Raw genomic sequence first — 55,530 nt, forward strand, 5'->3', positions numbered from 1 at the left:
GCAGCGAAATAAAGGAGGAGCCGAAGGCGGGGGACATTCGCGGAGGGGAGTACCCGGTGGCCTTTGCACACGCCCTGGACAGCAGCGCCAAGAACAACAGCACCAAGAACAAAAATGACAAACAACACCCGCACCCCGCAACAGACAGCCGAACACGTCCGAGACGGCATGTTCGCGAACGACAACGCCAGCAAGGGCCTCGGCATGCGCATCGTCGAAGTCGCCCCCGGCCAGGCCACCCTGCAGATGCAGGTGCGCCCAGACATGCTCAACGGCCATGCCATCTGCCACGGCGGCTTCATGGCCACCTTGGCCGATTCCACCTTTGCATTCGCCTGCAACTCGTACAACGAACTCACGGTGGCCTCGGGCTTCTCGATCGACTTCATCGCGCCGGCACACGAAGGCGACGTGCTCACCGCGCGCTGCTTCGAGGTTTCGAAGGCCGGGCGCACCGGCGTGTACGACACCGAAATCACCAACCAGCGCGGCGAGCGCGTCGCTATCTTTCGCGGACGTTCGTATACCGCCAAGGGCCGCCCCGCCGTTGCCGCCTGAGGAGACACAAACACCATGACAGCCAGACACCCCGCCCCCGGCGAGCTCGAGCCCATCGAAACCGCGAGCCGCGATGAAATTACCGCCCTGCAGCTCAGCCGCCTGCGCGCCACGCTGCAGCGCGCATACGACAACGTGCCGCACTACCGCAAGGCCTTCGATGCCAAGGGCGTGCATCCGAATGATCTGAAGTCCCTTGCCGACCTGTCGAAATTTCCGTTCACCGTAAAGAGCGACCTGCGCGACAACTATCCCTTCGGGATGTTTGCGGTGCCGCGCACACAGGTGGCGCGCATCCATGCCTCCTCGGGCACCACCGGCAAGCCGACCGTGGTGGGCTACACGCTCAAAGACATCGACACCTGGGCCGACCTCGTTGCGCGCTCGATACGCGCCGCGGGCGGGCGGCCGGGCGACATGGTGCATGTGTCCTACGGCTACGGCCTCTTCACAGGGGGCCTCGGCGCCCACTACGGCGCCGAGCGCGCGGGCTGCACCGTCATCCCGATGTCGGGCGGGCAAACCGAAAAGCAGGTGCAGCTCATTCAAGACTTCAAGCCCGACATCATCATGGTCACGCCCAGCTACATGCAGGTGATCATCGAGCAGTTCGAGCGCCAGGGCCTGGATGCAAAGAACAGCTCGCTCAAGATCGGCATCTTCGGCGCCGAGCCCTGGACCGAAGCCATGCGCCGCGACATCGAAGGCAAGGCCGGCCTGGACGCAGTCGACATCTACGGCCTTTCCGAAGTGATGGGCCCCGGCGTGGCCAGCGAATGCGTCGAGAGCAAAGACGGCCCGGTGATCTGGGAAGACCACTTCTATCCCGAGATCATCGACCCCGACACCGGCGAGCTCAAGGCCGACGGCGAAGAAGGCGAACTGGTCTTCACCTCGCTCAGCAAGGAGGCCATGCCCATCGTGCGTTACCGCACGCGCGACCTCACGCGCTTGCTGCCGCCCACCTCGCGGTCGTTCCGCCGCATGGGCAAGATCGTCGGGCGCAGCGACGACATGATGATCATCCGCGGCGTGAACGTGTTTCCCACGCAGGTGGAAGAAGTCGTGCTGGCGCATGAGCGCCTTTCGGGTCTCTACCAGGTGCACGTGCGCCGCGAAGGCCTGCTCGACGAAGTCGAGGTGCATTGCGAGCTCGACCACCGCAACGCCGCCATCGACGAAGCCGAACGCAAGGCCATCGCCGGCTGGGTGCAGGACCGCGTGAAGACGCTGGTCGGCATTTCGACCACGGTGCGCGTGTTCGACCCCGATTCCATCGAACGCACGCAGACCGGCAAGGCCCGCCGCGTGATCGACACGCGGCCGCGCTGAACGCGCGCACCACTTCCATTCTCTTTGCAGACAAAGGACACGCACATGTACACCCAGGCAATGGACACCATGGGCAAGGACTCAGGCGACGACGGCAAGAAAAAGGCCGTGCGCTCCGCCGACGAAATGCGGCTCGAAGAACGCTTCGACGCTCGCATCGACGCCGGCGAGTTCATCGAGGCGAAGGACTGGATGCCCGAGCACTATCGCAAGACGCTGGTGCGCCAGATCAGCCAGCACGCGCATTCCGAAATCGTGGGCATGCTGCCCGAAGGCAACTGGATCGGCCGCGCGCCCACGCTCAAGCGCAAGGCCATCCTGCTGGCCAAGGTGCAGGACGAAGGCGGCCACGGCCTGTACCTGTACGCCGCCGCTGAAACGCTGGGCACCTCGCGCGACCAGATGTTCGATGCGCTGCACAGCGGCAAGGCCAAGTACAGCTCGATCTTCAACTACCCCACGCTCACCTGGGCCGACATGGGCACCATCGGCTGGCTGGTCGACGGCGCGGCCATCATGAACCAGGTGCCAATCTGCCGCTGCTCGTATGCGCCGTATGCACGCGCCATGGTGCGCATCTGCCGCGAAGAGAGCTTTCACCAGCGCCAGGGCTACGAAGCCCTGCTGACCATGATGACGCATGGCACCCAGGCGCAGAAGGCGATGGTGCAGGACGCGGTCAACCGCTGGTGGTGGCCCTCCATCATGATGTTCGGCCCGCCGGACGACCAGTCGCCCAACTCCGCGCAGTCGATGCGCTGGGGCATCAAGCGCTTCAGCAACGACGAGCTGCGCCAGAAGTTCGTCGACGCCACCGTGGAGCAGGCGCGCATTCTCGGCGTGACTCTGCCCGACCCCGATCTGAAGTGGAACGAAGAGCGCCAGGCGCACGACTTCGGCACCATCGACTGGAGCGAGTTCTGGCGCGTGGTGGGCGGCGACGGCCCCTGCAACCGTGAGCGCCTGCAGGCCCGAGTCGATGCCTGGGAAGAAGGCGCCTGGGTGCGCGAAGCCGCCATGGCCCACGCCAACAAGCAACCCATGAAGGAGGCCGCATGAGCGCCGAACAGAAACAAGAGTGGCCCCTGTGGGAAGTGTTCGTGCGCAGCAAGGCGGGGCTCGACCACAAGCACTGCGGCAGCCTGCACGCAGCCGATCCGAAGATGGCGATCCAGCTGGCCCGCGACGTGTACACGCGTCGGCAGGAAGGCAGCAGCATCTGGGTGGTTCGCTCGGACCAGATCGTGGCGAGCGACCCAGGGGACAAGGACATGTTCTTCGATCCGGCGGAGGACAAGGTGTATCGGCATCCGACGTTCTATTCGTTGCCCAAGTCCGTGGACCACATGTAGGCGGCCGGCATGCAAGCATCCATAGAACTGAACCGCACCCCCACGGTGCAATACCTGCTGCGCATCGGCGACACCTGCCTGGTGCTCGCGCAGCGCCTCGGCGAATGGTGCGGCCATGCGCCCGTGCTGGAAGAAGACATTGCCATGGCCAACATCGCGCTCGACCTCGTCGGCCAGGCCCGTGCGCTGCTCACCCACGCCGGCAAGCTCGAAGGCCAAGGCCGCGAACACGACGAAGACCAGCTTGCCTACCTGCGCGACGAGCGCGACTACTTCAACCTCACGCTGGTCGAGCTTCCGCGCGGCGATTTCGCCTTTGCCGTGGTGCGCAACACCATGGTGGCCACGCTGCTCAAGCTGCTGTGGCAACGCCTTGCCGCGTCGAGCGATGCCGAGGTGGCCGCCATCGCCGGCAAGGCCGTGAAGGAGGCGCGCTATCACCAGCAGCATTCGGGCGACTGGGTGGTTCGTCTCGGCGATGGCACAGATGAATCGCGCCGCCGTACGGAAAAGGCGCTGAAGCAGCTCTGGCTCTACATGCCCGAGCTGTTCGAGAGCGACGCGGTGGATGAAGCAGCCAGTGCCACCGGCCTAGGCCCGGCATGGAGCGAATTGCGCGAGCCGTGGCTCGCCGAGATGCAGCAGGTGCTCGAGGCCGCCGGCCTCGCAATGCCGCCGGAAGCCGCCTTTCGCAGCACCGGCAAGCACGGCGTGCACAGCGAGCACATGGGCTACATCCTCGCCGAGATGCAGCACCTGCAGCGCTCTTACCCGGGAGGCGTGTGGTGAACGCCGTCGCATCGCGCGTCGATGTGGCGTGGGCCGTGCTCCATACGGTGCTCGACCCCGAAGTGCCGGCCGTTTCTGTCTGCGACCTTGGCATCGTGCGCGAGGTGATCGAGCATGACGATGGACTGGAGATTGTGCTCACGCCCACCTACTCGGGCTGCCCCGCAACCGAAGCCATCGAGCACGACGTGCTCGCCGCCATCGAACAGGCCGGCCTCGGCCGCGCACGCGCCACGCTGCGCCGCGCGCCCGCATGGAGCAGCGACTGGATCAGCGACGAAGGCCGCGCCAAGCTCAAGGCCTACGGCATCGCACCGCCCGCGCATCTCACACCGGAAGCCGCGGCCAACACGGCAATGCCCATCCGCCTCTTCGGCCGTATGGGCGGCGGCGAACGCATCGCCTGCCCGCGCTGCGCGAGCGAACGCACCGAACGCCTTTCCGCCTTCGGTTCCACCGCATGCAAGGCGCTCTACCGCTGCATGGCCTGCCGCGAACCCTTCGAACATTTCAAGCCGATCTGACAAAGCGATGAGCACCCTCTTCCACCCGCTGCGCGTGAAGGCCATCGAGCCCGACACGGCCGAGGCAGTCATCGTGTCGTTCGAAGTACCGGCCGACCTGCGGGAAACCTTCGGCTTTACCCAGGGCCAGTACCTCACGCTGCGCCGCGACATCGACGGGCAGGACCTGCGCCGCTCTTATTCGATCTGTGCCGGCCTCGACGACGGCGAGCTGCGCGTCGGCGTGCGCAAGGTGCGCGGCGGCGTTTTCTCCAACTGGATCAACGCGCACCTGCAGCCCGGCGACACGGTGCAGGTGATGGCGCCGCAGGGCCGCTTCTTCGTGCCCATCGAACCCGGCGCCGCGCGCCACCATGTCGGCATTGCGGGCGGCAGCGGCATCACGCCGATTCTCTCCATCATGAAAACCGTGCTGGCGCGCGAACCGCTTAGCCGCTTCACGCTGATCTACGGCAACCGGCAGCTGCAATCCACGATGTTCAAGGAAGAAATCGAGGACCTGAAGAACCGCTACATGACGCGGCTGGTGCTGCACCATGTTTTCTCCGACGAGCACACCGATTCGCCGCTGGGCCACGGCGTGATGAACCGCGAAAAGATCGGCGAGTTTCTGCAGACGGTAGTTCCCGCCGTGGGCATCGACCATGCCTACGTTTGCGGGCCGTTCCAGATGAACGACGAGGCCGAGGCTGCGATGCTTGCCGCGGGCGTGCCCGAGGAGCGCATCCACATCGAGCGCTTTGGCGTTGCGCTGCCCTCTACCACGTCGGCAGGCCAGGTGGGTGCAGTGGTGCACGAGGCCTTGCCCGGCGATGCCAAGCAGGCGCGCATCACCATCGTGCGCGACGGCCTGCAGCGCGAAATCGCCTTTACCGAAGGCCAGCCGAGCATTCTCGATGCAGCCTCGGCGGCGGGCCTCGAAGTGCCCTTCTCATGCACCTCCGGCGTGTGCGGCACCTGCCGCGCCAAGCTGGTGGAGGGGGAAGTCCGCATGGAAAGAAATTTTGCGCTCGACAAGAATGAAGTGGCCGCAGGATTCGTGCTGACCTGCCAGGCGCACCCCCTCACCGAACGCGTCACCCTGTCGTTCGACGAGCGCTGACACCACAACAACGATTTTTCAACCCGGAGACAAACCAAAATGAAATTCTTCAAGCCCCTGGTGATTGCCGCGCTGTGCGCCACAGCCGCCGTGGCATGGGCCGATGTGAATGTCGGCGTGACGCTCTCGGCCACCGGCCCGGCCGCCTCGCTCGGCATTCCCGAGAAGAACACCATCGCGCTGATGCCCAAGACCATCGGCGGCCAGAAGATCAACTACATCGTGCTGGACGACGCCTCCGACACCACGGCCGCCGTGGCCAACACGCGCAAGCTCATTGCAGAGAACAAGGTCGACATCGTGCTGGGCTCGACCACCACGCCCAACTCGCTCGCAATGATCGACGTGGTGAGCGAAGCCAAGACGCCGATGATTTCCATCGCCGCCTCGGCCCGCATCGTCGAGCCGATGGATGCCAAGAAGCAGTGGGTCTTCAAGACGCCGCAGAACGACATCATGATGTCCCTGGCCATTGCCGAGCACATGGCCACCAGCGGCGTGAAGACGGTGGCCTTCATCGGCTTCTCCGACGCGTACGGCGAAGGCTGGTCGCAAGAATTCGCGAAGGCGGCCGAGCTGAAGAAACTCAAGATCGTGGCCAACGAGCGCTATGCGCGCACCGACACCTCCGTGACCGGCCAAGCCTTGAAAATCATGGCCGCCAAGGCCGACGCGGTGCTGGTTGCGGGCTCGGGCACGCCGGCCGCGCTGCCGCAGAAAACGCTCAAGGAGCGCGGCTACACCGGCAAGATGTACCAGACGCACGGCGTCGCCAACGCCGACTTCCTGCGCGTCGGCGGCAAGGACGTGGAAGGCACCTTCCTGCCTGCCGGTCCGGTGCTGGTGGCCGAGCAACTGCCGGCCAGCCATCCGGTGAAGAAATCGGCCATGGCCTACGTGACTGCCTACGAGGGCGCGAACGGCAAGAACACGGTATCGACCTTCGGCGCGCACGCATGGGACGCAGGCCTGCTGATGACGTCGGCAGTGCCTGTTGCATTGAAGAAGGCTCAGCCGGGCACACCCGAATTCCGCGCCGCGCTGCGCGACGCGCTCGAGCAGGTGAAGGACGTGGCCGGCGCCCACGGCGTATTCAACATGACGGCGAACGACCACCTGGGCCTGGACCAGCGTGCCCGTGTCATGGTCAAAATCGAAAACGGCGCCTGGAAATACCAGCCCTGACCTGGTCTCGCTCCCTCCCCCTCTGGGGGAGGGCTGGGGTGGGGGCTCGACGGCATCGACGTTCGTGCAGCCGTGAATACGGGGGCTGCGCCCATCCCAACCTTCCCCGAACGGGGAAGGAGCAATGCAGACACTGATTCGATACAAGGGCTGAGCCCAAAGGTTTTCTATGGATCTGCAGATCGCCCTTTTGCTGGGGCAGGACGGCATCGTGAACGGTGCCGTCTACGGATTGATGGCGCTTGCTCTTGTGCTGGTGTTCTCGGTCACGCGCGTCATCTTCATTCCCCAGGGCGAGTTCGTCGCCTTCGGGGCGCTCTCGATGGCAATGCTGCAAACGGGCCGGGTGCCGGCCACGCTGTGGCTGCTGATTGCGCTCGCGGCCATGGTGCTGGTGGTCGAGTTCTGGCGCTGGAAGCGCGGCGCGGTCGTCGACTGGGCTTCGGCAGTTGCGTGGTGCGTCGTGTTGCCGCTGGCCGCCGCCGCACTGGTATTGCTGCTCAAGCCGACATCGATGGCGGCCCAAGCCGTCACCACGCTGGTGTTGATCGCGCCGCTCGGACCGCTGCTCTATCGCCTTGCCTACCGGCCATTGGCCGATGCCAGCGTGCTGATGCTGCTGATCGTCTCGGTCGCGCTGCACGGCGTGCTGGTGGGGCTGGGCCTGCTCTTCTTCGGCGCCGAGGGCTATCGCACCGCGCCGTTTTCCGAAGAGCGCTTTGACATGGGCGGCATTCCCGTCAGCGGGCAGTCGCTGGTGGTGGTGGGTGTCACGCTGCTGCTGGTGATTGCAATGTTCCTGTTCTTCGGCCGCTCGATGATCGGCAAGGCTCTGCGCGCCACCGCCATCAACCGCGTGGGCGCTCGGCTGTCGGGCATTCCTACGGAGCTCTCGGGCGACTTGAGCTTTGCGCTCGCGGCGCTCATCGGCGCAATTTCGGGGCTGCTGATTGCGCCGCTCACCACGGTGTATTACGACACCGGCTTCCTGATCGGCCTCAAGGGCTTTGTCGCCGCCATCGTGGGTGGGCTGGCGAGCTATCCGCTGGCGCTCGCGGGCGCGCTGCTGGTCGGGCAGCTCGAAGCCTTTGCTTCGTTCTGGGCCAGCCCGTTCAAGGAGGTGCTGGTCTTCACGCTGATCATTCCGGTGCTGTGGTGGCGCTCGCTGCACAGCCATCATGTGGAGGACGAGGAATGAACGACACCTCCGCCAACAACACCGCAGGCGCGGCGCCGCCATCAGCTGGCCGAGCGCTGGTCACGCCGAGGCAGCTCACGCTCGGCTTTGTCGTGCTGCTCGCAGCGGCCTGGGGCTTCCTGCCGGAGTTCACGGTCTCGGTGCTCAGCAACATCGGGCTCTATGCACTGGTTGCGGTCGGGCTGGTCATGCTGACGGGCGTGGGCGGCATGACCTCCTTCGGCCAGGCCGCTTTCGTGGGCGTGGGCTCGTACGCGACTGCGTGGATCTGCACATCGCCCACCGCGGCGGCGTGGATGGGCGGCATCGTCGGCCCCGCCTTGCTGCCATGGGCCGGGCTGCTGCTGGGTTTGCTGCTGACTTTCGCCCTGGCATGGGCCCTTGGCGCGGTCACCCTCAAGCTGCAGGGGCACTACCTGCCGCTGTGCACCATTGCCTGGGGCCTCAGCCTGTACTACCTGTTCGGCAACATGGATTTCCTGGGCGGGCAAACAGGCATCACCGGCGTGCCGCCGCTGGTGATTGCCGGCTTCTCGCTGGCCACGCCGCGCGCGCTTGGCGTGGTGATCTGGGCCGTGCTGCTGCTGGCGCTGTGGGCCATGCACAACCTGCTCGATTCGCGCGAAGGCCGCGCGATTCGCGCGCTCAAGGGCGGGCGGCTCATGGCCGAGTCGATGGGGGTGGACACCGCCCGCCACCGCGTGAAGCTCTTCGTGCTTGCGGCCCTGCTGGCGGCCGTGTCGGGCTGGCTCTATGCGCACCTGCAGCGTTTTGTGAACCCCACGCCTTTCAACCTGAACATCGGCATCGAGTTGCTGTTCATGGCGGTGGTCGGCGGCGCGGGGCACCTGTGGGGCGCGGTTCTGGGCGCTGCGCTCATCACGCTGCTGAAGGAAAAGCTGCAGGACGTGCTGCCTTCGCTGCTCGGCAGCAGCGGGAATTTCGAGGTGATCGTGTTCGGCCTGCTCATGCTCTTTGTGCTGCAGCGCTTTGCGGATGGACTGTGGCCGACGCTGGCGCGCATTGCAAGGCGCTGGCTGCGCCCGCATGCGGGTGCTGAAATCAATGCTTCGCAGCCCTCGGCGATGGCGGTGCAACTGGTACAGCGCAACCTGCCTGCCAAGGGCGAGGTCATGCTGCAGGCCACGAACGTCAGCAAGCGCTTCGGCGGCCTCGTGGCCAACAACGACATCTCGATGACGCTGAAGGCGGGCGAGATCCACGCGCTGATCGGGCCGAACGGCGCGGGCAAAAGCACCTTCTTCAACATGATCTCGGGCGTGGACGATCCGAGCTCGGGCGAAGTGCGGCTCGCGGGCCAGCCCATGGCGGCCAAGCCTTCGCGCGTGTTCGCCGCGCTCGGCCTCGGTCGCACCTTCCAGCATGTGCGCCTGCTCGGGCAGCGCAGCGTGGTCGAGAACGTCGCGCTCGGTGCCCACCTTCGTGCCCGGCGCGGCTGGCTTGCCGCCATGCTTCGGCTGGACCGCGCGGAAGAAGCCGCACTGCTGGCCGAAGCCCGCCGCCAGATCGAGCGCTGCGGCCTCGGCGCGCATGCCGATACGCCCGCTGCATCGCTCTCGCTCGGCCAGCAGCGTGTGGTCGAGATTGCGCGCGCGCTGGCCGGCCAACCCTCGGTGCTGCTGCTCGACGAACCCGCCGCGGGCCTCCGTCACCTGGAAAAGCGCGCACTTTCCGTGCTGCTGAGCCAGTTGCGCGCCGAAGGCCTCGGCATCCTCGTGGTGGAACATGACATGGAATTTGTGATGAACCTTGCCGACCGCATCACCGTGCTGGAGTTCGGCACGGTCATCGCGACCGGCACGCCGGCCGAGGTGCAAGCCAATCCGCGCGTGCTCGAGGCCTACCTGGGCGGCGCCGACGACCAGCTGCTGGAGGACGCACGATGAGCCATCCGCTTCTTCAGCTCGACGGTTTCTGCGTTGCCTACCGCACCGTGGAGGCGGTGCACAGCGTGCGTCTGCATGTGAACGAAGGCGAGATCGTCACCGTCATCGGACCCAACGGCGCGGGCAAGACCACGCTGCTGTGTGCGGCGATGGGACTGCTTCCTTCCACCGGAAGCCTCTCGCTGCATGGCGAACGCATCGCGCGCCCCAGTGTCGAGACCATGGTGGCGCGCGGCGTGGCGCTGGTGCCCGAGCGGCGCGAGCTGTTCGGCGACATGTCGGTGGAAGACAACCTGCTGCTCGGCGGCTTCTATCAATGGCGCAAGGGCAAGCGCGACCAGCGTGCGCGCATGGAAGAAGTGTTCGAGATCTTTCCGCGCCTGCGCGAACGCAAGCCGCAGTTGGCTTCGACGCTTTCGGGCGGCGAGCGCCAGATGCTCGCCATCGGCCGCGCGCTGATGGCGCGACCGCGGCTCTTGATGCTCGATGAACCTTCGCTGGGCCTGGCGCCGCTGGTGGTGCGCGAAGTGCTGCGCGTGGTTTCTCAACTGCGCAGCCATGGCGTCTCGGTGCTCCTGGTGGAGCAGAACGCGCGCGCTGCGCTGCAGGTGGCCGACCGCGCCTATGTTCTGGAGATGGGCGCAGTGGCGCTTGAAGGCAAAGCCGGAGACCTGCTGCACGACCAACGAATCATCGACACCTACCTGGGCATCGGCAACAAGCACTGACCGTCTTCCTCTCCCTGCCTTTCTCCCTCCCCTTCCGGGGGAGGGTCGGGGTGGGGGCACGACGGCACTTGATAAAGCACCGCGCCGAACGAACGCCGCTTGCCCCCATCCCAGCCTTCCCCCGGAAGGGGAAGGAGCTAATACAAAGCCAAAGGACATCATCATGACCACCCTTCAAAGCTACATCGCCGGCCGCTGGATCGGCAAAGAGACTGCCCAGCAGTTGCGCAGCGCCATCAATGGCCAGGCCGTGGCCAGCACGCATGCCGAGGCCATCGACTTCGCCGAGGCGCTGAACCACGCGCGCCGGTTCGGCCTGCCCGCACTGATGGCGCTCGACTTCCAGCAGCGCTCAGAACGCCTGAAGGCACTGGCCAAGTACCTCGCTGCGAACAAGGAAACGCTCTACGCCATCTCGGCCCACACCGGCGCGACCCGCGCCGACAGCTGGATCGACATCGAAGGCGGCGCCGGCACGCTCAGCGCCTATGCCGGCATCGGCACCAACGAGCTGCCCTCGGGCAACCTGGTGCATGAAGGCCCGGCCTTTCCGCTGGGCAAGAAGGGCGGCTTCGCGGGCACGCACATCCTGGTGCCGCGCGGCGGCGTGGCGGTGCACATCAATGCGTTCAACTTTCCGGTGTGGGGCCTGCTCGAGAAGTTCGCGCCCAGTTTCCTCGCGGGCATGCCGTGCATCGGCAAGCCGGCCACGGCCACCAGCTACCTCACCGAGGCGCTGGTGCGGCTCATCGTTCAGTCGGGCATCCTGCCGGAAGGCAGCCTGCAACTCGTGGTCGGCGGCACGGGCGACCTGCTCGACCGGCTCGAGGGTGCCGACGTGGTCACCTTCACCGGCTCGGCAGACACCGCCGCCAAGCTGCGCGTGCACCCGAACCTGGTGCGCCAGTCGATTCCGTTCAACGCCGAGGCCGATTCGCTCAACTGCGCAATCCTCGCGCCCGACGTGACGCCTGACGACGAGGAGTTCGACCTCTTCGTGAAAGAAGTGGCGCGCGAAATGACCATCAAGGCCGGCCAGAAGTGCACCGCCATCCGCCGCGCGATCGTGCCGCGCCAGCACCTGGATGCGGTGGCCGAACGGCTGCGCGCGAGGCTCGCAAAGACAGTCATCGGCGACCCGTCGCGCGAAGAAGTGCGCATGGGCGCCCTCGCCTCGCATGCGCAAAAGTCCGACGTGGCCGACCGCGTGGCCTCGCTGTTGCAAGGCGCCGAACTGGTCTACGGCGAGCGCGACGGCTTCTCGCCGGTAGGCGACGGCGTGAACGAAGGCGCGTTCTTCGCGCCCACGCTCCTGTTGAGCCGCAAGCCGCTCGAACACGATGCCGCGCACGATGTCGAAGCCTTCGGCCCCGTCAGCACGCTGATGCCCTACGACGGCATCGACGAAGCGCTGGCGTTGGCCGCGCGAGGACGCGGCAGCCTGGTGGGCACGCTGGTCACGCGCGACCCGATCATCGCCGCCAAGGCCATTCCGGTGGCTGCCGCATGGCACGGCCGCCTGCTGGTGCTCGACCGCGAGGCCGCCGCCGAATCGACCGGCCACGGCTCTCCACTGCCGCAGCTCAAGCACGGCGGCCCGGGCCGCGCGGGCGGCGGTGAAGAGCTCGGCGGCCTGCGCGCGGTGAAGCACTACCTGCAGCGCGCCGCGGTGCAGGGCTCGCCCACCATGCTGGCCGCGATCACCGGCGAGCATGTGCGCGGCGCGGCCGTGCGCGAAAGCGAGGTGCACCCCTTCCGCCGCCATTTCGAAGACCTGCGAATCGGCGACTCATTGCTTACCCACCGCCGCACGGTCGGCGAGGCCGACATCGTGGCTTTCGGCGGCATCTCGGGCGACTATTTCTACATGCACTTCGACGAGGTGGCGGCCAAGGAGTCGCCCTTTGGCAAGCGCATCGCCCACGGCTACTTCGTGCTGTCGGCGGCGGCGGGCCTCTTCGTTTCACCCGCGCCGGGCCCGGTGCTCGCCAACTATGGGCTCGACACGCTGCGCTTCGTCAAGCCGGTGGGCATTGGCGACACCATCCGCGCACGCCTGACCTGCAAGCGCAAGATCGACCGCAACAAGAAGGACGCGAGCGGCCAGGGCCAGGGCGTGGTGGCCTGGGATGTGGAGGTGACGAACCAGGACGGCGAGCTGGTCGCGAGCTACGATATCCTGACCCTCGTCTCCAAGAAACCAGAATCCACCTGATGTTCGATCTCACAGGAAAAACAGCACTCGTCACCGGCGGCAATGGCGGCATCGGCCTGGGCATGGCCCAGGGCCTTGCCCAGGCCGGCGCCCGCGTCATCGTTGCCGCGCGCAATGCCCAGAAATCGGCCGCCGCGGTCGAAGCGCTCAAGGCGCTGGGCAGCGACAGCTTCGCGCTCGAAGTCGATGTGGCCGATGAAGCCTCGGTGCAGAAGGCCTTCGACGAAGCGGCCGCGCGCTGCGGCAGGCTCGACATCCTCATCAACAACGCCGGCACCACGGTGCGCAAGCCGGTCGACCAGTTGGCGCTGGACGAGTGGCACAAGGTGATGGACACCAACCTGACCAGTGCCTTCCTGTGCAGCCGGGCCGCGCATCCCCACCTGAAGAAGGCGGGCGGCGGCAAGATCATCAACATCGGCTCGATGATGTCGATCTTCGGCGCGCCCTACGCCCCGGCTTACGCCGCGAGCAAGGCGGGCATCGTTCAGCTCACCAAGTCGACCGCGCTTTCGTGGGCGGCCGACAACATCCAGGTCAACGCAATTCTTCCTGGCTGGTTCGAAACCGAGCTGACCGACGGCGCCCGCAGCCAGATTCCGGGCCTGTACGACCGGGTGGTGGCCCGCGCCGCCGCCGGCCGCTGGGGCCAGCCGGCCGACATTGCCGGCACGGCGGTGTTTCTCGCGAGCCAGGCCTCCGACTATGTGACCGGCACGGCCATTCCAGTGGACGGGGGCTTCTCCATCTCTGGCTGAAGTCGGGCGGGCCGTGTAAATTCGGCCGCCATGCTCTTCTGGTTCCAGATTTTTCTTTTTATTGCCGGCACGGCCGCGCTGCTCTACGTTTCGCGCGGGCCGCTGCGCCAGCCGGGCTCGCACGGCTTCTATCGCTTCTTCGCGTGGGAGTGCATGCTGGTGCTCATCATCGTGAACCTGCCGGTGTGGCATGTCGACCCGCTGTCGTTCACCCAGCTGCTCTCCTGCGTGCTGCTGGCCCTTTCGATCTGGCTGCCGATCCATGCGGTAAGGCTGCTCAAGGCCCATGGCAAGCCGACCGAGGCGCGCAACGACGATCCGGCGCTCTATGGGTTCGAGAAGACGTCTTCCATCGTCAGTACCGGCGCCTTCCGCTACATTCGCCACCCCATGTACACGGCGCTGATGCTGCTGGCCTGGGGCGCCTTCCTCAAGCAGTTCACCTGGCTCACCCTTGCGCTGGTGCTGGCGGCCACGGCGCTGCTGTTTCTGACGGCGCGCAGCGATGAAAAGGAATGCATCGCGCATTTCGGCGATGCCTACCGCGACTACATGCGCCGCACGCGGCGCTTCATTCCTTTCCTGCTGTGAAGAGCCAGGGCTTTCCCAGCGGGCCGCAAGCCGCCCTCCTGTTCCTGGCACTGTTCCTCTGCGAGTTCGTCATTGCCGTTGCACTGCGCGACGCCAACCGCTGGCTTGGGCTCAACGAGATGCAGCTTGGCGTGCTTGCCGCCGTGCTGGGCAACGGCTGCGTCTTTGCCGGCGTCATGCACTTTCAGCAGCTCACCTATCGCGAGTTGTTCCACCAGTCGCCGGCCTCCGCCAGGGCCACGCTGGTGCTGATCGTGCCGCCGGTGCTGCTGCTGGTGCCCGGGCTGATGGTGGTGATAGTGACCGCGATGAACCTGCTGGTGCTGGTCGCGCCGCTTTCGGCCTGGGAAGAATCGATGTTCAGCCGCATGGCCGACGGCAGCGTTGCCGCCACGCTGGCCGTGTGCGTGATGGCGCCCCTGCTCGAGGAAATGCTGTTCCGCGGCATCGTGCTGCGGGGTTTCCTGCAGCGCTATTCAAGGTGGCAGGCCATCCTGGGCTCGGCGCTGCTCTTCGGGGTGGCACACATGAACATCTACCAGTTTGTCGTGGGCCTGGTCTTGGGCACGGTGCTCGGGTGGCTCTATGAGCGCACACGCTCGCTCATTCCCTGCATCGCGCTGCATGCGGCCTACAACACCGGCACGATTTTCTTGAATGACCTGCCCGAAACGATTTCGGCCGCGGACGCCGCGCTGGCCCTGCTGGCAATCTTGCTTGCAACGGTGTGCGGCGCGCTGGCCCTGCGGCACATGCTGGTGGCGCCCATCGCGCGCCGGCCGGCGCCCTGACCCGGGCCGCCGCCTCTCTCAAGAAACTAGGTTTACAACGGCGCGAGCGGCCGCGCATCCACCGCGTCGCCATCGACGATGAAGTGACCGCCCGCCACATGGTGCAGCGTGCGCAGGTCGTCATGCCCCGTGAAGTTCCAGCGCCCGTCGGCAAACACGCGCGAGTCGGCCTGCGCGGCGATCACCTCGCCCAGGAACAGGTCGTAGCTTTGCTGAATGTGCGGCTCCGGCAGCAGCCGGCACTCGAGCCACGCCACGCAGCCTTCCAGCAAGGGCGCCGTACCGGCGGTGCCCGCAAAAGTCTGCAGCCCGTAGGCCGCGAACTTGTCCCGCCCGTCGCGCTCGACGATCTCGCGGCCCGAGCTGTTGCCCAGCGCTTCCGTCAGGTCGAGCTGGGCGCGCGCGGGCACTTGCAGCGCGAAGGTGCCCGCACCTTCGAGCAGCTTGCGGGTCCAGGTGCTCTTGTCGAGCACCACGGCCACCTTGGGCGGATCGAAGTCCAGAGGCATCGCCCAGGCCGCGGCCATGATGTTGCGCTGCCCGCCGTGCGCCACGCTCACGAGAACGGTGGGGCCGTGGTTGATCAGGCGGTAGGCCTTGGCCAGGGGGACTGGTCGGCGGTGAATGGCGTTCATGAAGATTGTCGAAGAAAGGAAGGTCGAGTCGCGGCAAGCGACCCACGAAGACGGACATTCGTCATCTTCGTGCCAGAAGTGCGCGGTGCGACACCATTTCACCGCCGCGTGCTGCAAGTGGGCCAAAGCTCGCATCTTTCGACACGGAAGCAACGCAAGTGCGCAAGATCCGATGCGCCGGGTCGGCGTCGTCCCGCGGGTGCCAAGCCTGCAGCACTCGCTCGGCAGGAACCGTAACAGGCAGCTTGAAAATCTCCAAGCCGAGCCCATCCGCCACGGTTCGAGCCAACGATTCCGGCACACAGGCGACCAATGCCGAACGTGCGACTGCCATCAATGCACCGTAGCCACTGGGCACAGTCAATGCAATTTGTCTCGCAACGCCTATCTCGGCCAGAAGTCGGTCGACAGACTCCTTCGCCATGCCACGTTGGATGACAGCCACGTGTTGCTGGGCGGCGAAACGCTTTGGCGTAATGCGTGCCTTCAGCAGTTCATGTTCCGCCCGGACCACGCCGACAATCCGTTGTTCATAGAGCAGAGAACTCAGGACTTCGGGGCCCTTGTCGAACAAGGTCCCTACGTCCAGATCGATCCTGCCTTCGCGCAGCGCCATCGCATCGCTATTGCTTTCGGGAACGAAGCGCAGCCGCGCCAAAGGAATGTCTTTCCGAAGTGCAGCAAGCAATGTGGCGCCATAGACAATTCCCATCCCCTCGGGCGCCCGCACCGTGAACTCGCGCTCCACACGCGCCAGCGGTACGCCGCCATCCGGTTGCATCAACATTCTCGCTTCGGCGATCAGGCGGCGCACCGGCTCGCGCAAGGCATCCGCCCTTGGCGTCGGAATCAGCTTGCGGCCGGCTCTCACAAGAATTGGATCGCCGAGTGCGTCCCGGATGCGGGCCAGCGTATGGCTCATGGCGGGAGCACTCAGATGCATGCGCTGCGCGGCCCCCGCCACACTTCCTGCGCCCAGCAGTGCGTCGAGTGCGGCAAGTAGATTGAGATCCAATGAGTTCATTTTGTGCAGCTTAAGCATGAGAACAATGCACTGTACAGATTCGAAACCCTGGCTGACACTTCGCGCCCCAAAGCACGGAGACCCTTGTGAACCCTTCAGATGCCAGCCGCACCGCCGTTGCCACCTCGCTGATGCGAGCACTTCATACGCGGGGCGACCCAGTTCCGCTGTTGAACGATCCATGGGGCGACCGCCTGATTCCTGACGCGGTGCGAATAGCCCTGCGCGAGCGGGCATTGCAGAGCGTGGATGCATCCAGGCGCTTCGAAGCCGCAGAAGCGCCCGACAAGATTCTCGACGCCGCGCTGCGCGCCAACCCTGCATATGCGGACGTAATCTTACGAAGCCGCTACACCGAGGATGCACTGAAGGCCGCCGTTGCACAGGGCGTCGCACAGTACGTGATCATCGGTGCGGGTTTCGACAGCTTCATCTGCCGCCGTCCAGCTTGGGCCGAAGGGCTGACGATCTATGAGGTCGACCACCCCGCGACCCAGCGCATGAAGCGACAGTGCTTGCAGAGATGCGGGGTTCCCGAATCCGCCGACGTACATTTCGTCGAGGCCGACCTGGCCGTCGAAACGCTGGGATCGGCCCTGGGGCGATCCTCTTTCCAAACCATGCAGCCGACCTTCTTCTCGTGGCTCGGGGTCACCATGTATCTGACGCGGGAGGCTAACCTCGCCACTCTCCGCGCGATCGCTTCATATGCCCCGGCCGGAAGCGAACTGGTTTTCACCTATGTGGACGAGGCTATCTTGTGTGACGCCGATCACGAGGAAGTCGAAAGCTTCCGCAGATTGAGAAGCAAGGTGGCCTCCGTCGGCGAAGCGTTCCTCTCGGGTTTTGACCCGGCTACCTTGAAGGCAGTGCTGCTTGATGCTGGTTTGCTGCTGGTGGAGGACTTCGATGGCGACCATGCGCTCGCACGCTATGACGCGGCAGGGACTAGCGGCTTGCAGCCGGCCCGGGCCGCGCACATCGCGCACGCCCGCCTTGTCAGCGGTGCGATGTCCGCCCTCTGAATCCGCACGAGGCCCTATCAGGCGCACCGCGGTGCGGGGCGCTCCAGACCGATCCCGCCGACGGAGAAAACATTTGTTCAGAGTACCGATTGCCCTGCGACAAATTGAGAGCGTGCCCAAGTGCACAGGGCATCGGGTGCTCCGCGCAGCGAAATAAAGGAGGAGCCGAAGGCGGGGGACATTCGCGGAGGGGAGTACCCGGTGGCCTGTGCACGCGCCCTGAACAGCAGCGCAAACAACAACGCCACCCCGAACAAGTCCACCCTACCCCCCGCGGCTAAGCATCCGCCCCGCCCGAGCCAGCACTTTCGCCTCGGCGCCACCGCCGCGATACGCGAGCACCCCATTCACGAACACCCGCTCCACGCCCAAGCTCACGCCGTGCGGCTTGTCATAGGTGGCAGTGTCGGCAATGGTCTCCGGATCGAACACCACCACGTCGGCCATCGCACCCACGCGCAGCAACCCGCGGTCGGCGATGCGCAGATTGCGCGCCGTCATGCCCGTCATCTTGTGCACGGCCTGCTCCAGCGTGAACAGGCGGCGCTGGCGCCAGTAGCGCGCGAACACGCGCGGGAAGGCGCCCCACAGGCGCGGATGCGGATGGCGGTCGTGCGGCAGGCCGTCGCTGCCGATCATGGTGAGCGGATGCGCAATGACGCGCTCCACGTCTTCTTCCTGCATCTGGAAATAGCAGGCGCCGCCGGGCTTCAGGCGCAGGCAGGCCTCCTGTTCGGTGGTGCCCCACTCGCGCGCAATGTCGGAGATGAGGCGGCCGGTCATCTCGGGATGCGGGTCGGACCAGGTCAGCAGCACGTCGATGACGCCATCGACCAGGTCTTCGCGCAGCACGGTGGAGCCGGCCACATAGGGGTACACGTCCATCGAAATTTTCTGCCGCTCCGCCAGCGCCTCGATCAGCGGCAGCGTTTCCTTCGTGCGGCCCCAGTTGGCTGGGCCGGCGCACTTGTGGTGCGAGATGACGAGCGGCACGCCGGCGCTGAAGGCCGTGTCGCCCGCTTCATGCAGCGCCTCGATGATCTGCTGCATCTCGCTGCGCAGATGCGTTGCGTAGACGCCGCCATGCCTTGCGACGACATGGGCGAGCGCCGTGACTTCCTCTGCGGGAGCGGCAAACGCTTCTTCATAGAACAGCCCCGACGACATGCCATGCGCACCCTCGGCCATGCTGCTGTCGAGCAGCGCCGCCATGCGCGCCAGCTCGTCGGCGCTCGCGGGGCGGTCCAGTGCTTCCATCGCCGCAAAACGCAGAGTGGTGTGGCCCACCAGCGCCGCAACGTTCAGCGCAGGCTGTGTTGCATCGACAGCCGCGCGGTACTCGGCCATGGTGGCGTGCTTGAACGACTCCGCACCCAGCAGCGTGAGCGGCGGCTTGGACTGCGGCGTGCGGTACGGCGCGAGCGAAATGCCGCAGTTGCCTGTGACAACGGTGGTGATGCCCTGCGATACCTTGGGCAGGCAGAGCGGGTCGCGCAGCACGATGGCGTCGTCGTGCGTGTGCGCGTCGATGAAGCCGGGGGCTATCACCTTCTTTCGGCAGTCGGCGATCTCGATGTCGGCCAGGGTGATGCCTTCGGGCAGCCGCTCGCGCAGGCCTTCGCCGAGCGCAACGATTCGATCGCCCTGCAGCAGCACGTCACCAGTCCATGAAGGCCCGCCCGAGCCGTCGACCACAAGGCCGGCTTCGAGCAATACGGCTTTGGCTTCTCCACTCACGATGCGCGGCCCCCTGTGTTGATGCCGCCGCCGTCCCAGCTTTGCAGCGGGTGCGTGGCGGCGTCGATGCCGTGGCGCTGAAAGGCTTCGCGCGCGCGCTGCAGGCGCTGCACCGCGGGCTCGCCGCGCCGCTGCGCCACCAGCACCGTGAGAATCTCGATGGCGGTGAGATGCGTCAGGTAGGCATCGATGCCCACGTGCATCACCGCGTCGTCGGGCACGGAAAGGCCCAGCAGAAAGTCGGCCTTGGCCGCCAGCGCGGTGTCCGGCCGCGTGAGCGCGACCACCTTGGCGCCCTGCCCGCGCGCGATGTCCACCGCATCGAGCAGCGAAGGCATGCCGCCCACGTGCGAAATGGCGATGACCACGCCGCCCGGCCGCTGCGCGGCACCCGCCACCTGCTGCAGGTGGTAGTCGGCCCAGGCATTGGCCGAAAGGCCGAGCCTGAAGAGCCGTGCCTGCAGGTCGTTGGCCATGAACCACGAAGTGGCGCCCGCACCGTACAAGTCGACATGCGGTGCGGCCGCAATGGCGGCTACCGCTCCTTCGAGCACCTGCATGTCGAGCTGCCCACGCACGCCCGAGACCGAGGCCGCCGCGCTGCGCGCGATCTTGCTGACGACTTCATCGGCTGCGTCCTCGATGTTCACGCGCCGGTGCAGCGGCGAGCCGCCCAGCGCGAGCTCTTGCGCGAGCGCAAGCTTGAACTCGCGCAATCCGGCGAAGCCCAGGTCGCGGCAGGTGCGCATGATGGTGGGCACCGAGCTGCCCGAGCGCTCGGCCAGCTGCTCGAAGCTTTCCTCGAGCGCGCGGTCGGGGTCTTCGAGGATCAGGTCGAGAATCGCGCGGCGCGTGGCAGGCGCGCTGCTGCGGATCTCGCCGATCTTCTGAAGCAATGAAGGAGTCATCGGTTGGCGTGGCTCAGAAGTGCATGGCGACGGCGTCGCTCACGCGGTAGTTCTCTTCGACCACCGGCATCCAGTGCCATTTGTCGAAGGTGGTGCAGGGGTGCGAAATGCCCAGGCCGACGCGGTCGCCCACCACGGGTGCCTGCGCTTCTTCGGAAGCGTCCCAGCGCAGGTAGGCGTGCTGGTCATTCAGCGCGGTGATCTTCCAGCCGGCGGGCACGGCCTGCGCCTCGAGCATGCCGCGGGGCGCGCGTGCGATCGGCACCGGCATCGAGAGATCGAAGGAAATGTCGCGCTTGCCGACTGCAAGAATCGCCAGGCCCGCTTCGGGCCGCGACTGCACCGTGGCCCACACCTCCATGGCGGGGCGCAGGCTCTCGCCGCAGTCACAGCCCAGCCGCTCGTCGACCGCGCTCACCATGCGCTTGTAGAAGCCGTGGTCGTGCGTGACATAGCAGCCCGAACGCAACAGGCCGCGAACGGGCGAACCCAGCGCGGGCTTCAGCCGGCCGGCCACCAGGTCGAAGATGGCCGAGCCGCCGGCGGAGACCAGCACCTCGGGGGTTTCGAACAGCTGCTGCGTGTCGCAATGGCGCGCAATGGCTTCCACGCGGTCCATCAGCGCGGTGGCGTAGGCCCTGTCGGGTTCGCTGGCGCCGGTGGCGCCCTGCCCTTCGTAGGTTTCGATGCCCACGAGCTTGACCGCATCGCTGGCGCGCAGCCGGGTGGCGAGCGCCACGGCTTCTTCGTGCGTACGGCAGCCGGTGCGTGCCCCTTCGACACCGATCTCGACCATGACCTCGAAAGGCACGCTTGCCGGATGGCGTTTCGCCCAGTCGTCGATCAGCGCAAGCTGCGCGAGCGAATCGACCAGGAACACGATGCGCAGGTCGACATGCGCCTGCAGCAGCAGCTGGATGCCGCCCAGGTCTTCGTCGCTGACCACCTGGTTGGCGATGAGCGTGCGGCGCGCGCCGGCCGCCACGCCCACCGCGAGCTGCGTCACCGTGGCAAAGGTCAGGCCCCAGGCGCCGGCATCGAGCTGGCGCTGGAAGAGTTGCGGCGACATGGTGGTCTTGCCGTGCGGCGCCAGGTCGATGCCCCACTCGCGCACGCGCGACTGCATCCAGGCCAGGTTGTGCTCGAGCGCCTCGCGCTTGAGCACGGCCAGCGGCAGCGGCAGGTCGCCCGCGAGCACGTTCCAGCCCGCGGCGCCAACCTCGCTGCGGCGACGCGGCGGCTGGGTGCGCGGGTAGCCCTTGAAGCTGCTGCCCAGCAGCGGGTCGTTGAAATCGTTGTTGTCGGTGGCGGCGGTGATGTCGGTCATGGTCATGCGGCGATGTTGGAGAGCAGCTCTTTGCGGATGCAAGCGCTGTAGTGTCCGACGGAAATCTCATCGAGCGGCGGCACGGTCTGCGCGCAGGCCTCGATGGCGTGGGGGCAGCGGGTGCGGAACACGCAGCCCGATGGCGGCGAGATGGGGCTGGGAATGTCGCCCTTGAGGGCGATGCGCTCGGTAGCCAGCGTCGGGTCGGGCTTAGGGCTCGCGGCCAGCAGCGCCTGCGTGTAGGGGTGCGAAGGCCGCGCAAACAGCTCGTCGGTGGTGGCCACCTCCATCACCTTGCCAAGGTAGAGCACCACGACGCGATCGCACAGGTACTCGACCACGTCGAGGTCATGCGAGATGAAAAGCATGGTCAGCCCAAGCCGCTCGCGCAGGTCGGCCAGCAGGTTGATGACCTGCGACTGGATCGACACGTCCAGCGCCGACAGCGGCTCGTCGGCCACGATGAACTCGGGCTCCACGGCAAGCGCGCGCGCCACGCCGATGCGCTGGCGCTGCCCGCCCGAGAACTCGTGCGGAAAGCGGCTCGCATGCTCGGCGCGCAGGCCCACGGTTTCGAGCAGCTCGGCAATGCGCTTGTCGCGCGCGGTGGCGCCCTTGTGCAAGCCGTGCGTGGACAGCGCCTCGCCGAGGATGGCGCTGATGCGCATCTTCGGGTTCAGGCTTGCATACGGGTCCTGGAAAATGATTTGCAGCTTGCTGCGCAGCTTGCGCATGCGCTCGCCCGAGAGTGCGCCGATGTCGTCGCCGCGGTAGAGCACCTGGCCATCGGTGCGCTCTACGAGCCGCAGCACGGTGCGGCCGATGGTGCTCTTGCCCGAGCCCGATTCACCGACGAGGCCCAGTGTCTCGCCGGGATGGATGGCGAACGACACATCGTCGACAGCGCGCACCGGGCGGTCGCTGCTGCCGAAGTATTTTTTGAGGCTGCGGACTTCGATGAGGGGGACGGCGGTGGTCATGAGGATGCTGTATTGGCTCCTTCTCCCGCTTGCGGGAGAAGGCGGGGGATGAGGGTGCGTGCCAAGGCCATAGGGGTCACCCTCACCCCAGCCCTCTCCCGCACGCGGGAGAGGGGGCAAGACGGGGACAGCGGGCGCCTCATGCGACCCTCGCGAGTTGGGCATCCGGTTGCACGCGAATACAGCGCGCCTGCCGATCCTGGCGGATATCGATCAACGGCGGAATCGCTTCCCTGCAACCCGGCAGCGCATGGTCGCAGCGCGGCTCGAAAGCGCAGCCCGGCGGCGGCGCGAGCGGGCTCGACACCTGCCCGCGGATCGCGAACAGCCGCTTCGGCTTGGGCTGCCCCGGCAGGCGCGCCTTGCCCGGAAGACAGGCCAGGAGCCCCTGGGTGTACGGATGCTCAGGCTGCGCGAACAGCGGCCGCACGGGCGCGCTTTCGACCACGCGGCCCGCATAGAGCACCACCACGTCGTCCGCATGGTGCGCGACCACGCCAAGGTTATGCGTGATGAACAGGATGCTCATGCCCGTCTCGGCCTGCAGCCGGCGCATGAGCTCGAGGATCTGCGCCTGGATGGTCACGTCAAGCGCGGTGGTGGGCTCGTCGGCAATCAGCAGCGTCGGGTCGCAGGCCATGGCCAGCGCAATCATCACGCGCTGGCGCATGCCGCCCGAGAGCTGGTGCGGGTACTCGTGAATGCGCTGCGCCGCGGCCGGTATTTCAACCAGCTCCAGCATGCGCAGCGCGTGGGCCATGGCCGCCTTGCGGTCGAGCCCCTTGTGCAGCCGCACGCTCTCGGCAATCTGCTCGCCGATGGTGAAGACCGGGTTCAGGCTGGTCATCGGCTCCTGGAAGATCATCGACAGCTGGTTGCCACGCAGGCTGCGCATTTCGCGCTCGCCGATCTGCAGCAGGTCGAGCGACTTGCCTTCGCGCGTGACGAAAGAAGCCGAGCCGCTGACCTGCGCGTTCGCGGTCTTGGGCAAGAGGCGCATCAGCGTGAGGCTGGTCACCGACTTGCCCGAACCCGATTCGCCCACCAGCGCCGTCGTCTTGCCGGGCTGGATCGAGAAGCTCACGTCGGCCACCGAGCGGATGAGGCCGTCTTCGGTGGGAAAGCTGGTGCTCAGGTTGCTGACCTGGAGACGCGGTGAATTCGTAGTGGTCGTCATCACAGCGTCTTCTTGAGCTTGGGGTCGAGCAGGTCGCGCACGCCGTCACCCAGCAACTGCAGCGACAGCGCGGTGAAGATGATGGCAAGCCCCGGAAACAGCACCACCCAGAAGGCCTGGTGCGCATACTGCTGGCTGCCCGCAACCATGGTGCCCCAGGTCGGAATTTCAGGCGGCACGCCGACGCCGAGAAACGAGAGCCCCGCCTCGGCCAGGATGGCGTAGGCAAAGATGAACGACACCTGCACGAGGATCGGCGACATCAGGTTGGGCAGGATGTGCCGCCACAGGATGCGCGAGGTGCGCACGCCCAGCGCGCGCACCGCTTCGACGAACAGCAGCTCTCGCACCACCAATGTCGAGGCCCGCACCACCCGTGCCACACGCGGCGTGTACACCAGCACCAGCGCAAGCACGGTGTTGATGAGCGAAGGGCCGAGTATCGCGACGAGCGCGATGGCCAGGAGGATGTCGGGGAACGACATCATCGCGTCCACCACGCGCATCAGCGGCGCGTCGAGGCGGCGAAAAAAACCGGCCATGAGACCCAGCACGGTGCCGGCGACGACTGCGCCGAGCGCGGTGAGCGCCGCAATCGCCAGCGAGTAGCGCGCACCGTGCACGATGCGCGAGTACATGTCGCGGCCCAGTTCATCGGTGCCCAGCAGGTGCTCTGCACTCGGCCCCTTCAGGCGTTGCAGCACGGCCGTGTCGTTGGGATCGATGGAGGCGAACAACGGCGCGCCGATGGCCATGACCGCGATGACCAGCAGCACCAGCGCGGAGACCATCACGATGCGGCGGTGCATCAGCTGGCGGAGCATTCGGGGCATTTGCATGTTGTTGTTCTCTCAAACCTTCACGCGCGGATCGACCACCGCATACAGCAGGTCGATGGAGAAATTGATCAGCACGTAGATACCCGCAATCACGAGCAGCGCGCCCTGGATCACCGGATAGTCGCGCCGCAGCACCGCGCTCACCACCAGGTTGCCGACACCCGGCAGGCCGAACACGGTTTCGGTGATGACGGCGCCGCCGATCATCAGCGCAACCGTGAGGCCGATCACCGTGACGATGGGCACCAATGCATTGCGCAGCGCATGCTTGAGCACAACCGTGCTTTCGCTCAGGCCCTTGGAGCGCGCGGTGCGCACATAGTCTTCGCCGAGCACGTCGAGCATCGAAGCGCGCGTGAAGCGGATGATGAGCGCCGAGTTCAAAAGGCCGAGCACCGTGGCCGGCAGCACCAGCGCATGCAGCCGCTCTGCAAACGGCGCATCGGGCGCGCCGTAGCCTGATACCGGAAACCAGCCGAAGGACACGGCAAAGATCTGGATCAGCACGATGCCGAGCCAGAAGCTAGGAATGCTGGCACCCAGCATCGCGATGCCGGTGAACAGCTGGTCGACCACGCGCCCGCGGAACACCGCCGAGACAATGCCGCAGGGCACGCCGATCAGCGCCGCAATGGCCACGGCCATGAGCGCGAGCAGCGTGGTCGGCTCGGCGCGCTCCCACAGCGCCTGCGTGACGGGCCGCTGCAGGAAGATGGAGGTGCCGAGGTTGCCCTGCAGTACCTCGCGAAGCCAGTAGCCGAACTGCACGGGCAGCGGCTTGTCCAGGCCGTATTCCTTCTGCACGCGCGCAATGTCGGCGGCCGTGGCCTGGTCGCCCAGCAGCACCGAGACCGGGTCGCCCGAAGCCGCGCGCGTGAGCACGAAGACGAGCACCGCCACGATGGCAAGCACCACCAGCATGCCGGCGGCGCGGGAAGCGATGTAGCGGATCATGGGGTGCAGTCTTGTCGAGCCGATGCGAAAGCGGAAGGCGCCATTACTTGATCCGGGCGTTCCAGAAGAACGGCCAGGTGGCCGGCTGGTAGTTGTCCAGCGCCGGGCTCTTGGCCGAGAGGCCGTTGAACTTGCCTACGTTGATGTACGGCACTTCTTCGTAGACCACCTGCTGCACCTTGCCCCACAGCGCGCCGCGCTTGGCGGGGTCGCTTTCGACGTTGAAGGCCTGCAGCGCCGCCTTCTTGGCGGGCGTGTCCCACCAGCCGGGCGCGCCGTCACCGAGCTGCGGCGGGGAAAGCATCGGCTCTGGAAACTGGCCCGAGTGGGTAACGTAGATGTCCCAGAGCTTGGGGTCGTTGCGGCGCTGCACCAGCGTGGCCCAGTCGACCACGTTGAGATCGACCTTGAACCCGGCGCGCTTGAGCTGCTCGGCCATCAGGAGCGACATGTTGTAGTGAAAGTCGTACTGGCGGCTGGTGAGCACGCGGACCGGCTCGCCTTTGTAGCCGGCCTTGGCCGCGGCCTCCTTGGCCTTGGGCGCGTTGCGTTCGTTGTACAGCGTGGCGCCGGCTGCCGAATAGAACGGCGAGCCCTTCGGAAAGTGGTTGCCCTCGGCCACGAAGAAGCGCGTGTCGCCAAAGCCGGCCGCGAGCATCTCGCCCTCGCCCAGCGCCGTTTGAATGGCCTGGCGGATGGCCTGGTTGGAGGCAACGCCTTCCTTGGTGTTGAGCACCAGGTACGGAAAGCCGAACGACGGCGTCATGATCGGCACGGTCTTGCCGCCAGCCTTCTCCAGCCGGGGCAGCGCCTCCACGGGCAGCAGGTCGGCAAAGTCGTACTGGCCGGCCAGGGCGCCTTCGACGCGCGTGCTGGCGTTGGGCACCGGCACGAAGCGCAGTTCTTCAATCGCTGCTTCGCGCTTGCCGCCGTAGCCGTTCGCGGGCTCCTTGCGCGCGGTGTATTTGTCGAAGCGCGTGAGCAGCACGAACTGGTCGGGCCGGCGCTCCTTGAACTTGTAGGGACCGGTGCCGACGAACTCCTTCAGCGGCGAGGCGATGGAGTCCTTGGCCATGATGGCGGCCATGCCGCTCGGCAGCGCAAGCTGCGACAGCAGCGGCGCATACGGCGCCTTCAGCACGATCTCCACGCCCAGCGGGCCCTTGGCCTTGAGGCTCTCGACTTCCTTGCCCACGGCCTTGCCGCGCGGCGACTGGTCCATCCAGCGCTGCAGGCTGGCCACCACGTCGTCGGCCGTGAGTTCGCGGCCGTTGTGCAGCATCACGCCCTTGCGCAGGGTAATGGCGTAGGTCTTGCCGTCGGCGGAGATCTTGGGGCTGCTCTCGGCCAGCATCGGCACCACGTTCCACTTGGCGTCGAAGGTGTAGAGCGTTTCATACACGTGCTGCATGATGGTTCCGACCAGGTCGGCGGTCGACGCCATCGGGTCGAGCGTCTGCGGCTCGGCCACCATGGCCAGCGTGGCAAAGTTGCGCGGCCCCTGGGCCTGCGCCTGCTGTTGGGGCAGCGCGGCGCACAGCAGCGCGAGCAGGGAAGCACCCAGCAGGCTGCGCTTGGACAGGTGCGGCAGGCGCTGGACAAGACCGGCGTGAGGCATGGGGAACTCCTTCATGGGGCGGGCAGGGTTTGAAAGAAATTTTCTTTTCGGCCCGGACTTTGAAGCAGTATTCATGCCAAATCATCCGTGTTAACCCTTGTTTGAAGGTTTTTCTGAAACTAATTTTCAGATTGGATCGATACTTGCGATCCTCTTTTCTTCTTTCTCACTTCAGGAGTTTTCCCATGCCGCTCGAATACCTCGGCGCCCCGCCCGTCGCCTCGGACCGCCAGGCCCGCCCCTTCTCCCCGGCAGTGCGCGCGGGCGATTTCATCTACGTGTCGGGCCAGGTTCCCGCCAATGCAGAAGGCGAAATCGTGGTGGGCGGCATCGAGGCGCAGACGCGCCAGGTGATGGAAAACCTGAAGAAGGTGCTCGCACTGGCCGGCGCCACGCTCGACGACGTGTGCAAGAGCACCGTGTGGCTGCAGGACGCGCGCGACTTTGGTGCCTTCAACCGCATCTACATGAGCTATTTCGGTGAAAACAAGCCGGCGCGCTCGACCACCGAGGCGCGCCTGATGGTCGACGCCAAGGTAGAGATCGACGTGGTGGCCTACAAGCCCAAGTAAGCGGCGCCAGTCAGCCCTACAGCAGCTCGGTCTTACGCTGGATGATGCGCGAGACCAGCCCGTATTCGACCGCCTCCGCAGCCGAGAGCCAGCGGTCGCGCTCGATGTCGGCCAGCACCACGTCGATCGGCTTGCCGGTTTCGCGTGCAATTTCGTGCGCGATGCGATGGCGGGCCTTGATGATCTCCTGCGCCTGGATCGCGATGTCTGTCGCCTGCCCGCCCGCGCCACCGCTCGGTTGGTGAATGAGAAAGCGCGTATTGGGCAGGCACACCCGGCGTTCCTTCGGCGCGGCCAGGTAAAGATGCGTGGCAGCGCTGCCGACCCATCCGGTGCCGATCATGTTCACCGGCGCGGAAATGAAGCGCACGATGTCGTGAATGGCATCGCCCGATTCCAGGTGGCCGCCGGGCGAGCTCACCAGAATGTCGATGGGTTTGTCCTGGCTGTCGGCGTCGAGCGCGATGAGCCTGCGCGTGACGTCGGCGGCCACCGAGTCGGTGATGCTGCCGAAGATCAGCAGCGTGCGCGACTTGAAGGCTTTCTCTTCCAGGTAGGAATTGCGCGGCTCCGCGGTGGCGGCGGGCGTGGTGTCGTCGTCGGTTTCCATGATCAAGAAGCACTCCTGTGATTGAACGGCATCTTGCCGATCAGACAGACAGTTTCGCCGACATTGCATGCACGCGTGGCAGCGGCACCAACTCAACCCGCCAGACGTCCCGCCACCAGTTGCAGCACGCGGTCGCAGCGCTTTGCAAGCTCCTGGTCGTGCGTCACCATCACGAAGGCCGTGCGATGCTTGTGCGCGAGTTCGATCATCAGCGCGAACACGGTGTCGGCCGTGTTGCGGTCGAGGTTGCCCGTGGGTTCGTCGGCCAGCACGCAGGCCGGTTGCGTGACCAGGGCGCGCGCAATGGCCACGCGCTGGCGCTCGCCGCCGGAAAGCTCGGCCGGTCGGTGATGCAGACGGCCGCCAAGGCCCACGCTTTCGAGAATCTTGGTGGCGGCGGCTGCCGCTTGCGCGGGCTCGGTGCGCCGGATCTTGAGCGGCATCGCCACGTTGTCGAGCGCGCTGAATTCAGGCAGCAAGTGGTGGAACTGGTAGACGAAACCCAGGTGCTGGTTGCGCAGGCGGCCCTGCTCGGCCGCATCGGCATGCGCAATGTCCTTGCCGAGCAGCTCGACCTTTCCGGAGGTGGGCGCGTCGAGCCCGCCCATCAGGTGCAGCAGCGTGCTCTTGCCGGAGCCCGAGGCGCCGACGATCGCCAGCGTTTCTCCGGCGCGCACGTCCAGGTCGACGCCGTGCAGCACGGTGAGGTCGATGCGCCCCTCGTGAAAGCGCTTGGTGAGCCCGCGGGCCTTCAGGACGACATCACTCATAGCGCAGGGCCTCGGCGGGGTTGACGCGGCTCGCGCGCCAGCTCGGATACAGCGTGGCCAGGAAGGCCAGGACAAGGGAAATGATCGCAATCGGCATGATGTCGCTGCGCTGCGGGTCGCTCGGCATCTTGCTGATCAGGTAGATGTCCTTGGGCAGGAAGCTCGCATGAAAGAGCTGCTCGAGCGCGGGCACGATCACGTCGATGTTGTAGGCGATGCCCAGCCCCAGCAGCAGCCCGGCCACGGTGCCGATCACGCCGACCATGGCGCCCTGCACCACGAAGATGCCCATGATGCTACGCGGCGAGCTGCCCAGCGTGCGCAAGATGGCAATGTCCGCCCGCTTGTCGGTCACGGTCATCACCAGCGTGGACACCAGGTTGAAGGCGGCCACCGCCACGATGAGCGTGAGGATGATGAACATCATGCGTTTTTCGACCTGCACGGCCGCAAACCATGTCTTGTTCTGGCGCGTCCAGTCGCGAATGAGGAACTGGCCCGGCAGCGTGACGGCCATCTGGTCGGCCACGTCGCGTGCCTCGTTCAGGTCCTTGAGCTTGATGCGGATGCCGGTGGGCCCGTCGAGCCGGAACACGCGCTGCGCGTCTTCCGCGTGAATCATGGCCAGCGCGGAGTCGTACTCGTAGTGGCCCGAATCGAAGGTGCCCACCACGGTGAACTGCTTGAGCCGCGGCACCACACCCGCGGGCGTGACTTGGCCGCCGGGAGCCACCAGCGTGACCTGGTCGCCGGGCTGCACGAAGAGCGACCGCGCCAGTTCGCCGCCGAGCACGATGCCGAATTCACCCGGCACCAGCTTGTCGAGCGTGCCCTTTTGCGCGGTGGTGGCAATGTCGGTGACCTCGGGTTCGAGCTTGGGCACGATGCCGCGCACCAGCGTGCCCTTCATGTCCTCGCCGCGCGCAATGAGCGCCTGTGTGGCAATGAAGGGAGCCGCGCCGACCACCTCGGGGTTCTTGCGCGCGGCAGCCATGATGGCGTCGATGTCGGGCAGGGCCTGGCCGTCGCGCGAAAGGATTTCGATGTGCGACACCACGCCGAGCATGCGGTCGCGCACTTCCTTCTGGAAGCCGTTCATCACGCTGAGCACGATGATCAGTGCCGCCACCCCCAGCGCAATGCCGAGCATCGATACGCCCGAGATGAAGGAGATAAAGCCGTTGCGCCGTGTCGCCCGGCCTGCGCGCGTATAGCGCCAGCCGAGCTGCAGTTCATAAGGAAGTCGCATATTTCCAGTTCTTTGACGCGCTTCCGGCGCCAAGGGCGCTTCGGGGCGTTGCATCCCCGGGATTGTGGCATTCCCGGACAATAGGGGAATGGCCGAACCTCTCCCACGTCATCTGTTGATTCCCTTTGCTAGCCGCGGTTCCCCTGCATGCCGCGCCGCGCTGCCATCGCTTCGGCTGCCCAACCTCGAGTCCCTGCTCTCCCGGCTCTCGCTAATAGAGACCGATACGCAAGACGAAAGCACGCGCTCACCACCCCATGAACGGGCGCTGGCCGCGGCGCTGGGCATTTCCGCAGCCGACGGCTGCATTCCCTGGGCCGCGCTCGAAGCCAGGCAAATCGGCATTGCCGAGCCTGGCGACCGCGAAGGCTGGGGCCTGGTGTCGCTGTGCAACTGGCAGGTGGGCATCGACGACGTGGTGCTGGGCGACCCGTCCGCCATCGAGATCGACGCCGCCGAATCGGCCGCGCTGCTGGCTGCCGCACATCCCTTCTTCGAGGAAGACGGCATTGCGCTGCACCCCTCTTCCACCCCCGGCCGCTGGCTGGCGCGCGCGCGCATCTTCGACGGCTTGGCAACGGCATCCATCGACCGTGCGGTGGGCCACCCTATTTCGCAGTGGTCGCCGCTCGCCGAAGCGGCACGGCCGCTGCGCCGCCTCCAGAATGAAATGCAGATGCTGCTCTACACCCAACGCGTGAACGACGACCGCGCCGCCCGCGGCGTGCCGCCGATCAACTCTTTCTGGCTCAGCGGCACCGGCGCGCTGCAGGCGGATACGCCTTCGCCCGCGACTTCTGCGCCCACCGTGAGCGATGCGCTGCGCATCGCCGCATTGCGCGACGACGGCCCGGGTTGGGCACAAGCCTGGCAAGCACTGGATGCGGGCCCTATCGCCAGCCTGCTGGCCGACTACACCGCAGGCGCCGACGTCGCGCTCACGCTGTGCGGCGACCGTGCGGCACAGCGCTATGCAGTGCAGCAGCGCGGCCTGGTGGGCTGGGCCAAGAGCCTGTTCGACCGGCCACGCGCCGCCAACGTGCTCGAGGGCCTATGAAAATCATCGCCAGAGACATACCGCCCCGCACGGTCTGGGCGCTGGAGCAGGCCGGCGTGCACCCCTTACTGGCCCGCCTTTTCGCAGCGCGCGGCGTGCTGGCCAAGGACGAGCTCGACGACGGCCTGGCGCGCCTGCTGCCGCCCGACACGCTGCACGGTACGCGCGAGGCCGCGGTGCTGCTCGCCGATGCCATGGCGCAGGACAAGCGCCTGTGCATCGTGGCCGACTACGACTGTGACGGTGCCACCGCCTGCGCCGTCGGGGTGCGAGGCCTGCGCCTGCTTGGCGCAAAGAACGTGAGCTACCTGGTGCCCGACCGCGTGGTCGACGGCTACGGCCTCACGCCGCCCATTGCCGAGCGCGTGGCCAATAGCGGCGCCGACATGCTGATTACCGTCGACAACGGCATTGCCAGCGTCGAAGGCGTGGCTGCCGCCAAGGCGCGCGGCCTGCAGGTGCTGGTGACCGACCACCACCTGCCCGGCCCGGAATTGCCGGCCGCCGATGTGCTGGTGAACCCCAACCAACCGTGCTGCGGCTTCGAGAGCAAGAGCATTGCCGGCGTAGGCGTGATGTTCTATGTGCTGCTGGCGCTGCGCTCCGAGTTGCGCACGCGCGGCGTGTTTACCGCGGCCACGCAGCCCAAGCTGGATGTGCTGCTTCCGCTGGTGGCGCTCGGCACCGTGGCCGACGTGGTGAAGCTCGACGCCAACAACCGCCGCCTGGTGGCGCAGGGCCTGCGGCGCATTCGCGCGGGCGCGCTGCCGGCAGGCATTGCGGCGCTGTTCAAGGCGGCGGGGCGCAACGCTGCCGTGGCCACCACTTTCGACTTCGGCTTTGCACTGGGCCCGCGCATCAATGCGGCCGGACGCCTCGCCGACATGACGCTGGGCATCGAATGCCTGCTGACCGACGACACGGGCCGCGCCGACGAACTCGCGCGCATGCTCGACGGCATCAACCGCGAGCGGCGCGACATCGAGGGCGGCATGCGCGACCAGGCGCTGATGCTGGCCGAATCGCTGTTCGGCCCTGATGCCAAGGGCGGCGAGGCGCCGCCGGCCGCCATCAGCGTGTTCGATGCGGAATTTCACGAAGGCGTGGTCGGCATCGTGGCCTCGCGCCTGAAAGACCGCTTCCATCGCCCGACCTTCGTGTTTGCCGCGAGCGGCGCACCCGGCAAGGAGCACGAGCTCAAGGGCTCGGGCCGGTCGATTCCGGGCTTTCACCTGCGGGATGCGCTCGACCTGGTGGCCAAGCGGCATCCGGGCGTGCTGCTGCGCTTCGGCGGCCATGCCATGGCGGCGGGCTGCACCGTGGCGCGCGAGAAGTTCGAGGTGTTCGAGCGGGCACTGGCCGAGGTGGCCCACGAGTGGCTCGACGCAGCCACGCTGACCCGGCGCCTGGACACCGACGGGCCGCTGGAACGCGAGTACATGCGCATCGACCTCGTCGACACGCTGCACCGCGAGGTGTGGGGCCAGGGCTTTGCGCCGCCCACCTTCAGCGAGGAAGTGGAGGTGGTGTCGCAACGCCTCGTCGGCGAAAAGCACCTGGCGCTCAAGCTGCGGCACCAGGGCCATCCGGTCGATGGCATCTGGTTCGGCCATACCGACCCGCTGCCCGCGCGCGTGAAGCTCGCCTTCAGGCTCGATGCCGATGAGTGGCAGGGGGTGCGCCGCGTGCGCTTCCTGGTCGAGGGCGCGGAGATTTAGCTCGCCCCAGGCTTCGCGCGACACGGCGGGCACGCGGTCGGGACGGATTCCTACGCCGCCCGAGCAGCGGCGTTTTACGGTGGTCATTTGCATGAGGAGCCCAGGCATCATGAAATCGACCACCGCATCACCTCCCAGATCCGCCAAGTCATCCAAGTCCGCAGGACCAGCCCAGACGGCGGCCAAGCATCGGGAAGTCCAACGCGCGCAAGATGAAAAGGACAGCGCGAAACCCGCCGCCAAGAAGTCCAGCCAGCCCGCACAGGCAGGCTCGCGCCCGCAGCCGGCCAACCCGATGCCGGCACAGCACCTGAGCAAGCCCGGCCAGGAAGCAGACATGGCGCTGCGCCCCCGGTTCGAGGCGCCGGACTACCAGGGCAGCGGCAAGCTCGAAGGCATGACGGCACTGATCACCGGCGGCGACTCGGGCATTGGGCGCGCCGTGGCGCTGCTCTATGCGCGCGAAGGCGCCGACGTGGCCATCGTGCATCTCGATGAAGACGAGGACGCGGAGGAAACACGGCGGCACGTGGAAGACGAAGGCGCGCGCTGCATCGTGATCAAGGGCGACGTCTGCGATCCGGCGTTCTGCCGCGAAGCGGTCGACAAGACCATCGAAGCCTTCGGCAAGCTCGACATCCTGGTGAACAACGCGGCCTTCCAGCTGCATGCGGCATCGATCGAGGACATTACCGATGAGCGCTTCGACCTGACGCTCAGGACCAACGTGTTCGGCTATTTCCAGATGGCGCGCGCCGCGGTGCCGCACCTGGGCCAGGGCTCGTCGATCATCAACACCGGCTCGGTCACCGGCCTGGAGGGAAGCGCGCACCTGCTCGACTACTCGACCACCAAGGGCGCCATACACGCCTTCACCAAGTCGCTGGCCAGCAATCTGCTGCCGAAGGGCATCCGCGTGAATGCGGTGGCGCCCGGGCCGGTGTGGACGCCCTTGAACCCGGCGGACAGCCCGCCCGAAAAGGTCAAGGACTTCGGCAAGAACACCGACATGCAAAGGCCCGCACAGCCCGAAGAGCTCTCCCCCGCCTATGTGTTCCTGGCCGCGCCGAGTTGCGCCAGCTACATCACCGGCATCGTGCTGCCGATCACGGGCAGCGTGGGCGCGGTTTGAGTGCCGTCAATAGCTTCTGCAGTGTTCTGGACCGCGGCACGTCTTGCACCAGAGGCGGCACCGAGACGGCCAGCAGCAATGCCGCGAGCGGCACCACGCATACGAAGCCGAGATAGCTGAAGCCTAGTGCGCCGACGATTCCGCCCAGCACGAACATGCCGATCAGCCCGCCCGCCGCCTGCATCTTGCGGCGGTTGTGCCGCACCATCCCCCGCTCGGGCGTTGCATGGCGGTTCCAGTAGAGCAGCTTGCCCAGTTCCATGCCCACATCGGTGATGTTGCCTGTCATGTGGGTCGTTCGAATGCTGCCCCCGGAGGTCTTGGAGCCCACGGCGTTCTGCAAGCCCATGATGAACGAGAGCAACAGCACCGTGAGCGGCACCGCAAACGGCGTGGGCCATGTCAGGGTGATGGCCCCGATCAGGCCGAACGGAAACATGAGCGCCGCCTCCAGCAGCAGCGGTACCGCATAGACGCTGCGCAAGCGATGCTGGCGGCCCCAGTTCACAAGAATCGCGCAGACGGCCGCCCCCGAAAGAAACGCCAGGATGGCACCCAGTGCATTCAGCAGCAGCTTGGTGTTGCCAAGCACCAGGCTGTCGGCGAACTGCGACGCGAAACCCGTCATGTGCGACGTATACATGTGCAGCACAAGAAAACCGCCTGCATTGAACGCGCCGGCATTGAAGGCCAGCAGAAGGCCGAGCACCCGGTTCGTCGAAGGGGCGCGGTGCCGGTGGGTAAGAAAGCGGATTCTGCGCATCAGCGTGCAACTTGCGCTTTCGACTCTAGCACCCGGCAGGAGCAACGACCCGGGTTACCACGCTTTCGAGACGGCGCCACCTGAGGAATGCGCTGATTACACTTTGCACCGGTCTGCGTTGTGCATACGTGTTCACATATTCAAAGGTTCCGATGAAAGTCTCTGCTCTTCTGATCGCCGCCGCGCTCGCCGCGTCTGCCCTTCCCGCCGTGGCACAGGTTTCGGTCAACATCAACCTGCCCCTGGTCCAGGTTGCGCCTCCCGCGCCTCGCTATGAGCCGATGCCGGGCCCCAGGTCCGGCCAGGTGTGGGTGCCGGGACACTGGCAATGGAACCAGCGCGCCTATGTCTGGCGCGCCGGCTTCTGGCAGGCTGCACGGCCGGACTACGCCTATGCGCCCGGCCGCTGGGTTCAGGCGGATGGTGGATGGCGGTGGATGGAAGGCAACTGGCGCCGGGCAGAGAGGCCTCGCCACGCCGATCATGGCGGTGACCACGGCGGCGGCGGGCACCAGCACTGCCCACCGGGACAAGCCAAGAAAGGCCGTTGCTGATCTCTGTCAGCAGCTGGAAATGAAAAAAGGGGCGAGAAATCGCCCCTTTTTGTTTGCCGGCCAGGCGGATGCCTTTCCGGGATCTTCGATATATGGTGCCGCTTGTCGGAATCGAACTGACGACCTTCCGCTTACAAGGCGGGTGCTCTACCAACTGAGCTAAAGCGGCACGAATCCTGGGATTTTAGCGGTGCGAAACGCGCCTACTTCACGCGCTTGAGCGAGGGGCGGCTGCCGCCACCGGCTGGAGGGCGCGGCGGCTCGTCGTGCGGCTCGGAGGATGAGCCGGAATCGTCACCGACATCGACCATTTCATCCGCGTCTTCACCCGTGACCAGGTGCACGATCTTGCCGGCATCGCCCTCGGTACCGCGCGAGGCATCGCGCAGCGGCATGCGCGCGGGCCCCTGGGGCGAAGGCGCTCCGGCGCCCGTGGAAGCAGCACCGCCCTCGGCGCCGCTGCCCGCGGGCACGGGAGCCGGAAAGGCCATGCCCTGCCCGTTCTCGCGTGCATAGATCGCGATCACACGGCCCACGGGCACGATGATTTCGCGCGCGCTGCCGGCAAAACGGGCCTTGAACTCGATGAAGTCGTTGCCGAGCTTGAGCGAACTGGTCGCGTCGAAGCTGATGTTCAGCACGATCTCGCCGTTTTTCACGTATTCGCGCGGCACCTGGACGGTGTCGTCGACCTGCACCGCGACATAAGGCGTAAACCCGTTGTCGGTGCACCATTCGTACAGCGCCCGAATGAGGTACGGGCGGGTGGAGGACGACTCGAGCGCGTTGATCATGAAAGACAGCGGAGAACGATTGACGCAGTTTTACTTGCGCATGACCTTTTCGGAAGGCGTCAGTGCTTCGATGTAGGCCGGGCGCGAGAAGATGCGCTCAGCGTACTTCAGAAGCGGCGCCGCGTTCTTGCTGAGGTCGATGCCGTAGTAGTCGAGGCGCCAGAGCAGCGGCGCAATGGCCACGTCGAGCATCGAGAAGTTGTCGCCCAGCATGTACTTGTTCTTGAGGAACACGGGTGCGAGCTGCGTGAGCCGGTCGCGAATGTGCGAGCGGGCCTTTTCGAGCGCCTTTTCGTTGCCCTTGGCAGTGCGGTTCTCGAGCGTGGCCACGTGCACGAAGAGTTCCTTCTCGAAGTTGAGCAGGAACAGGCGCACGCGGGCGCGGTCGACCGGGTCGCCGGGCATCAGCTGGGGATGCGGAAAGCGCTCGTCGATGTACTCGTTGATGATGTTCGACTCGTACAGGATCAGGTCGCGCTCGACGAGAATGGGCACCTGGCCGTACGGGTTCATCACGCTGATGTCTTCGGGCTTGTTGTAGAGGTCGACGTCGCGGATTTCGAAATCCATGCCCTTTTCGAACAACACGAACCGGCAGCGGTGGGAAAAGGGGCAGGTCGTTCCTGAATACAAGACCATCATGGCGAGAGACTCCTAAAAATCAAAAAGAGTGGGTCGCGTTGGCAACCCACTCTGTGGGACCGGACGCACGGGGCGCCCGGTCGGCGTGGACGGAACTACTTGACGTCTTTCCAGTACGAGGCGTTCAGTCGCCACACGAAAACCAACGACATGGCCAGGAACAGCAGCACCCACACGCCGATGCGGATGCGCGTGTTCTGTGCCGGCTCGGCCATCCATTGCAGATAGCCCACCAGGTCGCCCACGGCATTGTCGAACTGCAGCGGCGTCATGGTGCCGGGGGTGACTTGCTCCCAGCCCTTGAACACTTCGGTGGCGTGGCCGTGCTGCTCGACCTTGGTGTAGACCGGGCGGCGCTCGCCTTGCAGCTCCCACAGCGGGTTGGGCATGGCAACGCTCGGGAACACGAGGTTGTTCCAGCCGGTGGCCTTGGTGTCGTCGCGGTAGTAGGTGCGCAGGTAGGTGTACAGGTAGTCGGCACCGGTGCCGCCGTGGCCGGCGCGCGAGCGCGCGACCAGGGTCAGGTCGGGCGGCGTGGTGCCGAACCAGTCCTTGGCCTGGCGTGCGTCGATGTTGGCCTTCATGGTCTCGCCGACCTTGTCGGTCGAGAACAGCAGGTTGTCCTTGATCTGCTGCTCGGAAATGCCGATGTCCTGCAGGCGGTTGTAGCGCATGAAGGCCGCGGAGTGGCAGTTGAGGCAGTAGTTGACGAACAGCTTGGCGCCGTTCTGAAGGGAGGCGACGTCGGTGGTCTTGTTGGGCGCCTTGTCCCATGCAATACCGCCGGATTCGGCCGACGCGGCTGCGGAAAAGGTCAGGCCCAGTGCCAGGCCCACAACCGCGAGCCAGCCAGAAATGCTTTTCTTCATCGTGTTTCTCTCGAGCTCTCTTGGGCTTCTCAGTGGGCGGCGAAGGTCACGCGGTCGGGCACGGGCTTGAACTCGCCCTTGCTGCTCCACCAGGGCATGAGCAGGAAGAAACCGAAGTAGAAAAGCGTGCCGATCTGGGAGATGGTCTGCGCGATGTCGAGCGCGAACGAACCGATGACCAGGTTGCCCCAGACGCCGGGCGCCTGGATACCCAGGTAGCCAAGGATCAGGAAGAGGAACACGAAGACGCCGTAGACATACTTGTGCCAGCCCGGACGATAGCGGATCGACTTGACTTCGCTCTTGTCCAGCCAGGGCAGGAAGAACAGGATGATGACCGAACCGCCCATCACGACCACGCCCCAGAACTTGGCGTCGAAGGCCTTGAGCAGGAAGATCGCCACGGCCGCCACCACGACGACCGCGATTTTGAGCGCGGTGCCCGACTTGCCCTTGACGAAGTTCAGGATGGCCGCCAGGCCGATGATCAGCGCGAACACGTTGACCATGTCGTCGGTGGTTGCACGCAGCATCGAATAGAACGGCGTGAAGTACCAGACCGGCGCAATGTGGTTGGGCGTCTTGAGCGAATCGGCCGGAATGAAGTTGTTGTACTCCAGGAAGTACCCACCTGCTTCGGGCGCGAAGAACACCACGGCCGAGAAGATCGTGAGGAACACCACCACGCCGAAGATGTCGTGCACCGTGTAGTACGGGTGCGACGGGATGCCGTCGAGCGGATGGCCATCAGGGCCGCGCTTGGCCTTGATCTCGATGCCGTCGGGGTTGTTGGAACCCACTTCGTGCAGCGCGATCAGGTGAGCCACCACAAGGCCGAGCAGCACCAGCGGCACGGCAATCACGTGGAAGCTGAAGAAGCGGTTGAGCGTTGCGTCGCTCACCACGTAGTCGCCGCGGATCAGCAGCGCCAGGTCAGGACCGATGAACGGGATGGCGGCGAACAGGTTCACGATCACCTGGGCGCCCCAGTAGCTCATCTGGCCCCAAGGCAGCAGGTAGCCCATGAAGGCTTCGGCCATCAGGCACAGGAAGATTGCGCAGCCGAACACCCAGATCAGCTCGCGCGGCTTGCGGTAGCTGCCGTACATGAGGCCGCGGAACATGTGCAGGTACACCACGATGAAGAACGCCGAGGCGCCCGTCGAGTGGATGTAGCGGATGAGCCAGCCCCAGGGCACGTCGCGCATGATGTACTCGACCGATGCGAACGCCTGGTTCGCGTCGGGCTTGTAGTGCATCACCAGGAAGATGCCGGTCACGATCTGGATCACGAGGACCAGCATCGCGAGCGAGCCGAAGATGTACCAGAAGTTGAAGTTCTTCGGCGCGTAGTACTTGCCCCACTGGTCGTTCCAGAGCTTGGTCAGCGGGAAGCGGTTGTCGACCCAGTTGAGCAGCTTCTCGCCGGCGGGCGCGTTGGGGGAAATTTCGTGGAATTCAGCCATGTTCTTCTTCTGCCTCAGGCCTTCTTGTCTTCGCCGATGAGCAACTTGGTGTCCGACACGTACATGTGCGGGGGCACCGGCAGGTTGTCAGGCGCGGGCTTGTTCTTGAAGACGCGGCCGGCCAGGTCGAAGGTGGAACCGTGGCAGGGGCACAGGAAGCCGCCTTCCCAGTCGTTCGGCAGCGAAGGCTGCGGGCCGGCCTGGAGCCGGTCGACGGGCGAACAGCCGAGGTGGGTGCAGATACCCACCACCACCAGCACGTCGGGCTTGATAGAGCGGTGCTGGTTTTGCGCGTATTCGGGGGTGAACTCGTCGGGGTGCCGCTTGGAGAGCGGATCGGCCAGCTGGCCGTCGAGCTTGGCGAGCTCGGCCACCTGCTCGGGCGAACGCTTGAGGATCCAGACGGGCTTGCCGCGCCATTCGACGGTGATCTTCTCGCCGACCTTGAGGCCCGCAATGTCCACCTCGACCGCAGCGCCCGCGGCCTTGGCCTTTTCGGAGGGCTGGAAAGTACTTACGAAGGGAATCGCGGTGGCCACGCCTCCCGCTACGCCGGCACAGCTGGATGCGATTAACCACGTCCGCTTGCTTGTGTCGATCCGGGGGGAGCCGGAGGTCATGTCACTCATGGGGATCCTCTAAGTCTTCTTCGCTGGAGCAGGGTCAACCGGCGATTGTAGCGGGCTGTTGCGGGCATATTCAACGCCGCGGGTCCGGAGCACGCCCGAACGCGCCTCTCCGGCGCCCTTGGAAGATCAATTAAGAACAATTAATTAGTATTTATTTGCAACTTATTTACAAGACATTTCGACACAACGATTTGCACCAACAAAGCGTCGCAAAAGGCTAAATTAGTTGCGGCACACTTCGCTAGCTGCTAATCTTGTTCCAACTGTTAATCGTCAAATCAAAAGGATGTTTGCCATGAAAATCAAGACTCTGGTTTCCGCAACCGTCATTGCAGCTGCGAGCATTTCTTCGGCTCTGGCGCAAGCCCCGACCCCGACGCCTCCCGTTCAAACGCCCGGCCCGCAGCCGGCAAGCGCCACCGGCGCAACCAACTCCGCGTTCGGCCGCATCACTGCCGGCCAAGCTGGCGGCATAGCAGCCAGCGTCGGCCTGGCAGCTGCCGTTGCCAGTGGCAACGGGGGCAACAGCGGTGGCGGTAGCGGCACCGGCGGTACGGGCGGCACCGGTACAGGTACCACCGGCACGAATTGATCGTGCGGGCCCTCCTGACGGGAGGGCACTCGCTGAAAAGTCCGCGCGTGGGCCACGCCACGCGACTTGTTGAATGCTGTCTTTTGGCGGCATTTCTTTTGGGCGTTGGCGGCTGTTCTTCCGGCTCTTCTGCCATGCTGGCAACGGCGCGGCATATATATAACGGCGCCCCTCCGGCGCCCCTGCCCGCCTTTAATCCTAATTACCGCTATTTGCGTGTAGCCACCGGCGACCAGACGGTGTTCATGGTGCTCGGCTATATCGACAAGCGTCCCGAAGGTGCGGTCGAGGTCTGGTACAGCGGCAGCGGCGAGGTCGTCAGGCTGCTCGATGGACGCCTGGTGGGAACCACCGGCCTTTCCACCGATTGGCGGGAGGTGCGGTTCTCGGGCCTGCCCGCCTGGACGGCCGATGTGGCCAGCACGCCCCCGGCGAAGAGCTATCAACGCCAGCGCGACATGATGCCGGGCTACCGTTTCGGCATTCGCGACGAGATCGTGCTGGCGCCGATTGCCGCACCGCAGCAAGTCGCCCTGGCTGGCACGGCGGCTGCTTCCCTGCGCTGGTACGAGGAGCGCAGCGTTTCCCGGCCGGCAAGCGCCTCGCTGCCTCCCGCGCGCTTCGGCGTCTCGCAAGCGGGCGGTACCCCTCGGGTCGTTTATTCCGAGCAATGTATTTCCAATGATCTGTGTATGAGTTTCGAGCAGTGGACGCCTTCTTCCCCAGCACCCGTCGCAGCGGCGAGCGCTGGTACATGAGCCGTTTGCTTCTTCGTGGCTCCGGCAGACAACCCTGGCCTCTCCGCGCGGTGGTGGCGTGCGCGCTCGCGGCCAGTTGCGCCGCGGCGGCCCAGCCCCTGGGCAGCAGCCCCGTCGACAACAAGACACCAGCCAACGATGCCGACATCCGCCCCGGCGAGCGCCTGAGTGCCTGGCTGCTGCGGCAGCCAGCCGAAACAGCGGCGCCCGGGTTGTCGTGGCGCATTCCGCAGGAACGGCTGGCGCAGCAATTTTTGAAGAACCAGGTGCTGCTGCGGCTCGAGGCCGCCAGGCGGCGCGCCCCCCGGGCCGAACAGGCCCGGCGCCAGCAGCTGATCGCATGGCTGCAGAACCTTCCCGTCACGGGGCGGGTTGCGCTCGGCATCGTGGACCCGCGCTGGCTCGAGGCGCACCCCGAAGAAGATCCGGTGCTCACGGCCGGGCAGCAACTCATTGCGCCTCCGCCAGTCCTGAGCACCATTTCGGTGGTGCAGCCCGACGGGCGGCTCTGCCAGGTGGCGCACGAACCCGGCCGCACGGCATGGGACTACGTGGCGGCCTGCGATCCCGAAGGCAAGCACGACTGGGCCTGGGTGGCGCAGCCCGACGGCCGCACCGCGCGGGTCGGCATGGCAAAGTGGAATGCGCACCCGTCGGACGAGCCGGCACCTGGCGCCTGGGTATGGGCGGCACCTCGAGGCATGGGCGACCTGGAAGCAGCTTCCGAAGGGCTGATCAAGTTTCTCGCAACGCAAGGGCCGTCGCCGCAGGGCAATACGGCGGCAGAAACGCCCGCCGTAGCTACCGCCCTTGCCGCCAGCGCTCCTGCAGCATCTGCGGCTGCGGCACCTGCGGCCATTCCATTGGCGGCAGAGCCCTCTCCGCCGGCCACCCCGTTCCAGCCTACGAGCGTTTCGGTGCGCCCCGAGGCGGCACCGCAGTACCGCGCGCTGCAGCCCAGCGGCAATGACTGGGGCGAAACCGGCTTGCTGCAGACGCCCTCCGCCCGCATGGGCCAGACGGGGGACATGCGCACCTCCATCACGCATGTCTCGCCCTATACGCGGCTGAACGTGATGTTCCAGCCGCTGGATTGGCTGGAAGCCGGCTTCCGCTACACGTCCATCGGCAACCGCATCTACGGCATCGGCCTGAGCAACCAGGACTACAAGGACAAGAGCATCGACTTCAAGGCGCGGCTGTGGAAAGAGTCCGCCTACCTCCCTGAAGTGGCGCTGGGCTTTCGCGACATCGGCGGTACGGGCCTCTTTTCGTCCGAGTACCTGGTCGCGAGCAAGCGCCACGGCGACCTGGATTTCAGCCTAGGCATCGGCTGGGGCTACATGGGCAGCAGCGGCAACATCAGCAACCCGTTCGGCTTGCTGAGCAGCCGCTTCAAGACCCGCGTCAGCGAGACCACATGGGGCGGCGCCAACTTCGGCCGGCTCTTTCGCGGACCCACCGCACTCTTCGGCGGCGTGCAATGGCGCACGCCCTGGGACCCGCTCACGCTCAAGCTCGAGTTCGAGGGCAACAACTACAAGAACGAGCCACTCAACAACGACCAGCCGCGGCGCTCTCCGATCAACATCGGCCTGGAATACCGCTACGCCCCGGGCGTGACCTTTTCTGCCGGCCTGGAGCGCGGCAACAAGGTGATGGTGGGCCTCACGCTGCAGACCAACCTGGCGAACATGCAGATGGCCAAGACGGCGGATCCCCCGGCGCCCCGCTTTTCGCCAACGCCACCCGCCACTTCGCCAGGCTGGCCCGCCACCGCGGCCGACATCGAAAGCCGCACCGAGTGGACCGTCCAGCGCATTGCGCCGCAAGGCCAGATGCTGCACGTGTGGATCACCGAAAGCGCCACCGTCTACCGCAACGCGCGCGTCGAGCAGATCATTGCCGTGCTGCACCGCGATGCGCCCGGCTCGATCAAGAACTTCGTGATCCACTATTCGGAACGCGGCTTGCCCATGCATGCGCAAGTGATCGACCGGAACGAATGGGTCACGGCGCACTACCAGGCGCAAACGCCGAGCGAAGCGCGCACGGCCAGCCAGCGCGACTACGCGCCTCCGCCCATCGGCGCGGACTTCCAGCCCCCCAACATTTCGAATGCCAATGCGGCCATCGCCTCGAGGGACGCCCCCGGCATCGCGGACGACAACAAGGCGCTCGCGCCGTGGGAGCGCCGCACCCCCAAATTCAGCATCGGCCTGACACCCAGCCTCGGCCAGATCCTGGGCGGCCCCAATGCGTTCGTGCTCTACCAGATCGGCGTGCAGGCGGTTGCCGAATACCGCTTCACGCCGAGCACGTGGGTCAACGGTGCGCTGAACCTGCGCCTGCTCGACAACTTCGACAAGTTCACCTACACGGCGCCCAGCAACCTGCCGCGCGTGAGAACCCTGCAGCGCGAGTTCGTTACCGCCAAGCGCCTGACCATGCCGGTGCTGCAGCTGACGCACGTCGGCAGGCTCACGGACAACCAGTACTACAGCGTGTACGGCGGTGCGCTGGAAAGCATGTACGCGGGCGTGGGCGCGGAATGGCTCTATCGGCCATGGCGCAGCCGCATGGCCATCGGCATCGACTTCAACCATGTGCGCCAACGCGACTTCGACCAGGACTTCGGCCTGCGCGACTACAAGGTCAACACCGGCCACGCCACGCTCTATTGGGACACCGGCTGGAACGGCATCCTGGCCAAGATCAGCGCGGGCCAGTACCTGGCGGGCGACCGCGGGGTCACCATCGACATCAGCCGCCGCTTCGACAACGGCGTGGTGCTCGGCGCCTACGCCACCAAGACCAACATCTCGGCCAGGCAGTTCGGCGAAGGCAGCTTCGACAAGGGCATCTACATCTCGGTGCCCTTCGATGCGCTGCTGCCGCGCTCGAACAAGTTCACCGCCAACTTCGCATGGGCGCCGCTGGTGCGCGACGGCGGTGCGCGCCTGGGCCGCATCCACCCGCTGTACGAAATGACGTCCGCGCGCGACCCGAGTGCCTTCAAGTTCGGCCCGCCGGACAGCGGTGCCCCGGGCACGGGCGACAACATCCTGAAGTTCGAACGGCGCTAGGGCTCGCGCCCTTGCGCCCCTTCTGTCCCTTGCGCCCCTTTCGTCGCCAGGTTCAGCGAGCCTGCGGCGCAGCGGGGGCGCGCATGATGAAGAACAGCCAGGCCATCATTGCGACCGCCATGCAGGCAAAGCCCAGCGTCATGGCGTTGATGGTCTGGATGTAGGAGATCGGGCCCCTGGCCACGAGCATGCAGGCCGCGAACACCAGCGCACCGAAGATCGAGCACCACAAAAGAGCGCCGGGCCGGCCCGCGGCCCTGAAGCCGGTCCGCAGGCACATCGTCAGGCCGAAGATCGCGGGCGCATAGAAAAACGGCGAGAAATCCATTCCACCGTAGTTCTTTCCGAAGGCCAGCACCACCAGATGAGGCCCCAGCAGGCCCAGCAATACGCCGCCAATTTCCGCCACCACGAATCCGAAAACGACGAATTTGATGAACAGGCGAAAAGCGTCTTTCCGGTGGTCGGATTTCCAGCTGGCCGCCAGCTTCGGCAGGATGTAGTAGCCCAGCGCGAGCAACACGTACTGCATGGGCAGCAAGAAGGTGATGTAAATCTTCAGCAAGCCGCCCTGCGCCGAATCGGCCGAAGAGCCCAGCAGCAATATGGCGCCGCCCGTCATGATCCAGCTCATGAGCTGCGACAGGCTCGCCTTCCAGCCATAGCCCGACGCTTCCTTGAGGGTGAGGCTCTGCGCGGTGGCCGGCGCCGGCAGCGGCGCAATCACGTTCTTCAGGCCCGCAGCGATCAGGATCGAGAAGGGCAGCTGGATGACGGCAATCCACAACAGGGCCTGTGTCCATGAGGCAGGCTTCAGGCCGATCAGCACCGCCACATAGCCGATGCTGATCAGTACGCCCGATATGCACAGCACTGCGAACCGCCGCCCCACCAACAGGATGCTGCGAGAAATCCAGAAGATTTCGTAGCCGATGATCAACGCGACTCCGGCCCAGTTCAGCGGCCCCGGAAAACCGGTGAACTGCCACACCAGAAAGCCCGCAATCGACACCGCGGCAACCAGTGCCCAGCTCCACCAGGCGGCCGAGCGACTTGCGTAATAGCGCTTGATCAGCAGCGGTTCATGCACCACCGCCGTATGCAGGATGTATTGGAAGCTGACGATCGCAAGAAAAGCCGAAGCAATGCCGAAGTCCGAAGGCGACAACGCCCGCGCCAGCGCAAAGCTCAGCAGCAGTTGGCTCGCGCTATAGATGCACTGGTCTGCAACTGCATAGATCGGACCTCCCAGGCGTTTTCGGATTCCCGCGAACGACGCCATTCACTAGTCCGACAGCGAGAACAGAACCGGATAAGTGGTTGCCTTGACGGCAAAGCCTCCTTCGACCGGACTGCCGCAGCTCCCGTGGCGCACCTGCGGAAAGAAGTCGACGCGCGTGCACTTCTTTCCCTTGTCGGCCGCCACCAGAACGTTCTGTTCCGAGCTTTGCGTCCACACCACATGCAGCAATGAATTTCCGCGGCTCAGCACCAGCTTGTTCAGGCCGGAGGCGCTGTCGTAGGAAACCTTCCTGGAGTTTCTGGCGATCTTGAGGAATTCGGAAAGGCTGGAGAAGGCTTCCTTCTTTTCGCCCCCTTTGGACTTGAGGCCGAAGTTGTCCTCTCTCGAAACCACGGAGGTTCCGCGGTCCTTCCAGGCATAGAGATTCAAGAGCTTGATGCCGGCAGCCACATTGGTGAGGTACTCGCGCAAGATCAGCGAAGCCTGCGCGTTGCGGTCACGCACCGGCAGGTAAGACGCATAGCCCCACTCCGAAGCAACGATGCCGACCTTGCCGAGTTGCATCTGGTCGAGCTTTGCGCGCAGCTTTCCGTAGTCGGCAACCGCCGTTTCCGGAACCGAGCGGTACGGATGAATCGATACGTCCGTCAGGCAGTTGGCCTTGGCCCCGGACACAAAAGCATTTTCGAGTTGCGGTGGAACCTGCCCCTGGTTGAACGGAAGCTTCGCAAAACCGAAGCCCATGACGATCTTCGGCGGGTTCTTCAACTGCGCGATGCTGCGGCAAAACTCGGCCGTGGCAGTTTCGAAGTTCGAAAAGAGCGCCGGGTTCAGAAAGGTCTTGTGGTCGGGCTCGTTCCACAGTTCCCACACCGCCACGTCGGCGGCGTGTGCGTTCATGAATTCGGCCGCAAAGTTCGCGAACAGCTTTTCCTTCTGCCCGCCGGCCTGCTGGTCCGACGGGTCGTGCCCCCAGATCTCCCTGCCGCCGAACAGCGTCACGATGGCTTCGAGCCTGGCATTGCGCACGCGCCGGATCAGCTTCGAGTAATCGATCATTGCGGGGTTGACGCTTTTCAGCGGCGGCCGCACGCCGAACCGGACAAACTCGAAACCCGCCGCCCTGATTTCGTTCAGGTCTTCGTCCGATATGTCGCTCGGATCGATCTGCACGCTCAATGCGGTCGGATATTCGGTGCTCAGTTCGCTGACGCCCCGGGCCTGGGCCGGGAGCGAGATGGCGGCAAGCACCATCACTGCGCAGAACAGCTTGATGAATCCGGACAGGGGTGAAGATCTCATCAAAGCACCGACTCCTTGTAGAGATCGACGATGGCCGAGTTCATTCGGTCGGCGGTGTATTTCTTTTCGAAAATCTCCCGCCCGTTCTGCCCCATTCGCACCAGCTCCTCGTTCGGGATCTGGTCGATCTCGCGCAGCATTTCGTCCAGGCGATCGAGCGGAAACAGCCGTCCGTTTTTCGTGTCTTCGACAATGTCGACCAAGCCGCCCACCGCGGAGGCAAAAACCGGTTTGCCGCGTGCCATTGCCTCGACCGCTACAAAGCCGAAGCCTTCCCATCTCGACGGCACGATGACCGCGTCGCAAGACCGGTATGCGGCATCGAGTTCGTCCTTTTCGAGCCAACCCTTGAACTCGATCTCATCGGAATGGGCCAGGGAAAGATCGTTTCGAACAGCGCCGCCGACGATGGTCAGCTTGAATTTCGGCTGCACCCGAACATAGGAATCGAGCAATATATCGATGCCCTTCTGCCGGTCGAGCCGGCCAACGAAGAGGATCTGTCTTTGCCGCGGCTCAACCTCTTTCAGCGCCGCACCCTGTTCATGGCCCAGCGCCGCGGGGGTGATTCCGTTCGGAATGCACCTGCAGCGCTTGATGCCGAATTTCTCTGCAATGCGCAGTTCATGGTCGCTGATGCAGATGATCGCGTCGGTCCAATACGAAAGCAGCCATTCGGCCCAGCGATAGATCGACTTCTTGTACGAAGGGCCGATCTGGTCGAATGCCCAACCGTGCGAGCAATAGACGATCTTTGTCTCTTGCGGCACCTGGCCGAGCAGCGCCATTGCGCGCACAACTCCACCGGCAATCGAACTGTGGAGATGTAGAACCGAGGGGCGCTCGGTCCGGATGATCTTCCTGACTTCGGCGGCGTAGCTCGCAAGCGCCAAGGGGCTGCGCGCCGTGGGCACCACGTGGGTGTCTTGCGAACTGAGCCACTCCACCGGCCCGGGCAAGACGAACTTCGCCTGGGTGATCACGGGGGAGTTCTGCTGAAAGCCGGAAACCATCCGCAAATAGGTTTCCAGCCCGCCCTTGAGGGTTTCGGCAACGTGCAATATTTTCATGGCCTGCGCAGTCAGATCAAGGCATGAATTCCGGCCACCACTTCGCCCCTGAGCAGATCGAGTGTTTGCCGGTCCGGAGTTTTTTCATTCAGCACGCCCAGCACCGAGGCCTCGAGTTTTTCCACGCGAGGCGACAGGTCGAAGAGATAGCGCTTTCGCTTCGTCAGCTCGAAGAAGGATTCGACCTTCTTGTCCCAATTCATCCCAATGGACGGAATGTTCAGGCTGTAGGCCACGATGTTTGCATGCAGCCGATGCGCCACGATGCATGAACAGGCGCTGATCAGGGAAACCAGTTCATCGGGATGCCGCGGAACCAGGAAACTGGATTTCGGCGCATTCGATTCCGCAGAAATCTCGTTCAGGATCTTGTTGTCTTCAGAAGCACCATTGGTGAAATAGAGAACCCGCTTTCCCTCCGCCCGCAGCGATTCGGCGAGCGTCGAAAAGAACTTGGCCGACTCCGTCGAGTTGGCGTTCGCGTATTCGGAGTTCATGACCAGCGCGTCGAGGCTGCTCACGCAAATGCCGATATCCCAGTTCTTCTCCGGCGAGAGTTCTTCGGAGAACGCATCGGCGCAAACCAGCGCGGGATCGGGAACCACCCTGATGCTTCCCCTGGGAATTCCGAAATGCGTATGCAGGTTGTTTGCCGATTCCTTGTCACGCGTGGCGTAGAAAACCGGCCTTGCATTCCTGATGAAGCGCTTGACGAGAAACCGGCCCAGAAACGACCACCGCGCCGTGACCCCGACCGACACGACCACCACTCGCTTTCCGCGCAAAAGGCGGCTCAGCAGAAAAAGCTTGGCCGGGAAATTGAGCGCCACGTCGCAAAACAGCTGCCCGCCCCCAATGACGATCAGGTCGGCATCGCTGACCGCGGCTTTCCAGTTCTTTCGCCAGACGAGAAAGTAGCCCTTGAGGCAGTAAAGAAAAACGATCAGCGACCGAAGCAAAGAAGGAAGCTTTGCGAAAAGCCGGAAAGCGCCCCCGCCCCGCAGGTTTTCTTCTTCGAAGCCCACCCGGCCGGCAATGTCCAGAAACTCGACGGTGGCCCGCGGGTACTTCATCCCCGCGATATGGGCCAACGATGCTGCGATGACCCCGTCTCCCAGGTTGTCGCTGAAAGGCACCGCGCAAATCAGAATCTTTTTCATCTTCGAATCAGCGTCACCGAGAACCGTGGCCCACCGCCACCACCCAGATGGTCCTGATGAAAATGCCGATATCCCCGCCGACGGAAAGCGTCTCGACGTAGCTCACGTCCAGCGCCACGCGTTTCTTGTAGCTCAACTGATTGCGGCCGCTCACTTGCCACAGACCGGTGATTCCGGGCCGCACGGCGCAATAGAACGACCAGTCGGCGCCATAGAGCCCCTTCTGATCGAGCATGCATGGCCGGGGGCCGACCAGGCTCATGTCTCCTACCAGCACATTCCAGAACTGCGGCAATTCGTCCAGGCTGGTCTTGCGGATGAACTTGCCGAAGCGGGTGATGCGGGGATCGTTCTCGAGCTTTTGGTAGTCGTCCCATTGCTGGCGCGCCACCGGATCGTTCTTGAGGTGCTCCTCGAGGATCTGGGCGGAGTTGGGCAGCATGGAGCGGAACTTGTAGAACTTGAAGACGCGCCCTCCCCGTCCATAACGCGGCTGCGAATAAAGAACGGGAGCTCCGGAGCTCAGAAAAACGCCAATGGCGAGCAAAACATAAAGCCAGCCGAAAGCGGTAAAAAAGAAAAGAGATGCAGCAATATCCACCGCTCTTTTAGCGGCGCGCAGCATGGCGGGGTGATTGACCTTTTCCCACGCCGGGTCCGAATATTCGGTGTGCATTTCCTCGCTTCTGGGCGCGGTCAATTCCTCGGGACGGAAATTGGTCATAGGAATGCTCCGTTCTCACATTTGAAGCGGAGGCAAGTTTTTAGCTTAAGAACTCTCATTTCTGGAGCACCTTTCGTCTTACAAGCAAATGCTTGCCCCTCTCGGGTCGGTGATAAGTTGCGGCTCGGGCTCAGGCCCGATACGGGCCGGCCCGGGAGCCTGGGAGGGTGCTGCGCACAAAAACCATTGCGCAATCCCAGCGACTCAACCACGTAATACAAAAGAACGAAGTACTTAACCCTAGGCCTTTGTTATTAGCTTTTGAGCAAAGGCACCAAATTAGTGCTGCGAGTGATAAATTCCACACTCTGGCCTAATTTTCACAGATATCGTGTCGCCAACTAGGTGGTATCCCTGTTGTTTTTATATTTATAGTGTATGTAACGGTAACCGCCGTATTTGTAGCTACTGCTTCCCGCGTGGCGCCGCGATAAGTCCATAGCATTCAAAATAACGCCATTGGCCGTACAGCCCGCGTGCGCCAATCTCCGCACGCTCTCGTTCAATTCGCCCAACTGGGTTTTCTCGGCGCGGGCCACCAGCAGCAGCGAGCCCGCGAGCGGTGCTACCGAAGCCGTGTCGGCAGCCACCAACACCGGCGCCGTATCGATGATCACCAAGTCATAGCTTGGCGACAGTTTTTCCAAAAGTTGCGAAAACGAGTCGCTCAGGAGCAATTCGGCCGGGTTGGGCGGAAGCACCCCGGTCGTTATGACGTCCAGATTCGGCAGGACCGACGGGCGAATGGCTTTTTCGAGGCTCAATGTGCCCGCAATCAATTCGGATAAACCGGAAGATCGGGACATTGAGAAGAATTGATTAACCCGGCCCTTGCGCAAATCGGCGTCGACCAGGAGAACCTTTTTGCCCGACGCAGCAGTAATTGCCGCGAAATTGACGGAAACAAAAGTCTTCCCGACCCCGGGCGTTGCTCCCGAGATGAGCAGGCGGTTGTTGGGCGCCTCCAACATGGCGAACTGCAGGGCGGTTCGCAGGCTGCGCAGGCTCTCCACCGCCGGGTCTTCCGAATGCTGCAGCGCGAGGATGTGCAGGCCGGGCGCCCTGTTCTCGATGCTCCGGTCGATCATCCGCTGGGCGCCGCTCAGGGGAATGCTGCTGTAGACGCTGAGTCCCGTGTGCATTTCGATCTCGCTCGGATTGCGGATGCCGCCGAAGAACGAGTTTCGAGCGATGGCAGCGGCCACGCCGGCCATCAGCCCCAGCAGCAATGCGAGGGCGAGGATCAATGGCCTCTTGGGCCAGACGGGCTCCTCCGGAATGATGGCGTCGTCCAGCAGGCGCACGTTGCCGACCTTGCCTTCCTTGGCCAGCCGCATCTGCAGCGAGCTGTTGAGCAGCGACACATAGAGGTCGGTGTTGACCTTGATGTCGCGCTGCATCTGCACGGTGTTCTGCTGCAGCAGCGGCATCTTGCGGATGCGCGAATCGACCGAGGCGATTTCGCCCTTCCACGCCGAGATCTGCGTGTCCAGCGTCTGGATGCTCGGGTGCTTGTCCGTAAAGCGCGCGGAGAGCTCGCGCCGCTTCTGCTGCGCTTCGAGCAACCTGGATTGCAGATCGACCGTCTGCGTCAGGGCATTTTTTGCCTCGTCGTCCAGGCTGACGGTGCCGTTCTCGTTTCTGTAGCGGTTGTAGAGGTCTTCGGATTGCTCGAGCTGCTTCTTGAACTGGGGCAGCGCGGTATCAAGGAAGCCCAGTGTTTTCTCCGCCTCGGCAGCCTTGCGCTCGATGTTCTGGCGCACATAGAGGCGGCCGATCTCGTTGAGCAGCTGCGTGAGCTTTTCAGGGCTCGGATGCTTCCAGCTGACATCGATCACGCCGGACTGCTTGCCCTTTTCAACGACCTTGAGGCCGTCCTGCAGCGACAGCAGCGTCAACTGCTTCGAGAAACGGATCAGCCTGAACTGAGCGCCGGGCTTGGCGCTGACGGAGCTGACCAGGAGCCGCAAGCTGCCGCCTGGAAGATTCGCGACCAGCGGCGTTCCGATGACGCCCTTGAGGGGCGTTTCGATGCCGGGGTGGGCCAGCTCGTAGCGGTTGTCGGCTTGTACAGTCAGAGAGAACTGTTGCTCTTCGAGATCGGCGGGAACGTCGAACTGGGGAACGACGATCTTCTCCGTGCCGGTCACGTAGCCCGACAGGCCCATGAAGCCGGGGTTCGAAAGATCGGTGGCACGCCGCGAAAGCCAGCTGCCCACCACGGGTGCATAGCGGGGCTGCGCGCTGATGTAGAGCTTGGTGTTTTCCACCGCCTGCGCCAGGATGGCGCGCGACTTGATGATCTCGATTTCGCCCGCGGCGGGGGTCTTCACGCTCAGCAGCGAAGACGCTGCGTCGCCCAGGAAGCTGCCTGCCGAGTTGCCGGAGTCTTCCACCTGCACCGCCACGTTGGCTTCGTACATGGGCTTGCCGAAGAAGGCATAGGCAAAGCCGAGGAACAAGGCCGCCGCAGTGACGATGGCAATGAGCCAGCGGTTGTCGACGAGGATGTCGAGGTACTCGACGAGGTTGATTCCTTCGCCCTCTTCTTCCAGCGCTGGCATCGGCAGGGCGGCTTGCTGGGGTGCGTTCATGTCGATTGCTGCTCGGGTTTTGTAATTTTCAGAATGCGATCGATCCAGGTCCTGGCGCCCACGTCGATGAGGGCCAGGGCATGCTCGAAGGCCGCCTCGTCTTTCCGGTAGGGGTCGGGCACGTCCTGCTTGGCGGCCTCCGCGATGCGAAAGACCTTGCCGCGCACGAAGGGGTAGGTCGCCTCGAGGTAGCGGCGCTGCTCCATGTCCATCACCAGGATCAGGTCGGCCTGGCGGCACAGCAGCTGGCTCACCTGCTGCGCGACGTGGGCCGAGATGTCGATGCCGCGCTCTTGCATGAGCCTTTGCGCCATGGCATCGGCCGGCTTGCCCACGAGCGCGCCCGTACCGGCCGACACCACGCGAAGATGCGGCAGCCCGGCGGCCAGGAGGCCCTCCGCCATGGGGCTTCGGCAGATGTTGCCGATGCAGACGGTCAGGATGGATTTCATCTGTGGCGGCTCCAGACCTCGTCGCCGGCATTGATGACTTGCGCCGCCGGCAGGATCAGGCTCGCCAGGCGGTTCCAGGTCACGAGCGGCACGGAATCGATGTAGACCACGTCGCGCGGCTGCAGCGGGAAGCGCTCGGCCAGTGCCAGCGCGGCCGGGTTCTTCGCGTTCAGGTGGAAGATGGCCGGCAGGCCCCTGGCGTTGTTGCGAATGACGTAGACCTGCCCGGTGTTGGCGGAAGCCAGGTTGGGCCCTCCGGCCTCGCCGAGCGCTTCGTTCAGGCTGAGCCGCCCGTTGTGCATGAGCAGCGCCGAGGGACGCGAGATTTCGCCCATCACGAACACCTTGCTCTCGTCGCGGTGCCGCACCTGGATCACGTCGCCGTTGCGCAACGGAATCTGGCTGGCATCGGCGCCCAGGTCCTGGAGGTTCGTCAGGTTGATGAGCGTCGATTTGCCGCCGCGCTGCAGCGTGACCAGCGAACGGTCGCCGTTCGCGGTGATGCCGCCGGCGCGGCTGATGGCTTCGGCCAGCGTCATCGGCACGTCGGTGAAGATCTGCAGCCCCGGGGTCCGCACCTCGCCTTCAACGAAGGCGCGGCGGCTTCTGAAGGACTGGATGCGCACGGTCACCTGCGGATCGCGGATGTAGGCCGCAATGCGCTTCGCGATGAGATCGGAAGCCTCGATTTCGGTCAGCCCCTGGAGCTTGACGCGCCCGATGTAGGGAAAGGTGATCTGCCCGTCGGCACCGACGATGAAGCCGGGCGCCACGCTGATGCCGGTCGGGTCGGCCTGCTGCGTAATGACCGCGCCCGCGTTGGGCAGCAGCTCCGGATGGTCGTACACGATCACGCCCACGACGTCGCCCGGCCCGATGGTGTAGACCGGCGCCTCGCCGAATAGCGCCTTCACGTCGGACGGAACGGCCGTGGGCTGGGCCTCGGCCATTGCGCGGATGAGCGCAGGCGAAATCGAGGTAATTACCCCATCCGGTGCGCCGTCGGCCGGCAGGTATTGGAACTCCGGGGGCAGGCTCTGGTCGGCCTCGTAGGCGGATACAGAACTGAAACCCGGTGCGCAACCCTGCAGCAATAACGCGCCGACTAGGGCAAAACCCCACCCTGACAGGTGCACGTAGCGTGTCAAATTGATCCCCATTGCACAAATTGGTTTTTTCGACATTCCGTGATTCATATGCAAGGCCCGAGCCCAATCCGCATTTGGCCTCGACCTTTTTGTCACGGTTCGTGAAAGCGAGCCTTCGCGCTGTCGCCAGGCGCGCCGGCCGAATTGTCGCTGCCCGCGCATCGCCCGTTTTCCGTTGAATAGACGAAAAAAATGTGTCTATCTGTCGAATATCCCGAGGCTGCGCAGGGGAATGCTTGATCGCATTGCCGAGAGGCCGGTTTTCATTGGGGAATGAAGACCTTCGATGGACATGCAAAGCCGCCGCGAGCGGTTTGCAACTGTGAACTATCAATTAACCCGCTGGAGGGATCAATTGTCTCATCCAAACGACAATTGGCCCGTATTGGCCAGTCGTCTAAAAGGTTTGCTCTTTTGTAAGCACCTGTGAATTGCCGGTGGGTGTACGGGCGGGGTGGCGGCCGTGCAGAAGATCGCTGCGCCTGTATGGGCGCTCGATGCCCGCCATCCAGGCGGCCACGGATTCCAGCGCGTACTGAGTGGGTGCGGGCCGCCCCACGACGACGAAAAGCAACAGCGGCACCACGACACCCGCCGCCAGCCAGCGGGGCGTTCGCAGCGACACGATGGGCAGCCTGTTGCGCTGCAGCCAGAGAAAGCTGGCACTCACAACCGTGCCGAGCGCAACGCCTGTCACGACCTCTGCGGTGGAGTGCACTTCAAGCGCCAGCCGCGATACCCCGACTGCGACGCCCCACGCCCACCCCGCAATGGCCGCAGCAATGCGCAAGAATGGTGCAAACCGCAGCGCCGCAAGCCAAAAGACGACCGTCCAGACGCTGGTTGCCAATGCGGTGTGCCCACTGAAGCCGGTGAAATCGAAGCGGGCGCTGCCGATTCCCCAACCCAGAAAAGCCAGCTTGGACAGCATCACGGCAAGGCCGCATCCGCCGAATAGGAGCGCCCAATGCACCGCGGCCGGGCGCGTGCCGCGGTCGACCGCCAGCCAAATTGCGATCCACAATGCGGCGGGCAATAGAAAGCCGCTGTCACCGAGCCCGGTGACCATTAACCAGAAACTATTCATTGATTTAAAATGGAATTGCGCCTTTTCGGTGCGGGGCCGGGCATTGAATCGTTATTATTAAAGCCGGCCGCCCGCCCGGAACTCTTTCGAACTACAGCCATGTGTCGGTCCGGTTCAGGGCGCGCGGATTATTCCACAGGCATACTCCCGCCATCTTCAACACCTGTGCACCCGGCACATCGCAATCATGAGCATCCTCAGTGAATTCAAGGAATTTGCCGTCAAGGGCAATGTC

Annotated in this window: 53 protein-coding genes and 1 tRNA gene (1 of these 54 only partly in view); 25 read left to right on the top strand and 29 right to left on the bottom strand. The window is 64.8% G+C overall.

The annotated features are described in order from the left end of the window. Window positions 1–114: 114 nt before the first annotated feature. The 15 genes from paaI (at window position 115) to V9L21_RS00075 (ending at window position 15,030) form a co-directional block, all read left to right on the top strand. Window positions 115–558, top strand: coding sequence for a hydroxyphenylacetyl-CoA thioesterase PaaI (gene paaI / locus V9L21_RS00005; protein WP_337308201.1), 444 nt, complete (start codon window positions 115–117; stop codon window positions 556–558). Window positions 559–573: 15 nt separating this feature from the next. Further along, window positions 574–1,890: a phenylacetate--CoA ligase PaaK gene (gene paaK, locus V9L21_RS00010; protein ID WP_337308202.1), complete on the top strand. Its 1,317-nt coding sequence runs from the start codon at window positions 574–576 to the stop codon at window positions 1,888–1,890. A 45-nt stretch (window positions 1,891–1,935) separates the two neighbouring features. Continuing rightward, window positions 1,936–2,949 carry a 1,2-phenylacetyl-CoA epoxidase subunit PaaA gene (gene paaA / locus V9L21_RS00015; RefSeq protein ID WP_337308203.1) on the top strand — a complete coding sequence of 338 codons (1,014 nt, stop codon included), beginning with the start codon at window positions 1,936–1,938 and terminating at the stop codon, window positions 2,947–2,949. Beyond that, on the top strand, window positions 2,946–3,242 hold the full coding sequence (gene paaB / locus V9L21_RS00020; protein ID WP_337308204.1) for a 1,2-phenylacetyl-CoA epoxidase subunit PaaB: 297 nt from the start codon (window positions 2,946–2,948) through the stop codon (window positions 3,240–3,242). The genes paaA and paaB overlap by 4 nt, the downstream gene beginning before the upstream one ends. A 9-nt stretch (window positions 3,243–3,251) precedes the next feature. Further along, complete coding sequence (gene paaC / locus V9L21_RS00025; protein ID WP_337308205.1) at window positions 3,252–4,031, top strand: 1,2-phenylacetyl-CoA epoxidase subunit PaaC; 780 nt, start codon at window positions 3,252–3,254, stop codon at window positions 4,029–4,031. Next, window positions 4,028–4,555, top strand: a complete 528-nt coding sequence (gene paaD, locus V9L21_RS00030; protein ID WP_443304482.1) for a 1,2-phenylacetyl-CoA epoxidase subunit PaaD — start codon at window positions 4,028–4,030, stop codon at window positions 4,553–4,555. The genes paaC and paaD overlap by 4 nt, the downstream gene beginning before the upstream one ends. A gap of 7 nt (window positions 4,556–4,562) precedes the next feature. Further along, window positions 4,563–5,657: a 1,2-phenylacetyl-CoA epoxidase subunit PaaE gene (gene paaE / locus V9L21_RS00035; protein WP_337308207.1), complete on the top strand. Its 1,095-nt coding sequence runs from the start codon at window positions 4,563–4,565 to the stop codon at window positions 5,655–5,657. 39 nt (window positions 5,658–5,696) lie between these two features. Continuing rightward, entirely contained in the window at window positions 5,697–6,842 is a 1,146-nt protein-coding gene (locus V9L21_RS00040; protein WP_157612637.1) for an ABC transporter substrate-binding protein, read from the top strand. A gap of 169 nt (window positions 6,843–7,011) precedes the next feature. Then, window positions 7,012–8,040, top strand: coding sequence for a branched-chain amino acid ABC transporter permease (locus tag V9L21_RS00045; RefSeq protein ID WP_337308208.1), 1,029 nt, complete (start codon window positions 7,012–7,014; stop codon window positions 8,038–8,040). After that, window positions 8,037–9,947 (top strand): branched-chain amino acid ABC transporter ATP-binding protein/permease, encoded by a 1,911-nt coding sequence (locus V9L21_RS00050; protein WP_337308209.1) that lies wholly within the window; start codon window positions 8,037–8,039, stop codon window positions 9,945–9,947. Before V9L21_RS00045 ends, V9L21_RS00050 begins: the two co-directional genes overlap by 4 nt. After that, on the top strand, window positions 9,944–10,675 hold the full coding sequence (locus V9L21_RS00055) for an ABC transporter ATP-binding protein (RefSeq protein WP_337308210.1): 732 nt from the start codon (window positions 9,944–9,946) through the stop codon (window positions 10,673–10,675). The genes V9L21_RS00050 and V9L21_RS00055 overlap by 4 nt, the downstream gene beginning before the upstream one ends. A 163-nt stretch (window positions 10,676–10,838) precedes the next feature. Then, window positions 10,839–12,890 (top strand): phenylacetic acid degradation bifunctional protein PaaZ, encoded by a 2,052-nt coding sequence (gene paaZ / locus V9L21_RS00060; protein WP_337308211.1) that lies wholly within the window; start codon window positions 10,839–10,841, stop codon window positions 12,888–12,890. Next, a complete protein-coding gene (locus tag V9L21_RS00065) occupies window positions 12,890–13,648 on the top strand; it encodes an SDR family NAD(P)-dependent oxidoreductase (RefSeq protein ID WP_337308212.1) in 759 nt (252 codons plus the stop codon). Before paaZ ends, V9L21_RS00065 begins: the two co-directional genes overlap by 1 nt. A 30-nt stretch (window positions 13,649–13,678) precedes the next feature. Beyond that, entirely contained in the window at window positions 13,679–14,239 is a 561-nt protein-coding gene (locus V9L21_RS00070; RefSeq protein WP_337308213.1) for a methyltransferase family protein, read from the top strand. Next, entirely contained in the window at window positions 14,236–15,030 is a 795-nt protein-coding gene (locus tag V9L21_RS00075) for a CPBP family intramembrane glutamic endopeptidase (RefSeq protein WP_337308214.1), read from the top strand. The genes V9L21_RS00070 and V9L21_RS00075 overlap by 4 nt, the downstream gene beginning before the upstream one ends. A 32-nt stretch (window positions 15,031–15,062) precedes the next feature. Here the strand turns inward: V9L21_RS00075 and V9L21_RS00080 are convergent, their stop codons facing one another. Together V9L21_RS00080 and V9L21_RS00085 are read right to left on the bottom strand one after the other, a co-directional pair. Continuing rightward, on the bottom strand, window positions 15,063–15,665 hold the full coding sequence (locus V9L21_RS00080; protein WP_337308215.1) for a flavin reductase family protein: 603 nt from the start codon (window positions 15,663–15,665) through the stop codon (window positions 15,063–15,065). Window positions 15,666–15,726: 61 nt separating this feature from the next. Beyond that, a complete protein-coding gene (locus tag V9L21_RS00085) occupies window positions 15,727–16,689 on the bottom strand; it encodes a LysR family transcriptional regulator (protein WP_337308216.1) in 963 nt (320 codons plus the stop codon). Between the two features lie 86 nt (window positions 16,690–16,775). On the opposite strand from V9L21_RS00085, the gene V9L21_RS00090 reads away from it, so the two are divergent. Beyond that, a complete protein-coding gene (locus V9L21_RS00090) occupies window positions 16,776–17,714 on the top strand; it encodes a class I SAM-dependent methyltransferase (RefSeq protein ID WP_337308217.1) in 939 nt (312 codons plus the stop codon). Window positions 17,715–17,978: 264 nt separating this feature from the next. Here V9L21_RS00090 and V9L21_RS00095 read toward each other — a convergent pair whose 3' ends face one another. From V9L21_RS00095 to V9L21_RS00130, 8 genes are all read right to left on the bottom strand, one after another. Continuing rightward, window positions 17,979–19,451, bottom strand: a complete 1,473-nt coding sequence (locus tag V9L21_RS00095) for an N-acyl-D-amino-acid deacylase family protein (protein WP_337308218.1) — start codon at window positions 19,449–19,451, stop codon at window positions 17,979–17,981. Next, the gene (locus V9L21_RS00100) at window positions 19,448–20,359 is read right to left on the bottom strand and encodes a MurR/RpiR family transcriptional regulator (protein ID WP_126745587.1); all 912 of its coding nucleotides are present in this window, start codon (window positions 20,357–20,359) and stop codon (window positions 19,448–19,450) included. The genes V9L21_RS00095 and V9L21_RS00100 overlap by 4 nt, the downstream gene beginning before the upstream one ends. A 13-nt stretch (window positions 20,360–20,372) precedes the next feature. After that, window positions 20,373–21,692, bottom strand: a complete 1,320-nt coding sequence (locus tag V9L21_RS00105; RefSeq protein ID WP_443304483.1) for an amino acid deaminase — start codon at window positions 21,690–21,692, stop codon at window positions 20,373–20,375. Continuing rightward, window positions 21,689–22,666, bottom strand: coding sequence for an ABC transporter ATP-binding protein (locus V9L21_RS00110; protein ID WP_337308219.1), 978 nt, complete (start codon window positions 22,664–22,666; stop codon window positions 21,689–21,691). Before V9L21_RS00110 ends, V9L21_RS00105 begins: the two co-directional genes overlap by 4 nt. Before the next feature lie 139 nt (window positions 22,667–22,805). Then, on the bottom strand, window positions 22,806–23,843 hold the full coding sequence (locus V9L21_RS00115) for an ABC transporter ATP-binding protein (RefSeq protein WP_337308220.1): 1,038 nt from the start codon (window positions 23,841–23,843) through the stop codon (window positions 22,806–22,808). Further along, window positions 23,843–24,682 carry an ABC transporter permease gene (locus V9L21_RS00120; protein ID WP_126745583.1) on the bottom strand — a complete coding sequence of 280 codons (840 nt, stop codon included), beginning with the start codon at window positions 24,680–24,682 and terminating at the stop codon, window positions 23,843–23,845. Before V9L21_RS00120 ends, V9L21_RS00115 begins: the two co-directional genes overlap by 1 nt. A gap of 12 nt (window positions 24,683–24,694) precedes the next feature. Next, on the bottom strand, window positions 24,695–25,636 hold the full coding sequence (locus tag V9L21_RS00125; protein WP_337308221.1) for an ABC transporter permease: 942 nt from the start codon (window positions 25,634–25,636) through the stop codon (window positions 24,695–24,697). Between the two features lie 43 nt (window positions 25,637–25,679). Further along, complete coding sequence (locus V9L21_RS00130; protein WP_337308222.1) at window positions 25,680–27,254, bottom strand: ABC transporter substrate-binding protein; 1,575 nt, start codon at window positions 27,252–27,254, stop codon at window positions 25,680–25,682. A gap of 185 nt (window positions 27,255–27,439) precedes the next feature. On the opposite strand from V9L21_RS00130, the gene V9L21_RS00135 reads away from it, so the two are divergent. Next, window positions 27,440–27,826 carry a RidA family protein gene (locus V9L21_RS00135; RefSeq protein WP_055803740.1) on the top strand — a complete coding sequence of 129 codons (387 nt, stop codon included), beginning with the start codon at window positions 27,440–27,442 and terminating at the stop codon, window positions 27,824–27,826. A gap of 16 nt (window positions 27,827–27,842) precedes the next feature. Here V9L21_RS00135 and V9L21_RS00140 read toward each other — a convergent pair whose 3' ends face one another. From V9L21_RS00140 to V9L21_RS00150, 3 genes are all read right to left on the bottom strand, one after another. Further along, window positions 27,843–28,436, bottom strand: a complete 594-nt coding sequence (locus tag V9L21_RS00140) for an ATP-dependent Clp protease proteolytic subunit (RefSeq protein ID WP_337308828.1) — start codon at window positions 28,434–28,436, stop codon at window positions 27,843–27,845. 92 nt (window positions 28,437–28,528) lie between these two features. Beyond that, window positions 28,529–29,206 (bottom strand): lipoprotein-releasing ABC transporter ATP-binding protein LolD, encoded by a 678-nt coding sequence (lolD, locus tag V9L21_RS00145; protein WP_337308223.1) that lies wholly within the window; start codon window positions 29,204–29,206, stop codon window positions 28,529–28,531. Further along, on the bottom strand, window positions 29,199–30,455 hold the full coding sequence (locus tag V9L21_RS00150) for a lipoprotein-releasing ABC transporter permease subunit (RefSeq protein ID WP_126745577.1): 1,257 nt from the start codon (window positions 30,453–30,455) through the stop codon (window positions 29,199–29,201). The genes lolD and V9L21_RS00150 overlap by 8 nt, the downstream gene beginning before the upstream one ends. Before the next feature lie 88 nt (window positions 30,456–30,543). Here V9L21_RS00150 and V9L21_RS00155 point away from each other — a divergent pair, with 88 nt between their 5' ends. The 3 genes from V9L21_RS00155 to V9L21_RS00165 all read left to right on the top strand — a co-directional run bounded on the left by V9L21_RS00155 (window position 30,544) and on the right by V9L21_RS00165 (window position 34,362). Further along, window positions 30,544–31,512: a hypothetical protein gene (locus V9L21_RS00155; RefSeq protein ID WP_337308224.1), complete on the top strand. Its 969-nt coding sequence runs from the start codon at window positions 30,544–30,546 to the stop codon at window positions 31,510–31,512. Beyond that, window positions 31,509–33,230 (top strand): single-stranded-DNA-specific exonuclease RecJ, encoded by a 1,722-nt coding sequence (gene recJ / locus V9L21_RS00160; protein WP_337308225.1) that lies wholly within the window; start codon window positions 31,509–31,511, stop codon window positions 33,228–33,230. The genes V9L21_RS00155 and recJ overlap by 4 nt, the downstream gene beginning before the upstream one ends. 109 nt (window positions 33,231–33,339) lie before the next feature. Further along, window positions 33,340–34,362 carry an SDR family oxidoreductase gene (locus V9L21_RS00165; RefSeq protein ID WP_337308226.1) on the top strand — a complete coding sequence of 341 codons (1,023 nt, stop codon included), beginning with the start codon at window positions 33,340–33,342 and terminating at the stop codon, window positions 34,360–34,362. On the opposite strand, the gene V9L21_RS00170 is transcribed toward V9L21_RS00165, so the two are convergent. Then, window positions 34,337–35,125 carry a YoaK family protein gene (locus V9L21_RS00170; protein WP_337308227.1) on the bottom strand — a complete coding sequence of 263 codons (789 nt, stop codon included), beginning with the start codon at window positions 35,123–35,125 and terminating at the stop codon, window positions 34,337–34,339. The genes V9L21_RS00165 and V9L21_RS00170 overlap by 26 nt on opposite strands. 152 nt (window positions 35,126–35,277) lie before the next feature. Here V9L21_RS00170 and V9L21_RS00175 point away from each other — a divergent pair, with 152 nt between their 5' ends. After that, a complete protein-coding gene (locus V9L21_RS00175) occupies window positions 35,278–35,679 on the top strand; it encodes a hypothetical protein (RefSeq protein WP_337308228.1) in 402 nt (133 codons plus the stop codon). Between the two features lie 93 nt (window positions 35,680–35,772). On the opposite strand, the gene V9L21_RS00180 is transcribed toward V9L21_RS00175, so the two are convergent. The 6 genes from V9L21_RS00180 to petA form a co-directional block, all read right to left on the bottom strand. After that, window positions 35,773–35,848: transfer RNA gene (locus tag V9L21_RS00180), tRNA-Thr, on the bottom strand. 34 nt (window positions 35,849–35,882) lie between these two features. Next, entirely contained in the window at window positions 35,883–36,473 is a 591-nt protein-coding gene (locus V9L21_RS00185) for a ClpXP protease specificity-enhancing factor (RefSeq protein ID WP_337308229.1), read from the bottom strand. Window positions 36,474–36,503: 30 nt separating this feature from the next. Then, window positions 36,504–37,115, bottom strand: a complete 612-nt coding sequence (locus tag V9L21_RS00190) for a glutathione S-transferase N-terminal domain-containing protein (protein WP_062473683.1) — start codon at window positions 37,113–37,115, stop codon at window positions 36,504–36,506. A gap of 95 nt (window positions 37,116–37,210) precedes the next feature. Then, window positions 37,211–37,984: a cytochrome c1 gene (locus V9L21_RS00195; protein WP_337297759.1), complete on the bottom strand. Its 774-nt coding sequence runs from the start codon at window positions 37,982–37,984 to the stop codon at window positions 37,211–37,213. 29 nt (window positions 37,985–38,013) lie between these two features. Further along, on the bottom strand, window positions 38,014–39,450 hold the full coding sequence (locus V9L21_RS00200; protein WP_258504444.1) for a cytochrome b: 1,437 nt from the start codon (window positions 39,448–39,450) through the stop codon (window positions 38,014–38,016). 14 nt (window positions 39,451–39,464) lie between these two features. Next, a complete protein-coding gene (gene petA / locus V9L21_RS00205) occupies window positions 39,465–40,079 on the bottom strand; it encodes a ubiquinol-cytochrome c reductase iron-sulfur subunit (RefSeq protein WP_126745569.1) in 615 nt (204 codons plus the stop codon). A 295-nt stretch (window positions 40,080–40,374) separates the two neighbouring features. On the opposite strand from petA, the gene V9L21_RS00210 reads away from it, so the two are divergent. From V9L21_RS00210 to V9L21_RS00220, 3 genes are all read left to right on the top strand, one after another. Next, window positions 40,375–40,671 carry a hypothetical protein gene (locus V9L21_RS00210; RefSeq protein ID WP_337308230.1) on the top strand — a complete coding sequence of 99 codons (297 nt, stop codon included), beginning with the start codon at window positions 40,375–40,377 and terminating at the stop codon, window positions 40,669–40,671. A gap of 134 nt (window positions 40,672–40,805) precedes the next feature. After that, entirely contained in the window at window positions 40,806–41,429 is a 624-nt protein-coding gene (locus V9L21_RS00215; protein WP_337308231.1) for a YjbF family lipoprotein, read from the top strand. Further along, window positions 41,426–44,515: a YjbH domain-containing protein gene (locus V9L21_RS00220; RefSeq protein WP_337308232.1), complete on the top strand. Its 3,090-nt coding sequence runs from the start codon at window positions 41,426–41,428 to the stop codon at window positions 44,513–44,515. Before V9L21_RS00215 ends, V9L21_RS00220 begins: the two co-directional genes overlap by 4 nt. Window positions 44,516–44,567: 52 nt before the next feature. Here V9L21_RS00220 and V9L21_RS00225 read toward each other — a convergent pair whose 3' ends face one another. The 9 genes from V9L21_RS00225 to V9L21_RS00265 all read right to left on the bottom strand — a co-directional run bounded on the left by V9L21_RS00225 (window position 44,568) and on the right by V9L21_RS00265 (window position 55,295). Further along, entirely contained in the window at window positions 44,568–45,797 is a 1,230-nt protein-coding gene (locus tag V9L21_RS00225) for a lipopolysaccharide biosynthesis protein (protein ID WP_337308233.1), read from the bottom strand. Window positions 45,798–45,800: 3 nt separating this feature from the next. Beyond that, on the bottom strand, window positions 45,801–47,060 hold the full coding sequence (locus tag V9L21_RS00230; protein WP_337308234.1) for a hypothetical protein: 1,260 nt from the start codon (window positions 47,058–47,060) through the stop codon (window positions 45,801–45,803). Then, window positions 47,060–48,130 (bottom strand): glycosyltransferase family 4 protein, encoded by a 1,071-nt coding sequence (locus tag V9L21_RS00235; RefSeq protein ID WP_337308235.1) that lies wholly within the window; start codon window positions 48,128–48,130, stop codon window positions 47,060–47,062. Before V9L21_RS00235 ends, V9L21_RS00230 begins: the two co-directional genes overlap by 1 nt. 11 nt (window positions 48,131–48,141) lie before the next feature. Then, window positions 48,142–49,290, bottom strand: coding sequence for a polysaccharide pyruvyl transferase family protein (locus V9L21_RS00240; protein WP_337308236.1), 1,149 nt, complete (start codon window positions 49,288–49,290; stop codon window positions 48,142–48,144). A 13-nt stretch (window positions 49,291–49,303) separates the two neighbouring features. After that, complete coding sequence (locus V9L21_RS00245) at window positions 49,304–50,014, bottom strand: sugar transferase (protein ID WP_337308237.1); 711 nt, start codon at window positions 50,012–50,014, stop codon at window positions 49,304–49,306. Window positions 50,015–50,355: 341 nt separating this feature from the next. Continuing rightward, a complete protein-coding gene (locus V9L21_RS00250) occupies window positions 50,356–52,608 on the bottom strand; it encodes a polysaccharide biosynthesis tyrosine autokinase (protein WP_337308238.1) in 2,253 nt (750 codons plus the stop codon). Further along, on the bottom strand, window positions 52,605–53,060 hold the full coding sequence (locus tag V9L21_RS00255; protein WP_337308239.1) for a low molecular weight protein-tyrosine-phosphatase: 456 nt from the start codon (window positions 53,058–53,060) through the stop codon (window positions 52,605–52,607). The genes V9L21_RS00250 and V9L21_RS00255 overlap by 4 nt, the downstream gene beginning before the upstream one ends. Next, on the bottom strand, window positions 53,057–54,220 hold the full coding sequence (locus V9L21_RS00260; RefSeq protein WP_337308240.1) for a polysaccharide biosynthesis/export family protein: 1,164 nt from the start codon (window positions 54,218–54,220) through the stop codon (window positions 53,057–53,059). The genes V9L21_RS00255 and V9L21_RS00260 overlap by 4 nt, the downstream gene beginning before the upstream one ends. A gap of 385 nt (window positions 54,221–54,605) precedes the next feature. Further along, a complete protein-coding gene (locus tag V9L21_RS00265; protein WP_337308241.1) occupies window positions 54,606–55,295 on the bottom strand; it encodes a phosphatase PAP2 family protein in 690 nt (229 codons plus the stop codon). Window positions 55,296–55,482: 187 nt separating this feature from the next. Between V9L21_RS00265 and mscL the strand changes: the two genes are divergently transcribed. Then, on the top strand, window positions 55,483–55,530 hold the beginning of the coding sequence (gene mscL, locus V9L21_RS00270) for a large conductance mechanosensitive channel protein MscL (RefSeq protein WP_337308242.1). Its footprint extends 387 nt past the window's final position; only the first 48 of its 435 coding nucleotides appear in the window; it begins with the start codon at window positions 55,483–55,485; its stop codon lies off the right edge, out of view.

The sequence above is a fragment of the Variovorax sp. CCNWLW235 genome, from assembly GCF_037204085.1.
In the GTDB taxonomy this organism is placed as follows: domain Bacteria; phylum Pseudomonadota; class Gammaproteobacteria; order Burkholderiales; family Burkholderiaceae_C; genus Variovorax.

Bases quoted from the DNA above. Each gene is read 5' to 3' on its own strand.
- paaI (WP_337308201.1), top strand. From the start codon at position 115: ATGACAAACAACACCCGCACCCCGCAACAGACAGCCGAACACGTCCGA.
- paaK (WP_337308202.1), top strand. From the start codon at position 574: ATGACAGCCAGACACCCCGCCCCCGGCGAGCTCGAGCCCATCGAAACC.
- paaA (WP_337308203.1), top strand. From the start codon at position 1,936: ATGTACACCCAGGCAATGGACACCATGGGCAAGGACTCAGGCGACGAC.
- paaB (WP_337308204.1), top strand. From the start codon at position 2,946: ATGAGCGCCGAACAGAAACAAGAGTGGCCCCTGTGGGAAGTGTTCGTG.
- paaC (WP_337308205.1), top strand. From the start codon at position 3,252: ATGCAAGCATCCATAGAACTGAACCGCACCCCCACGGTGCAATACCTG.
- paaE (WP_337308207.1), top strand. From the start codon at position 4,563: ATGAGCACCCTCTTCCACCCGCTGCGCGTGAAGGCCATCGAGCCCGAC.
- V9L21_RS00040 (WP_157612637.1), top strand. From the start codon at position 5,697: ATGAAATTCTTCAAGCCCCTGGTGATTGCCGCGCTGTGCGCCACAGCC.
- V9L21_RS00045 (WP_337308208.1), top strand. From the start codon at position 7,012: ATGGATCTGCAGATCGCCCTTTTGCTGGGGCAGGACGGCATCGTGAAC.
- V9L21_RS00050 (WP_337308209.1), top strand. From the start codon at position 8,037: ATGAACGACACCTCCGCCAACAACACCGCAGGCGCGGCGCCGCCATCA.
- V9L21_RS00055 (WP_337308210.1), top strand. From the start codon at position 9,944: ATGAGCCATCCGCTTCTTCAGCTCGACGGTTTCTGCGTTGCCTACCGC.
- paaZ (WP_337308211.1), top strand. From the start codon at position 10,839: ATGACCACCCTTCAAAGCTACATCGCCGGCCGCTGGATCGGCAAAGAG.
- V9L21_RS00065 (WP_337308212.1), top strand. From the start codon at position 12,890: ATGTTCGATCTCACAGGAAAAACAGCACTCGTCACCGGCGGCAATGGC.
- V9L21_RS00070 (WP_337308213.1), top strand. From the start codon at position 13,679: ATGCTCTTCTGGTTCCAGATTTTTCTTTTTATTGCCGGCACGGCCGCG.
- V9L21_RS00080 (WP_337308215.1), bottom strand. From the start codon at position 15,665: ATGAACGCCATTCACCGCCGACCAGTCCCCCTGGCCAAGGCCTACCGC.
- V9L21_RS00085 (WP_337308216.1), bottom strand. From the start codon at position 16,689: ATGAACTCATTGGATCTCAATCTACTTGCCGCACTCGACGCACTGCTG.
- V9L21_RS00100 (WP_126745587.1), bottom strand. From the start codon at position 20,359: ATGACTCCTTCATTGCTTCAGAAGATCGGCGAGATCCGCAGCAGCGCG.
- V9L21_RS00105 (WP_443304483.1), bottom strand. From the start codon at position 21,692: ATGACCATGACCGACATCACCGCCGCCACCGACAACAACGATTTCAAC.
- V9L21_RS00110 (WP_337308219.1), bottom strand. From the start codon at position 22,666: ATGACCACCGCCGTCCCCCTCATCGAAGTCCGCAGCCTCAAAAAATAC.
- V9L21_RS00115 (WP_337308220.1), bottom strand. From the start codon at position 23,843: ATGACGACCACTACGAATTCACCGCGTCTCCAGGTCAGCAACCTGAGC.
- V9L21_RS00120 (WP_126745583.1), bottom strand. From the start codon at position 24,682: ATGCAAATGCCCCGAATGCTCCGCCAGCTGATGCACCGCCGCATCGTG.
- V9L21_RS00125 (WP_337308221.1), bottom strand. From the start codon at position 25,636: ATGATCCGCTACATCGCTTCCCGCGCCGCCGGCATGCTGGTGGTGCTT.
- V9L21_RS00130 (WP_337308222.1), bottom strand. From the start codon at position 27,254: ATGCCTCACGCCGGTCTTGTCCAGCGCCTGCCGCACCTGTCCAAGCGC.
- V9L21_RS00135 (WP_055803740.1), top strand. From the start codon at position 27,440: ATGCCGCTCGAATACCTCGGCGCCCCGCCCGTCGCCTCGGACCGCCAG.
- V9L21_RS00140 (WP_337308828.1), bottom strand. From the start codon at position 28,436: ATGGAAACCGACGACGACACCACGCCCGCCGCCACCGCGGAGCCGCGC.
- lolD (WP_337308223.1), bottom strand. From the start codon at position 29,206: ATGAGTGATGTCGTCCTGAAGGCCCGCGGGCTCACCAAGCGCTTTCAC.
- V9L21_RS00150 (WP_126745577.1), bottom strand. From the start codon at position 30,455: ATGCGACTTCCTTATGAACTGCAGCTCGGCTGGCGCTATACGCGCGCA.
- V9L21_RS00155 (WP_337308224.1), top strand. From the start codon at position 30,544: ATGGCCGAACCTCTCCCACGTCATCTGTTGATTCCCTTTGCTAGCCGC.
- recJ (WP_337308225.1), top strand. From the start codon at position 31,509: ATGAAAATCATCGCCAGAGACATACCGCCCCGCACGGTCTGGGCGCTG.
- V9L21_RS00165 (WP_337308226.1), top strand. From the start codon at position 33,340: ATGAAATCGACCACCGCATCACCTCCCAGATCCGCCAAGTCATCCAAG.
- V9L21_RS00170 (WP_337308227.1), bottom strand. From the start codon at position 35,125: ATGCGCAGAATCCGCTTTCTTACCCACCGGCACCGCGCCCCTTCGACG.
- V9L21_RS00175 (WP_337308228.1), top strand. From the start codon at position 35,278: ATGAAAGTCTCTGCTCTTCTGATCGCCGCCGCGCTCGCCGCGTCTGCC.
- V9L21_RS00185 (WP_337308229.1), bottom strand. From the start codon at position 36,473: ATGATCAACGCGCTCGAGTCGTCCTCCACCCGCCCGTACCTCATTCGG.
- V9L21_RS00190 (WP_062473683.1), bottom strand. From the start codon at position 37,115: ATGATGGTCTTGTATTCAGGAACGACCTGCCCCTTTTCCCACCGCTGC.
- V9L21_RS00195 (WP_337297759.1), bottom strand. From the start codon at position 37,984: ATGAAGAAAAGCATTTCTGGCTGGCTCGCGGTTGTGGGCCTGGCACTG.
- V9L21_RS00200 (WP_258504444.1), bottom strand. From the start codon at position 39,450: ATGGCTGAATTCCACGAAATTTCCCCCAACGCGCCCGCCGGCGAGAAG.
- petA (WP_126745569.1), bottom strand. From the start codon at position 40,079: ATGAGTGACATGACCTCCGGCTCCCCCCGGATCGACACAAGCAAGCGG.
- V9L21_RS00210 (WP_337308230.1), top strand. From the start codon at position 40,375: ATGAAAATCAAGACTCTGGTTTCCGCAACCGTCATTGCAGCTGCGAGC.
- V9L21_RS00215 (WP_337308231.1), top strand. From the start codon at position 40,806: ATGCTGGCAACGGCGCGGCATATATATAACGGCGCCCCTCCGGCGCCC.
- V9L21_RS00220 (WP_337308232.1), top strand. From the start codon at position 41,426: ATGAGCCGTTTGCTTCTTCGTGGCTCCGGCAGACAACCCTGGCCTCTC.
- V9L21_RS00225 (WP_337308233.1), bottom strand. From the start codon at position 45,797: ATGGCGTCGTTCGCGGGAATCCGAAAACGCCTGGGAGGTCCGATCTAT.
- V9L21_RS00230 (WP_337308234.1), bottom strand. From the start codon at position 47,060: ATGAGATCTTCACCCCTGTCCGGATTCATCAAGCTGTTCTGCGCAGTG.
- V9L21_RS00235 (WP_337308235.1), bottom strand. From the start codon at position 48,130: ATGAAAATATTGCACGTTGCCGAAACCCTCAAGGGCGGGCTGGAAACC.
- V9L21_RS00240 (WP_337308236.1), bottom strand. From the start codon at position 49,290: ATGAAAAAGATTCTGATTTGCGCGGTGCCTTTCAGCGACAACCTGGGA.
- V9L21_RS00245 (WP_337308237.1), bottom strand. From the start codon at position 50,014: ATGACCAATTTCCGTCCCGAGGAATTGACCGCGCCCAGAAGCGAGGAA.
- V9L21_RS00250 (WP_337308238.1), bottom strand. From the start codon at position 52,608: ATGAACGCACCCCAGCAAGCCGCCCTGCCGATGCCAGCGCTGGAAGAA.
- V9L21_RS00255 (WP_337308239.1), bottom strand. From the start codon at position 53,060: ATGAAATCCATCCTGACCGTCTGCATCGGCAACATCTGCCGAAGCCCC.
- V9L21_RS00260 (WP_337308240.1), bottom strand. From the start codon at position 54,220: ATGGGGATCAATTTGACACGCTACGTGCACCTGTCAGGGTGGGGTTTT.
- V9L21_RS00265 (WP_337308241.1), bottom strand. From the start codon at position 55,295: ATGAATAGTTTCTGGTTAATGGTCACCGGGCTCGGTGACAGCGGCTTT.